The 55,687-nt window shown below is 58.1% G+C and carries 53 protein-coding genes, 2 pseudogenes and 1 riboswitch (2 of these 56 cut by a window edge); of the genes and pseudogenes, 19 read left to right on the plus strand and 36 right to left on the minus strand.

What is annotated here, in order from left to right; translation table 11 throughout:
• The 4 genes in view from ACR0I0_RS00260 to cbiE are tightly spaced (each overlapping or abutting the next) and all read right to left on the minus strand, a layout consistent with a single transcriptional unit that may run on beyond the window.
• Positions 1-23 carry the start of a cobyrinic acid a,c-diamide synthase CobB gene (locus ACR0I0_RS00260; RefSeq protein WP_480489748.1) on the minus strand. The gene continues 1,300 nt to the left of window position 1, outside the view, so only the first 23 of its 1,323 coding nucleotides appear in the window; the start codon lies at positions 21-23; its stop codon lies beyond the left edge, outside the window.
• The gene (gene cobM / locus ACR0I0_RS00265) at positions 10-804 is read right to left on the minus strand and encodes a precorrin-4 C(11)-methyltransferase (RefSeq protein WP_171723587.1); all 795 of its coding nucleotides are present in this window, start codon (positions 802-804) and stop codon (positions 10-12) included. Before cobM ends, ACR0I0_RS00260 begins: the two co-directional genes overlap by 14 nt.
• Positions 801-1,181 carry a cobalamin biosynthesis protein gene (locus tag ACR0I0_RS00270; RefSeq protein ID WP_480489750.1) on the minus strand — a complete coding sequence of 127 codons (381 nt, stop codon included), beginning with the start codon at positions 1,179-1,181 and terminating at the stop codon, positions 801-803. Before ACR0I0_RS00270 ends, cobM begins: the two co-directional genes overlap by 4 nt.
• Positions 1,178-2,377, minus strand: a complete 1,200-nt coding sequence (gene cbiE, locus ACR0I0_RS00275) for a precorrin-6y C5,15-methyltransferase (decarboxylating) subunit CbiE (RefSeq protein WP_480489752.1) — start codon at positions 2,375-2,377, stop codon at positions 1,178-1,180. The genes ACR0I0_RS00270 and cbiE overlap by 4 nt, the downstream gene beginning before the upstream one ends.
• Here cbiE and ACR0I0_RS00280 point away from each other — a divergent pair.
• A complete protein-coding gene (locus tag ACR0I0_RS00280; RefSeq protein WP_209547195.1) occupies positions 2,376-3,107 on the plus strand; it encodes a cobalt-precorrin-6A reductase in 732 nt (243 codons plus the stop codon). The two genes, cbiE and ACR0I0_RS00280, sit on opposite strands and share 2 nt — an antisense overlap.
• Here the strand turns inward: ACR0I0_RS00280 and cobJ are convergent.
• From cobJ to ACR0I0_RS00320, 8 genes are all read right to left on the minus strand, one after another.
• Complete coding sequence (cobJ, locus tag ACR0I0_RS00285) at positions 3,104-3,862, minus strand: precorrin-3B C(17)-methyltransferase (protein ID WP_480489754.1); 759 nt, start codon at positions 3,860-3,862, stop codon at positions 3,104-3,106. The two genes, ACR0I0_RS00280 and cobJ, sit on opposite strands and share 4 nt — an antisense overlap.
• Positions 3,859-4,587, minus strand: a complete 729-nt coding sequence (locus tag ACR0I0_RS00290; protein ID WP_171633615.1) for a precorrin-2 C(20)-methyltransferase — start codon at positions 4,585-4,587, stop codon at positions 3,859-3,861. Before ACR0I0_RS00290 ends, cobJ begins: the two co-directional genes overlap by 4 nt.
• Complete coding sequence (locus tag ACR0I0_RS00295; RefSeq protein WP_152457460.1) at positions 4,584-5,213, minus strand: precorrin-8X methylmutase; 630 nt, start codon at positions 5,211-5,213, stop codon at positions 4,584-4,586. Before ACR0I0_RS00295 ends, ACR0I0_RS00290 begins: the two co-directional genes overlap by 4 nt.
• Positions 5,213-6,334 (minus strand): cobalamin biosynthesis protein CobG, encoded by a 1,122-nt coding sequence (locus ACR0I0_RS00300; protein WP_171633613.1) that lies wholly within the window; start codon positions 6,332-6,334, stop codon positions 5,213-5,215. Before ACR0I0_RS00300 ends, ACR0I0_RS00295 begins: the two co-directional genes overlap by 1 nt.
• The gene (cobN, locus tag ACR0I0_RS00305; protein WP_480489756.1) at positions 6,331-9,624 is read right to left on the minus strand and encodes a cobaltochelatase subunit CobN; all 3,294 of its coding nucleotides are present in this window, start codon (positions 9,622-9,624) and stop codon (positions 6,331-6,333) included. The genes ACR0I0_RS00300 and cobN overlap by 4 nt, the downstream gene beginning before the upstream one ends.
• Before the next feature lie 3 nt (positions 9,625-9,627).
• Positions 9,628-10,683 carry a cobalamin biosynthesis protein CobW gene (gene cobW / locus ACR0I0_RS00310; protein WP_480489757.1) on the minus strand — a complete coding sequence of 352 codons (1,056 nt, stop codon included), beginning with the start codon at positions 10,681-10,683 and terminating at the stop codon, positions 9,628-9,630.
• A 1-nt stretch (position 10,684) separates the two neighbouring features.
• On the minus strand, positions 10,685-11,056 hold the full coding sequence (locus ACR0I0_RS00315) for a DUF1636 family protein (protein WP_171633608.1): 372 nt from the start codon (positions 11,054-11,056) through the stop codon (positions 10,685-10,687).
• A 92-nt stretch (positions 11,057-11,148) separates the two neighbouring features.
• Positions 11,149-11,355: riboswitch (cobalamin riboswitch) on the minus strand.
• 227 nt (positions 11,356-11,582) lie between these two features.
• Positions 11,583-13,439 carry an SLC13 family permease gene (locus tag ACR0I0_RS00320; RefSeq protein WP_171633868.1) on the minus strand — a complete coding sequence of 619 codons (1,857 nt, stop codon included), beginning with the start codon at positions 13,437-13,439 and terminating at the stop codon, positions 11,583-11,585.
• A 189-nt stretch (positions 13,440-13,628) separates the two neighbouring features.
• Between ACR0I0_RS00320 and ACR0I0_RS00325 the strand changes: the two genes are divergently transcribed.
• The 6 genes from ACR0I0_RS00325 to ACR0I0_RS00350 all read left to right on the plus strand — a co-directional run bounded on the left by ACR0I0_RS00325 (position 13,629) and on the right by ACR0I0_RS00350 (position 18,119).
• Positions 13,629-14,012 (plus strand): hypothetical protein, encoded by a 384-nt coding sequence (locus ACR0I0_RS00325; protein WP_209833597.1) that lies wholly within the window; start codon positions 13,629-13,631, stop codon positions 14,010-14,012.
• 353 nt (positions 14,013-14,365) lie between these two features.
• A complete protein-coding gene (locus tag ACR0I0_RS00330; RefSeq protein WP_170574324.1) occupies positions 14,366-15,229 on the plus strand; it encodes a hypothetical protein in 864 nt (287 codons plus the stop codon).
• 97 nt (positions 15,230-15,326) lie between these two features.
• Positions 15,327-15,572 (plus strand): helix-turn-helix domain-containing protein, encoded by a 246-nt coding sequence (locus ACR0I0_RS00335; protein ID WP_036560649.1) that lies wholly within the window; start codon positions 15,327-15,329, stop codon positions 15,570-15,572.
• The gene (locus tag ACR0I0_RS00340) at positions 15,572-16,864 is read left to right on the plus strand and encodes a type II toxin-antitoxin system HipA family toxin (protein WP_170574325.1); all 1,293 of its coding nucleotides are present in this window, start codon (positions 15,572-15,574) and stop codon (positions 16,862-16,864) included. The genes ACR0I0_RS00335 and ACR0I0_RS00340 overlap by 1 nt, the downstream gene beginning before the upstream one ends.
• 320 nt (positions 16,865-17,184) lie before the next feature.
• The gene (locus ACR0I0_RS00345; RefSeq protein WP_055190605.1) at positions 17,185-17,382 is read left to right on the plus strand and encodes a hypothetical protein; all 198 of its coding nucleotides are present in this window, start codon (positions 17,185-17,187) and stop codon (positions 17,380-17,382) included.
• 206 nt (positions 17,383-17,588) lie between these two features.
• On the plus strand, positions 17,589-18,119 hold the full coding sequence (locus ACR0I0_RS00350) for a uracil-DNA glycosylase family protein (protein WP_170574328.1): 531 nt from the start codon (positions 17,589-17,591) through the stop codon (positions 18,117-18,119).
• A 150-nt stretch (positions 18,120-18,269) separates the two neighbouring features.
• Here ACR0I0_RS00350 and ACR0I0_RS00355 read toward each other — a convergent pair whose 3' ends face one another.
• The 6 genes from ACR0I0_RS00355 to ACR0I0_RS00380 all read right to left on the minus strand — a co-directional run bounded on the left by ACR0I0_RS00355 (position 18,270) and on the right by ACR0I0_RS00380 (position 27,865).
• The gene (locus ACR0I0_RS00355; RefSeq protein WP_170574331.1) at positions 18,270-21,503 is read right to left on the minus strand and encodes a DEAD/DEAH box helicase family protein; all 3,234 of its coding nucleotides are present in this window, start codon (positions 21,501-21,503) and stop codon (positions 18,270-18,272) included.
• Positions 21,500-22,756 (minus strand): restriction endonuclease subunit S domain-containing protein, encoded by a 1,257-nt coding sequence (locus ACR0I0_RS00360; RefSeq protein WP_170574335.1) that lies wholly within the window; start codon positions 22,754-22,756, stop codon positions 21,500-21,502. Before ACR0I0_RS00360 ends, ACR0I0_RS00355 begins: the two co-directional genes overlap by 4 nt.
• Complete coding sequence (locus ACR0I0_RS00365) at positions 22,753-24,795, minus strand: HsdM family class I SAM-dependent methyltransferase (protein WP_170574338.1); 2,043 nt, start codon at positions 24,793-24,795, stop codon at positions 22,753-22,755. The genes ACR0I0_RS00360 and ACR0I0_RS00365 overlap by 4 nt, the downstream gene beginning before the upstream one ends.
• A 79-nt stretch (positions 24,796-24,874) precedes the next feature.
• The gene (locus ACR0I0_RS00370) at positions 24,875-26,578 is read right to left on the minus strand and encodes an N-6 DNA methylase (RefSeq protein ID WP_170574342.1); all 1,704 of its coding nucleotides are present in this window, start codon (positions 26,576-26,578) and stop codon (positions 24,875-24,877) included.
• A gap of 10 nt (positions 26,579-26,588) precedes the next feature.
• A complete protein-coding gene (locus ACR0I0_RS00375) occupies positions 26,589-26,861 on the minus strand; it encodes a DUF4258 domain-containing protein (protein WP_170574345.1) in 273 nt (90 codons plus the stop codon).
• An 83-nt stretch (positions 26,862-26,944) separates the two neighbouring features.
• On the minus strand, positions 26,945-27,865 hold the full coding sequence (locus ACR0I0_RS00380) for a GIY-YIG nuclease family protein (RefSeq protein WP_170574348.1): 921 nt from the start codon (positions 27,863-27,865) through the stop codon (positions 26,945-26,947).
• 479 nt (positions 27,866-28,344) lie between these two features.
• Here ACR0I0_RS00380 and ACR0I0_RS00385 point away from each other — a divergent pair, with 479 nt between their 5' ends.
• The 7 genes from ACR0I0_RS00385 to ACR0I0_RS00415 all read left to right on the plus strand — a co-directional run bounded on the left by ACR0I0_RS00385 (position 28,345) and on the right by ACR0I0_RS00415 (position 35,396).
• Entirely contained in the window at positions 28,345-29,223 is an 879-nt protein-coding gene (locus ACR0I0_RS00385) for a zincin-like metallopeptidase domain-containing protein (protein ID WP_170574352.1), read from the plus strand.
• A gap of 625 nt (positions 29,224-29,848) precedes the next feature.
• Entirely contained in the window at positions 29,849-30,157 is a 309-nt protein-coding gene (locus ACR0I0_RS00390) for a hypothetical protein (protein WP_170574356.1), read from the plus strand.
• Complete coding sequence (locus ACR0I0_RS00395) at positions 30,154-30,357, plus strand: hypothetical protein (protein WP_025060004.1); 204 nt, start codon at positions 30,154-30,156, stop codon at positions 30,355-30,357. Before ACR0I0_RS00390 ends, ACR0I0_RS00395 begins: the two co-directional genes overlap by 4 nt.
• A complete protein-coding gene (locus tag ACR0I0_RS00400; protein ID WP_170574359.1) occupies positions 30,354-30,575 on the plus strand; it encodes a hypothetical protein in 222 nt (73 codons plus the stop codon). The genes ACR0I0_RS00395 and ACR0I0_RS00400 overlap by 4 nt, the downstream gene beginning before the upstream one ends.
• A gap of 550 nt (positions 30,576-31,125) precedes the next feature.
• Positions 31,126-31,716, plus strand: coding sequence for a hypothetical protein (locus ACR0I0_RS00405; protein ID WP_170574362.1), 591 nt, complete (start codon positions 31,126-31,128; stop codon positions 31,714-31,716).
• Positions 31,703-33,511 carry a relaxase/mobilization nuclease domain-containing protein gene (locus tag ACR0I0_RS00410; RefSeq protein ID WP_170574365.1) on the plus strand — a complete coding sequence of 603 codons (1,809 nt, stop codon included), beginning with the start codon at positions 31,703-31,705 and terminating at the stop codon, positions 33,509-33,511. The genes ACR0I0_RS00405 and ACR0I0_RS00410 overlap by 14 nt, the downstream gene beginning before the upstream one ends.
• Positions 33,504-35,396, plus strand: coding sequence for a type IV secretory system conjugative DNA transfer family protein (locus ACR0I0_RS00415; RefSeq protein ID WP_170574370.1), 1,893 nt, complete (start codon positions 33,504-33,506; stop codon positions 35,394-35,396). The genes ACR0I0_RS00410 and ACR0I0_RS00415 overlap by 8 nt, the downstream gene beginning before the upstream one ends.
• Positions 35,397-35,506: 110 nt before the next feature.
• On the opposite strand, the gene ACR0I0_RS00420 is transcribed toward ACR0I0_RS00415, so the two are convergent.
• Positions 35,507-36,145 (minus strand): Cap15 family cyclic dinucleotide receptor domain-containing protein, encoded by a 639-nt coding sequence (locus ACR0I0_RS00420; protein WP_170574373.1) that lies wholly within the window; start codon positions 36,143-36,145, stop codon positions 35,507-35,509.
• Here ACR0I0_RS00420 and ACR0I0_RS00425 point away from each other — a divergent pair.
• Positions 36,144-36,605: a hypothetical protein gene (locus ACR0I0_RS00425; RefSeq protein WP_170574376.1), complete on the plus strand. Its 462-nt coding sequence runs from the start codon at positions 36,144-36,146 to the stop codon at positions 36,603-36,605. The genes ACR0I0_RS00420 and ACR0I0_RS00425 overlap by 2 nt on opposite strands.
• Here ACR0I0_RS00425 and ACR0I0_RS00430 read toward each other — a convergent pair.
• Together ACR0I0_RS00430 and ACR0I0_RS00435 are read right to left on the minus strand one after the other, a co-directional pair.
• On the minus strand, positions 36,602-37,498 hold the full coding sequence (locus ACR0I0_RS00430; protein WP_480489760.1) for a nucleotidyltransferase domain-containing protein: 897 nt from the start codon (positions 37,496-37,498) through the stop codon (positions 36,602-36,604). The genes ACR0I0_RS00425 and ACR0I0_RS00430 overlap by 4 nt on opposite strands.
• Before the next feature lie 2 nt (positions 37,499-37,500).
• On the minus strand, positions 37,501-38,430 hold the full coding sequence (locus ACR0I0_RS00435; protein ID WP_170574379.1) for a patatin-like phospholipase family protein: 930 nt from the start codon (positions 38,428-38,430) through the stop codon (positions 37,501-37,503).
• A gap of 309 nt (positions 38,431-38,739) precedes the next feature.
• Here ACR0I0_RS00435 and ACR0I0_RS00440 point away from each other — a divergent pair, with 309 nt between their 5' ends.
• Entirely contained in the window at positions 38,740-41,100 is a 2,361-nt protein-coding gene (locus tag ACR0I0_RS00440) for a phospholipase D-like domain-containing protein (RefSeq protein ID WP_170574382.1), read from the plus strand.
• Positions 41,101-41,102: 2 nt separating this feature from the next.
• Positions 41,103-42,617 carry a septum formation inhibitor-activating ATPase gene (locus ACR0I0_RS00445; protein ID WP_170574385.1) on the plus strand — a complete coding sequence of 505 codons (1,515 nt, stop codon included), beginning with the start codon at positions 41,103-41,105 and terminating at the stop codon, positions 42,615-42,617.
• A 176-nt stretch (positions 42,618-42,793) separates the two neighbouring features.
• On the opposite strand, the gene ACR0I0_RS00450 is transcribed toward ACR0I0_RS00445, so the two are convergent.
• The 13 genes from ACR0I0_RS00450 to ACR0I0_RS00510 form a co-directional block, all read right to left on the minus strand.
• Positions 42,794-43,792, minus strand: coding sequence for a TrbL/VirB6 family protein (locus tag ACR0I0_RS00450; RefSeq protein ID WP_170574388.1), 999 nt, complete (start codon positions 43,790-43,792; stop codon positions 42,794-42,796).
• 20 nt (positions 43,793-43,812) lie between these two features.
• Complete coding sequence (locus ACR0I0_RS00455; protein ID WP_170574391.1) at positions 43,813-43,989, minus strand: DUF4177 domain-containing protein; 177 nt, start codon at positions 43,987-43,989, stop codon at positions 43,813-43,815.
• Positions 43,982-44,977 (minus strand): ATPase, T2SS/T4P/T4SS family, encoded by a 996-nt coding sequence (locus ACR0I0_RS00460; protein ID WP_170574394.1) that lies wholly within the window; start codon positions 44,975-44,977, stop codon positions 43,982-43,984. The genes ACR0I0_RS00455 and ACR0I0_RS00460 overlap by 8 nt, the downstream gene beginning before the upstream one ends.
• A 2-nt stretch (positions 44,978-44,979) precedes the next feature.
• Complete coding sequence (locus tag ACR0I0_RS00465) at positions 44,980-46,293, minus strand: TraB/TrbI/VirB10 family type IV secretion system protein (RefSeq protein WP_170574397.1); 1,314 nt, start codon at positions 46,291-46,293, stop codon at positions 44,980-44,982.
• Positions 46,286-46,981, minus strand: coding sequence for a TrbG/VirB9 family P-type conjugative transfer protein (locus tag ACR0I0_RS00470; RefSeq protein ID WP_170574400.1), 696 nt, complete (start codon positions 46,979-46,981; stop codon positions 46,286-46,288). The genes ACR0I0_RS00465 and ACR0I0_RS00470 overlap by 8 nt, the downstream gene beginning before the upstream one ends.
• A 3-nt stretch (positions 46,982-46,984) precedes the next feature.
• Positions 46,985-47,635 (minus strand): VirB8 family type IV secretion system protein, encoded by a 651-nt coding sequence (locus tag ACR0I0_RS00475; protein ID WP_170574403.1) that lies wholly within the window; start codon positions 47,633-47,635, stop codon positions 46,985-46,987.
• 4 nt (positions 47,636-47,639) lie between these two features.
• A complete protein-coding gene (locus ACR0I0_RS00480) occupies positions 47,640-48,419 on the minus strand; it encodes a type IV secretion system protein (RefSeq protein WP_170574406.1) in 780 nt (259 codons plus the stop codon).
• Positions 48,416-49,564, minus strand: coding sequence for a lytic transglycosylase domain-containing protein (locus tag ACR0I0_RS00485; protein WP_170574409.1), 1,149 nt, complete (start codon positions 49,562-49,564; stop codon positions 48,416-48,418). The genes ACR0I0_RS00480 and ACR0I0_RS00485 overlap by 4 nt, the downstream gene beginning before the upstream one ends.
• 143 nt (positions 49,565-49,707) lie before the next feature.
• Positions 49,708-52,074 carry a VirB4 family type IV secretion/conjugal transfer ATPase gene (locus tag ACR0I0_RS00490; RefSeq protein WP_170574412.1) on the minus strand — a complete coding sequence of 789 codons (2,367 nt, stop codon included), beginning with the start codon at positions 52,072-52,074 and terminating at the stop codon, positions 49,708-49,710.
• Positions 52,064-52,342, minus strand: coding sequence for a VirB3 family type IV secretion system protein (locus tag ACR0I0_RS00495; protein ID WP_024096577.1), 279 nt, complete (start codon positions 52,340-52,342; stop codon positions 52,064-52,066). Before ACR0I0_RS00495 ends, ACR0I0_RS00490 begins: the two co-directional genes overlap by 11 nt.
• Before the next feature lie 7 nt (positions 52,343-52,349).
• Positions 52,350-52,640, minus strand: a complete 291-nt coding sequence (locus tag ACR0I0_RS00500; RefSeq protein WP_170449505.1) for a TrbC/VirB2 family type IV secretion system protein — start codon at positions 52,638-52,640, stop codon at positions 52,350-52,352.
• The gene (locus ACR0I0_RS00505) at positions 52,640-53,218 is read right to left on the minus strand and encodes a lytic transglycosylase domain-containing protein (protein WP_170449507.1); all 579 of its coding nucleotides are present in this window, start codon (positions 53,216-53,218) and stop codon (positions 52,640-52,642) included. Before ACR0I0_RS00505 ends, ACR0I0_RS00500 begins: the two co-directional genes overlap by 1 nt.
• Positions 53,219-53,282: 64 nt before the next feature.
• The gene (locus ACR0I0_RS00510) at positions 53,283-53,609 is read right to left on the minus strand and encodes a hypothetical protein (protein WP_058243064.1); all 327 of its coding nucleotides are present in this window, start codon (positions 53,607-53,609) and stop codon (positions 53,283-53,285) included.
• Positions 53,610-53,802: 193 nt separating this feature from the next.
• Here ACR0I0_RS00510 and ACR0I0_RS00515 point away from each other — a divergent pair, with 193 nt between their 5' ends.
• Entirely contained in the window at positions 53,803-54,060 is a 258-nt protein-coding gene (locus ACR0I0_RS00515) for a hypothetical protein (RefSeq protein ID WP_170449509.1), read from the plus strand.
• Between the two features lie 759 nt (positions 54,061-54,819).
• Here ACR0I0_RS00515 and ACR0I0_RS00520 read toward each other — a convergent pair.
• Positions 54,820-54,915 (minus strand): annotated as a pseudogene (locus tag ACR0I0_RS00520) (IS630-like element ISSpo6 family transposase); the annotation flags it as partial.
• Between the two features lie 10 nt (positions 54,916-54,925).
• Here ACR0I0_RS00520 and ACR0I0_RS00525 point away from each other — a divergent pair.
• A pseudogene (locus tag ACR0I0_RS00525) lies at positions 54,926-55,184 on the plus strand (integrase core domain-containing protein); the annotation flags it as partial.
• Here the strand turns inward: ACR0I0_RS00525 and ACR0I0_RS00530 are convergent.
• Positions 55,181-55,687, minus strand: the 3' portion of a protein-coding gene (locus ACR0I0_RS00530) for an AbrB family transcriptional regulator (protein ID WP_170449511.1). 561 nt of this gene lie beyond the right edge of the window; the window shows 507 of its 1,068 coding nt (coding positions 562-1,068); its start codon lies off the right edge, out of view — the gene reads right to left on this strand; the stop codon is at positions 55,181-55,183. The pseudogene ACR0I0_RS00525 and the gene ACR0I0_RS00530 overlap by 4 nt on opposite strands.

Genomic DNA, 55,687 nt, shown 5'->3' on the forward strand with positions numbered 1-55,687 from the left:
CCAGGAGGGTTAATCATCACCATGGCTCCAGCTTGACCAGGGGCTCTCGGCGCTTTGCGGGCGATAGCGGCGGTCGTAATCTTTCGAATACAGGCAGCTTTCGTCGAAACCTTCGCCCGCCAGTGCCGGACCGACCATGATCAACGCAGTGCGCGAGATGCTGTCATCCAGCGCCTCTTTGAGCGTTCCCAGCGTCGCGCGGATGATCCGTTCATCCGGCCAGCTTGCGCGATAGACCACGGCGACCGGACAGTCGGCCCCATAGGCCGGGGTCAGATCGGCAATGACATTGTCCAGATTGCCGATCGACAGATGAATGGCAAGTGTCGCCCCCGTGCGTGCGAAATTCTCCAACGTCTCGCCTTCGGGCATGGAAGATGCACGGCCCGGCGTCCGGGTCAGAACCACGGATTGCGCCAGCCCGGGCAAAGTAAGCTCGGTTCCCAAAGCCGCCGCAGCCGCCGCAAAGGACGGAACGCCTGGGGTTACGCTGACCGGGATGCCCATTTCCTTGAGGCGGCGGATCTGTTCCCCCATCGCCGACCAGACCGACAGGTCGCCGGAATGCAGACGGGCCACATCCTGGCCGGCCTGATGTGCGGCCTCGATCTCGGCCATGATCTGATCCAGATCCATTGGCGCGGTGTTCACGATTCTTGCGCCTTCCGGGCAGTGGCCAAGAATTTCTTCCGGAACCAGGGAACCTGCATAAAGGCAAACGGGGCAGGATGCGATGATGTCGCGCCCGCGCAGCGTCAGCAGGTCGGCGGCGCCCGGTCCGGCGCCGATGAAATGAACGGTCATGTTTGTCCTCCGATGGCTATGGCGCATGTGGCCAGCCGGTCGTCTGAAATCTGTCTGGGTGAAAGCAGCCGCGCGCCCGAGCCAACAAGCTTTCCGGCGGCCGCCAAGGCGGATGCTTCGGCCACGCTTCCGGTGCCATAGGTTGCGCGGCTGCGGTTCGAGCAGGTGAGTGTACGTTGACCGGCCAGATCGCCTGCGGCAACGAAATGTAAGGGCAGAGACACCTCTTCTGCAAAGGATGTCAGGGCCGAATGACCTTCCTTGTCGGCCACGGTTGCCAAGGCGGCGACGTCGTGGTTTGCGGCTGCCGCGTCAAACGCTTCACGCAAGCTGTCGGCTGTCGCGGAAGAGGAGAAACCGAGGCCAGCAACGATCATAGCGTCACGCTCCACTGCACCACCGGATAGGCGGACTTCCAGCCGCGCCTTGGTCCCAGCGGGGCTGATTGTGCAAGTTCTATCCGAAGCAGGTCACCGCCCAAGTCTTCGTGCCAACGTGCCAGCAGGGCCTCGCTTTCCAATGTGACCGCATTGGCGACAAGGCGTGTGCCTTTAGGAAGCGCATCGCGCAGCCACGCCAGCAGATTGGCGCTCAATCCTCCGCCGATGAAAACGGCATCCGGCAGGCCGACACCTGACAGTGCTTCTGGTGCGGTTCCGTGTACTACATTCAATCGATCTTGCCCCAACGTATCTGCATTTCGGCGGATTCGCTCAGCCCGGTCGGCACGGGGCTCGAAACACGTCGCGGAAAGGGTCGGATCACACATCAGCCATTCGATGCTGATCGAACCTGTGCCTCCACCGATATCCCACAGATGTTCGCCGCGTTGCGGGGCAAGCGCCGAGAGTGTCAGGGCGCGGATCGGGCGTTTGGTGATCTGACCGTCCGTCTCGAAGATGTGGTCCGGTTTGCCAGACGCCTTGGAAAGGGCAGGTCCTGCACCGGAAACCTCCAGACCGACGCAGACCGGATGGTCGAACGTACCCAACAGCGCCTCGGTCAGCGTGACTGTTCTGATGTTTTCGCGCGGGCCACCTAGGGCCTGCATCACATGCAGGGCCGAGTCGGCAAAGCCTGTCTCGGTCAGATACCGTGCCAGTTCCGCCACGGACTTTCCGTCACGCAGCAACAGGATCGCGTGCGCTCCCGGTGCCAGATGAGGACGCAAACGGGTTAGCGGCGCGGCGTGCAGGCCGAAGGTCAGTGTGCTTTCCAAAGGCCAGCCGAGCCGGGCAGCCGCCAGCGAAAAGGTGGATTGGCCGGGCAGGGCGGTCCATTCACCGGCATCGAAATTGCGCGCAATGACAGAGCCTGCGCCAAACCAGAACGGATCGCCCGAGGCCAGAACAACGGTCTGCCGGCCACGCAATCCTTTCAGGATCGGCAGACCTTCCGAGAACGGCACAGGCCATTCGACACGCTCCGCCCCTGTTTCGCGCAGCAATGACAGGTGGCGCGGCGGCCCCATGATCACTTCGGCCCGGTCCAGCACTTGACGGCCGGATGGCGACAGGCCATCAAACCCATCTTCGCCCAGTCCCAGAACGGTCAGCCACGGAGATTCAGACATGACAACCCTCCTGATCCTTGGTGGCACGACCGAGGCCAACGCGCTGGCCAAAGCTGTTTCGCAACAAGGCATTGCGGCTGTGTATTCCTACGCCGGACGGGTGGAAAACCCGCGTCCTCAACCCTTGCCGGTAAGGGTCGGCGGTTTCGGCGGTCCGGAGGGTCTGGCTGCCTATATCCTTGAGAATGCCATCACCCATGTCGTGGACGCGACCCATCCCTTTGCGGCCCGGATGAGTCGGAACGCGATCGAGGCATGCGCCGCGACGCGGGCGCCATTGGCCGCGTTGACCCGCGCGGCCTGGGTGTCGCAGCCCGGCGATGTCTGGCGTCATGTGCCCGACATCGCTGCCGCCGTCGACGCATTGTCCGGCGATGCTCAGCGTGTTTTCCTTGCCGTTGGCCGCATGCACCTTGAGGACTTCACGGTCCAGCCCCAGCATCGCTATTTGCTGCGTCTGGTGGATGCGCCCAATGAGCTGCCCTTGCCGAACGCAGAGGTGGTCGTCGCCCGAGGGCCGTTTACCGAAGCCGACGACCGGGCGTTGATGCAGCGCCATGGGACGCAGCTGGTCGTGTCCAAGAACGCAGGCGGCACGGGCGCGCGCGCCAAGCTGGACGCGGCGCGGGCGCTGGGCGTGCCCGTGCTGATGATCGACCGCCCGGTTCTGCCGAAGCGGACCGAGTTTTCGCAGGTCGCACAGGTTCTGGACTGGCTGTCTCATCCCTAATCCTCACCAGGAGTGAAGCGAGGGGTGTAAACGATGGGTGCGCCATCGCGCTCGATGACGCGCGTTCGGGATGACCCCACGATCACCACAGTCTGCATATCCGCCATGTCGGGCGTGGCTTCGGCCAGTGTCGAAATGCGCATCTCTTCATCGGCCCGCGATAGGGCGCGGGCGAACAGGATTAAACGTTCGGGCTCACACTCTTCACGCAGGATTTCCAGCGTTTTTACAAAGCCTTCCGGGCGAGACTTCGAGCGGGGATTGTAAAAGGCCATCGAGAAATCCGCCTGTGCGGCAAGGCGCAGGCGTTTTTCGATCAATGACCATGGTTTGAGGTTGTCGCTGAGGTTGATGGCACAGAAATCATGTCCCATCGGGGCACCCGCGCGCGCGGATGCAGCCAACATCGCCGTGATCCCCGGCAGCACATCGATCTGAAGGTCACGCCATTCCGCAGGGCCGTTTTCCAGTGCTTCGAAGACGGCCGCCGCCATGGCAAACACGCCGGGATCGCCCGAGGATACAACGACCACCCGTTTGCCATCGGCAGCCATTTGCAGCGCGTGTTGCGAGCGGTCGATTTCGACCCGGTTGTCACTGGCATGCAGTGTAAGGCCGGGGCGCTCGGCAATACGCGCCACATATGGGATATAGCCCACAACATCGGTGGCTTCGGCCAGCGCGGCTGTTACTTCTGGTGTAACAAGCGCCTCGTCACCCGGCCCCAGACCGGCAATCTTGACCCAACCGCTCATGGTCGCCGCCCCTGACCGTGCACGACGATGATCGAGAAATACGGGGTGATCTTCTCGCAGGCTTCAGACAGCTTTGTCACCGTCTGGTTCGGCATCTGCGCATATTCCACGATCCACGCCCGGTCATACAGGCCAGCGGTCTTCAGAGCGCGTTTCACCTTGTCGATGTTGCGTCCGATTTTCATCACGACCAATGCATCGGTCAGAGCCATGCGTTCCGCCAGCGTTTCTTCGGGCAGGGTGCCAACCAGCACGGTCAGCACGTCATCACCCCAGGTGATCGGATCGCCCGTGGCCGTCCACGCACCGGACATGCCGGTGATGGCTGGCACAACCTCGACCGGAGCTTCGTCACGCAACCGATTGTATAGATGCATGAACGAGCCGTAGAAAAACGGATCTCCCTCACACAAGACCACCACATCCTCGCCCTGTTCGGACAGGGCCTTGAGATGGGCGGTGCAGTTTTCGTAGAAAGCTGCCAGCAATTCGTTGTAGCGCGGGTCTGTCACCGGGATCTCGGTGGTTACGGGATATTCCATCGGAAACTCGACCGCGCCTTCAGGGATCATCCCGTTGACGATCTTGCGGGCCTGACCACTGCGACCTGGTTTGCGGAAATACGCCACATGCTTTGCATTGCGCAGCAGGCGATCAGCCCGGACGCTCATCAAATCCGGGTCGCCGGGGCCAAGGCCCACACCGTATATGGTGCCCATCTTCATTCCGCCCGGCTTGCGATGGCGTTGATGGCCGCCACCGTGATGGCGCTGCCGCCCAGACGACCTTTGACGATGCAGGATGGCACCGGTTGCGCCTGCCACAGCGCATCCTTGGATTCCACCGCGCCGACGAAGCCAACCGGGCAGCCGATGATCGCGGCAGGGCGCGGGCAATCCGGGTCTTCCAGCATGTTCAGCAAATGGAACAGTGCGGTGGGCGCATTGCCTATGGCGACCAGCGCGCCCTCCAGATGCGGCCGCCACAGCTCCAGCGCAGCGGCGGAACGGGTGTTGCTCATCTCGGCAGCCAGGGGGCGTACGCGTTCGTCATGCAGGGTACAGATCACCTGGTTGTCGGCGGGCAGGCGGAAACGGGTGACACCTTCGCTGACCATGCGCGCATCACACAGGATCGGTGCGCCATTTTCCAAAGCAGTGCGGGCCGTCTGCACGAAGCCGGGCGAGAAATGCACGAACTCTTCCAGTCCGACCATACCCGCGGCGTGGATCATGCGAACGGCAACCTGCTCTTCATCGGCATCAAACCGGGCCAGATCAGCCTCTGACCGGATGGTGGCGAAGCTTTCCTTGTAGATCGCCGCGCCATCGGTTTCGTATGTATAGGGCATCAGGTGAAGTCCATAGTCATGAGTGTTTCCGGGTCGAGCCCGCGTTGGCTGGGCTCATCCCCCGCGCGGCCCTGTTTGACAAGATCAAATCGTCCGTTTGCGCCCACCAATGTGATGTCGGCAGGACCCATGCGAGCGCATCCCTTGCTACAGCCTGAAACATGCAGGCGTCCGGCCACCCGCGACGCCAACGCCCGGGCGATGTCGCGCGTCTCGGTCTGCGCCTGCGGGCAGAACGGCGCGCCGGGGCAGGCGTCGGTGGTCATCAACGGATCGGTTCCATTTTCGACAAAGGCCGGGGCAGGTATCGCCGCCCCGCCTTCCAGCAGGATCAGCCGCCACGGGGTGACGCGCAGGGCGCAAGCGCCGCTGTCCTCGATCAGGTCATACAGCTTGCGCGCAGGCAGCGACCCAAAAGCCGCGCCGTAAAGGGCACCCAGTTCACAGGGGCCCGGTTGAAGCTTTGCGCCAACAGAACCGGGCGCACATCCTTGCCATTCCTGCGGCAGGGCGTCGATGACACGCGCCATGCGGCGTGTCTCGGGCGTGTAGGTTTCGGCAAACCACATCGCCAGCGCGATCACGTGGTCAATGGCGTCGGTCTCGGTCACGCTCCGCCCGGTTTCGCAGCCATCGGCGCGCAGGATCAGGCCGCCTGCACTGGTTTCCAGACGAATATCAGCCGAATCCGACGCCAGCAGACGTTCGGGGCCCGTGTCGATTGCAAAACCGAACTTTGCCGGCAGGGCCGGCAGCTCCGCAAGCCGGTCAATCAGTTCATGGGTCAGCCGAGCAGTCAAATCGCCCGCCTGATAGAGCGGTGTAACCAGAATATTGCGGCGTATTTCGATACCGGGTTCCGCATCCAGCAGGTTCAGCGCGGCAAGCTCTTTGAGTAGAGGCTGATGGTCTTCCTCTTCCACGCCCCGCAATTGCAGATTGGCGCGATTGGTCAAATCGATCGAGCCGTTGCCAAAGCGGTCAGCCAGATCGCACAGTCCCAGTGCCTGATCGGCGTCCAGACGCGCCAGCCGGGGCCTGACCCTGACGACCAGACCGTCACCGGACATCATCGGACGATGGGCGCCCGGGCACCAGCCCTGAACGATCGGTGCACTCATCTCAATCCCTCCAGATCAGCCCTGATAGAGTTCCGGCGCGTGTTCCAAAGCCCGGCCTCAAGCAGCGCGCGAAACCGGTCCTGCATGGCCTGACGCGCCTTGGGATTGGCCTCTTGCAGGAACGCGTCGACCTCTTCGTTGCCCAGAGTGGCATCGTGGTAGAGGTCAAAAAGATGTGGTGCGACCGTGCCAGACAGATGCGCGAAAGAAGCCATATGATCCAGCGTTGCCGCGATTTCGGCCGCCCCCCGGAAACCATGGCGTTGCATTCCGGCGATCCAGCAGGGGTTGGCGGCACGGGCGTGGACGACTCGGCTGATTTCTTCACGCAAAGTTCGGGCACGCGGGTTTTCGGGGTTGGTGTTGTCCAGATGGTACAGCTGCGCGGTTCCGCCGGCGATCTTCTTGGCGGCGGCAAAGCCTGCCTCGTGCGTGGCATAATCGTTGGCCAAAAGAAGATCGGTTTCGGTCAGGTCCTGCAAGTGGACAAAGCTGTCCGCATTTGCAACGCGTTGGGTGATGCCGTCCTTGTCCTGCGAGATGTGTTCGCCTTCCAATGCAAAAGAGCTGGCCTCTAGCCACGCTTCACCGGCCTGCGCACGGGCCTCGTCGGTATACACTTCGGAAAGTTCGGTCATATTGACGCCGTAACTTCCGGGCGCAGGTCCATAGACCCGCGCTGCCGGCGCCTGCCCGGCATAGGGGTTCCAATCCGTCGCTTCATCGCGCGCGGCCAATGCGCGAACCGCTTGGCCAAACAAAGCGGACAGCGTCGGGAAAACATCCCGGAACAGGCCCGAGACCCGCAGGGTCACGTCCAGGCGCGGGCGGCTCAGGTCGGTGATCGGCAGAACCTCGATGCCGGAAACCCTCTCGGACCCTTTGTCCCACACGGGTTTGACGCCCAGCAGGTGCAAGGCCATGGCGAATTCCTCGCCCGCCGTGCGCATGGTGGCTGACCCCCACAGATCGATGATCAGCCCCTTCGGGTAATCGCCTTCTTCCTGAAGATGGCGCCGCACCAGTTCCTCGGCCAGTTTCACACCCTGAGCATAGGCCGCACGGGTCGGAACCGACCGCGGATCGGTGGTGTAAAGGTTCCGCCCGGTGGGCAGAACATCTGACCGGCCACGATAGGGGGACCCCGAAGGCCCGGCATCAATCCGCTTGCCTTCGAGCGTTTTAATCAACGCGTCGCGTTCGGCGTGGGCCGAAGGGGCCGGATCGAAACTGCCCGTCACCTCGGGCACGCGCCCAAAGATGTGCAGCCCGTTGCCAAACTGGCTTTCCTTGATGTCACAGACAAAGCGGTCGATGCGGGTGATGGCCTCGGCGGTGCAGGTAGCCTGATCGAGGCCGAGATCGCTTTCCAGCCCTATCGCCTGCGCCTCATCACGGATATCTTCCTGCAAGCGGTCGCGGCGTTTGGGGTCAAGCCCGTCGGCGTTCGAAAACTCATCCAGCAGCGATTCAAGCCGCACCATCCGATCCGGCGTGCCACTTTCCTTCATCGGGGGCGGGATGTGGCCCAGTGTGACGGCTCCGATCCGGCGCTTGGCTTGCGCGGCCTCGCCCGGGTCGTTCACGATGAACGGGTAGATTACAGGCAGATCGCCGATCAGCGCCTCGGGCCAACAATCGGCAGACAAGGCGACCGATTTTCCGGGCAACCATTCCAGCGTTCCATGCGCGCCGATATGGATCAGCGCATCGGCACCCAACCCTTTGCGCAGCCACAGATAGAAGGCGACATAACCGTGGCGCGGGGTGCGCAAGAGGTCATGATAGTCGTCATCCCGCAGCTCGGGCGTGCCGCGTTCGGGTTGCAGCGCGACCAGCGCCTTGCCGCGCCGAAGCGCGGTGAAATGGAAGGCCCCATCGGCACAGGCCGGATCATCTTCGGGCGCGCCCCAAACGGTGTGCAGATCAGCGCGCAGGGTCTCGGGCAATTCCGCAAGCGCATCCTGATAATCCCCAAGCGACCACGAAATCCGTGCGTCCAGAAGAGTGTCGGCAATCGGCACGCCAGTCGCGATGTCATAGCCTTCTTCGTCAAGATCGGACAGCATCGCCTGGGCCGAGGCCAGCGCGTCGAGGCCAACCGCATGGGCCATCTGCCAGTCTTTGCCGGGATAGGTGGACAGGACCAACGCAGGAATCTGATCTGCCTTGGGTTTGTCGTTCAGTGCAAGCCAGCCCGATACACGGTCGATGATCGCTTCGATCCGGTCCGGTTCGGGACGGTGTGCAAAGCGCGCGTATTCCAGATGCGGATCGCGTTTTCCGGGTTCCTTGAAAGACGCAACTCCTGCTGAGATCCGTCCATCCACCTCGGGCAGTACCACATGCATGGCAAGATCGGCCGGGGACAAACCGCGTTCCGCCTCGGCCCAGGCTTTGCGGCGCGAGGTGGCGAGAGCGACCTGAAACACCGGCACGCCTGCAGCGTCCAGAGGCGACGTTCCCGACGCGCCTTTTCCCGAAAACGAAGTGGCGTTGATAATGGCAGATGGGTTCAGCGCAACAACCTGTTCCCGCAACCATTCGGCGGCTACAGGCGCCTTGAGAGACGGGGCAAACAGGCCCACCGCCGCGTATCCACGGGCGCGCAGGCTGCGGATCAGGGCTGCGATCGGGGCGGTGTCTGCCGAGGTCAGGTAAGCGCGGTAAAAGGTGACGAGGATTCGTTTGGTCTTGCCTTCGAATGCGGTTTCCACCGGGATTACGCCGCGATCCGGACACCACACGCCACATTCGGGCAAGGTCTTGGCGCCCATCACCGGACCGGCATAAAGCCCCGCCGCCAAAGCCATCTGCGCCAGCGCCGCCTGTGCCGCGACCTCGCCGCCGGTATCGCACAGATGCGCCAGACGCCGCAGGGTCGAGACCGGCAGGGTGGAATAGTCATCCAGCCGCGTGTCCTCGCGCCCGTCGGCGGGCAGCACCGCCAGTGCGATGCCCTTGGCCTGCGCCAGCGCCAGAACCTGCTGCAACCCATAAGCCCAGTAGGGCACCCCGCCGATCAGACGGATCAGAATGCCCTTGGCGCCTTGAAGCGTCTGTTCGACATAGGTATCGACCGACAGCGGGTGTTTCAGAGCCGTCAAATTCGCCAGCCGCAGGGTCGGCATTCGCCCTTCCGGTCCGCCACCACGATGCCAGCCCGCCGCGAAAGCGCCTAGGTCGCTGTCCGAAAAGGACAGCACCACCAGGTCCGCCGGGCTCTGGCCCAGATCGGTTGGGGTCTCGGTTTCCTCGAGCCCGTGGCTTTCGCGAAAGACGACGTGCATGGCTTACTCGGCGGCCTCACGCACACCCACGAGGATTTCGCGGATTTCCGCCTCTTTGATATCGTCATGCTCGGCGATGACGACCAGACGCGAACGGCGTTCTTCACCGGGTTCCCACGGGCGGTCATACTGGTGACGCACGCGGGCACCCACTGCCTGGACCAGCAGGCGCATGGGTTTGCCCTGAACGGCGGCATACCCTTTGACGCGCAGGATGTTCAGTTCATTGGCCAGGCGTTCGATATTGGCGACCAGTTGGGCCGGATCGGTCTGCTCGGGCAGCTCGACGATGATGCTTTCGAAATCGTCATGCTCGTGATCGTGATGGCCGTCGTGATGCGAGGGTCGGGCGTCCATGTCATCCTCGGCGGCGGCTTCCAGACCCAGCACAACGCGCACGTCCACGGCACCTTCTGCCACTTCGACGACGGGTAGGGGGCGCGGCGCCTCGGCGGCGATGATCTCGCGCGCTTTGGCCACGCCTTCGGGGCCGGCGAGGTCGGGCTTGGTCAGCAGGATGATGTCAGCGCACGAGATCTGATCCTTGAACACCTCGGAAAGGGGCGTTTCGTGGTCGATCGAGTCATCGGCCATGCGCTGCGCATCCACTGCTTCGACATTGGGCGCGAAGCGGCCTGCGGCCACGGCCTCGGCATCGGCCAGGGCGATCACGCCGTCGACGGTGATCTTCGAGCGGATGTCAGGCCAGTCGAATGCCTTGAGCAGCGGTTTCGGCAGGGCCAGACCGCTGGTTTCGATCAGGATGTGATCCGGGCGTGGCTCCAACGCCATCAGGGCCTCGATGGTGGGAATGAAATCATCTGCCACGGTGCAGCAGATGCAGCCATTGGCCAGTTCCATGATGTTTTCCGCCGGGCAATCAGGAATGGCGCAGGATTTCAGGATGTCGCCATCGACGCCTACATCGCCGAACTCGTTGACCACGACAGCAAGGCGCTTGCCCTGTGGGTTCTGCATCAGGTGACGCACCAAAGTGGTCTTGCCCGATCCCAGAAAGCCGGTGATCACTGTGACGGGGAGTTTTTCGAGGTTCGACATGTCAGGCTCCAATGGGGGGAATGCGCGAGGCACAGTTCTTGCGAAAATGTTCGGGGCGTTCGCGCCATTTCACCAAACCATCTTCGGTGGCCAGATACTTGGTCGCGCCGTCGACGATGACGTCGACATGATCTGTTTCGTTCAGGTTTTCATACACGAAGGTCCAGCGGCCCGGCCCGCGCAACACGATCGAACAGCCTTGATCACAGTTTGACAGGCATTCAACGGCTTTCAGGGTGACACCGTCGGGCAGGTCCGCCTGTTCCAGAGCCTTGTGTAACAAAGCGCCCGGGCGTTGCGTGTCATCTTCCACAGGCAGGCCGCGACGGCAGGTGGTACAGACCAGCAACTCGACTGGTGCGGTATCGGTCATGTCTCTCATCCCCCCAAATCCTCTTCGCGGGGGACGGGGTTTCATGCGGGCCACGAATGGTCATGGACCCGACACCGGAACACCCCGCCCGGTTTCAACTTCGGTTGTTGGCAGGTCTCCCGGCTTGCGGATGCCAGAGGCGGGCCTCTGTCGGATGTCCCGCCTTCCCGGCTTTCGGGCCAGTGGCATTGGGCATCCTCTCCGTTCACGGTCGCGGGGGCGGCTGCGTTTGGCGGCAAGACCGTTGACGCATTCCCTTTTCATCGGCTGTCACCGACACCAACGAAAGGGACATGCGGCACCGCTGGCCTGCTTGTCAAGCGAGTCGCGCGCAACAATGATGCAGAGGCATGGAAAGCGACCTGTGGGCGTCGATGGGCGGCATGGCGTGCCGGGACCCAGCCTGAGATGGGCCGGGCGACGAACAGTATGTTAGCAAGGGGCGTAGACTATGGTGAACGGGTGCCTTGACTGAACCTGTCCCGATGATGGGAAAAGACCACCGAACACCGCAGATCCTCTTGCGCTAATAGATGACGTTGATCATGAGCAGGGAGACGACCAGAAACAGCGCCGTCATTATTCCGCCGGAGCGAACGAAATCCATCACCTTGTATCCGGCCGGACCCATGATCAACGCGTTTACCTGATGGGTTGGGATGATGAAGCTGTTCGAGGTCGATATGGCGACCGTCAGGGCAAAGACGGCCGGGTTTCCACCCGCCGCCACCGCAATCGATACTGCCAGAGGCACCAGCAGGACCGTGGCCCCCACGTTGGACATGACCAAAGAAAAGGCCGTCGCCAGAATGGCGATGCCGGTTTGCAACGACCAGAGCGGCCAGCCGTCCAGAATTATCATGATCTGCTGGGCGATCCACGCGGCCGTGCCTGTGTTCTGCACGGCTTGTCCCAAAGGTATGAGGCAGGCGAGCAGGAATACGGTGTTCCATCCGACCGCGCGGTACGCCTCGTCCACGCTGAGCACACGGGTCAGCATCATGCCCACCGCGCCGGTAAGAAGACAGAGTGAAAGCCGGACGTCCGTGAACAGGATCAACGACAGCGAAATGGCGAAGAATGCCAGGGCCCAGCCGACTTTTTGCGGCCTCAGCTCGTCCTGAGGAAAGTCTGTCGTCACAACGACGAAATCCGGATCTCGTTTGATCCGCATCAGGTTGTCCCATCTGGTATGGGCCACAAGCATGTCGCCCGCCTGAAACTTTTCGAGCCCGATCTGCGTGGATTCGTGATCCTCGGTCTCGACATGGCTCAGCGTCTCTTCGCCGCGGTGAATGGCCAGCAGCGACATCCCGTAGGTCTTGCGAAACAAAAGCTCGCGGGGGCATTTGCCGATCAGCTTGCTGTCAGGCGTGATGACCACCTCGGCCACGCCTGCATTGGTTGGGGCGAACTCTTCGACGAAAATGTCCAAGTCCGGAAGAACGGTCAGCCCGTATTTCTCGGCGAACTTCTCGACCTCCCAACGGCGGCCGACGATGGCCAGCCGACACGGCGCTGCAATTTCCGCTGTCAAAACCTGAACCATCGAGGTTTTGCCGCGATAGAAGGTTGAAATGATGTACAGGTGGTTTTCGTGGTTGATGTCGGCCAGAATCTCGCCGACCAGGGGGCTGTCCTCGGGCACCACGACTTCGAACACATCAGCTTTGAGGCCATAGACCCTTTGCAGGTATTCCTGTGTCCCTTGTCCGGTACCCGTATTGTCAGGTCCTTCAGCCTCGGGCAAAACCCAGCGTCCCAACAGCAGAAAGTAACCAATTCCCGTCAGGATCAGAACCGCACCGATCGGCGTGACCGAGAACAGGCCGAAGGGCTCCATTTTCTGAGAGGCCGGCAGACTGTCATTTGCCGTCAGGATCAGATCGTTCAGCAGGATAAGAGGAGACGACCCGACCATCGTCATTGTGCCGCCCAAAATGGCGCAGAATCCCATTGGCATGAGCAGGCGCGACAGCGGTATGCCTGACCGTGTGGAAATTCGGCTGACAACCGGCAGAAACAGAGCAGCGGCGCCTACATTCTGCATGAACGAGGATATGACGCCAACGGTGCCGGAAATGATTGGTACAACCCTGCCTTCGGATTTGCCGCCGTATTTGAGTATGACGGCAGCCACCTTGTTCATGATCCCCGTCTTGTCCAGACCGGCCCCGACGATCATGACCGCAATGATCGAGATGACGGCATTGGATGCGAAGCCGTCGAACAGAAGGGTGACATCCGCCAGATTTTCCAGCCCGGGCGCGTAGCTGAGCAAGCCTATGAGAACCAGAACCAATATGGCGGAAAGGTCGATCCTTATGATCTCGGAAACGAACAGAAAAACGGTGAAAGCCAGAAGGGTGCAAACGACCCCCATCTCGAAGGTAAAGGCAATATGTTCCACAATACGTCCAGAACTTTTTCTTTGTTAGAGTCCTAGTTCATCCCTCCCGACTTGTCATGAAGTTTCGTTTTTCGGCGGTGCTGAGAAGTAATGTTGCTCAATGGTTGCTGTGGGAGCAATGCTTTCGGGAACCCCGTTTGACGAACACGTCAGAAAGAAGGATTGACCAAATTGCATGAAGAAACCAGCACGTTTCGTACCGGCGCGATGCCGTTCCAACAAGGTCGAAGCAGCACAGGTAATGGCAAGTCAATTCCAGCCACGAACAACAGACAATCCGACAGCTTTGTTTGCAGTACCATTCTGCCGCCGCCTGAACCGGGCAAAGGGCCGGCTTGGCCGTCCCTGATCGCAAACTGCCCACAAGAATGGTTTACACCTAAACGGGCCGGACAAATAATTCAGGTCACCAATTCTGATCATTTCGAGGTGAAGATGCCAAGGAAGTACGGCGGGGTGTTGCCTAAACGCAAGCTGGCGGCATATGCCCAGAATGCTCGCAGTCGGATGGAACAGAACAAGATCGCAACACGAAAAATCCAATAGTTGGTTGGATATTGAACCTCGAGGAGGGAAAAAGTATCGCAAGTCGTTGGAGGTATTGGAGGCGAGTACCGGAATCGAACCGGTGTACACGGATTTGCAATCCAGAAAGAGCGCAAGCGAAAACAACGGCTTAAGGGTGCAAAACACCCCCTGACAAAAAGTGAACAAAAAGCGAAAGTTTCAAAGCCAAATTCGCCGGTTCAAAACGAAAAAGGCCCCGTCACAGCGGCAACTGTGAACCGGGGCCAAATAGAAAAAGCCTGTCAGCTTTCGCAGTACGTTAGCATGAGCAAGCGCCACACCGCAAACGCTCAGTCGGCTTTTTCGCGGCCGTTGACCGGTGAGGTGGTCCAATGAGCTGGCGCATCGCAAATGAATGCGCCGAGCGCCGCTTTGGCAGTGCCGCACGCAAGCAGATCATCATGTTTCTGGCCGACAAGGCGAGCGATGATGGCTCTGGTATCTGGTGCTCCAAGGGGACTATCCAGCGCCATACAGAGCTCAGCGAGAGCACGGTGAAGCGCACGATCATCGACTTCCTGCGCGAAGGCATTCTGATCGAGACAGGGCGGCGGCATTGCAAGAACGGCTACACCGTCATTTACCGCATCGTTCTGGAGCGCGTGGCCGCGCTCGAACCCACGGCTGAGCCCGACATCGAGACGGGGGTCACTGTGAACCCCGTCCAGCATGAACCCGGTACGGGGTCCACGGTGAACGGGGTACGGGGTTCACGGTGGACCCCAAACCATCCTAAAACCATCCATAAACCACCTACGCGCAAGCGCGAGGCAGCGGAGGAGGTCGAAGATCTTGAAGCTGAGAAGATCTTGGCGCCCTATCCCGAAGACAGGATCCGAGACCGGCGGACTACTCTGCGCCTGATCGCAGCGGCTGTGAAAGCCGGTGTGGAGCCCGATGACCTGCTTCAGGCGGTCAAAGCCTATGCCAAGGAAAGCGAGGGCTACACGCGCAGCAAGGTCTGTTTCTCGGATAACTGGTTCAAGATGCGGCGCTGGGAGAAGGGGCTTGCCCAGGTGCAGGCGGATCGCGAGAAGGCGCGAGAGGCCGAAGCCAAGGGGCGTGCTAGCCTCGCCGAGTGGATCCATGAGCGCCATCCCCTGTGCCGCCATATCACGAACCGCCAGATCGAGGATTTGATCGCATCACAGCTGGTGACGCCCGAGCAGGTGTGCGCTGCGGGGCTGCAGGTATGAGTGCAGCTCGCATGTTACGCTGTGGCGCAAAATTTATATTTTTACGTTGCGGCGTAATTTTCTTTGATTTACGCTGTGCCGTAAAAGGAGCCGCATCATGGACCTCACTGCACGAACGGCCGAGCAGATCGGCGAGGCACTACGCCGGACGCGCAAAGCGCGCGGCTGGACCCAAAGCGATATCAGCGCGCGCACGAATTTGCGCGTCGCGACGATTTCGTCGCTCGAGAATGGCGACGCGGGAACCAAGCTCGCCACTGTGCTCGCTGTCATGGCGGCTCTTGGGCTTGAGTTCCGATTGGTGGAGCGCGGTGGCTCGCTTGAGATTGAGGATATCTTCTGATGGCCAAACGCGGGCGTAGCGGCACGATGCAGGTGCTTCTGAATGGAAGGCTGGTGGGGGCTTTGCGTCTCGCAGGCTCGGGCGCAATCAGCTTCACCTATGATCCGGACTGGCTGTCGTGGGAACACGCCATGCCCATCTCTCTGTCCCTGCCTTTGCGTGAAGAGGCGCACCAGGGCGGACCTGTGATTGCCTACCTGGAAAACCTGTTGCCCGACAATCAGGCGATACGTGAACGTGTCGCCGCTCGGGTGCGCGCTGGAGGTACAGACGCATGGCACATGCTGGAGAAGATCGGGCGCGATTGCGTAGGTGCCTTGCAGTTTGTTTCGGGTGAGATCCCCGAAATTGGCGCGCTCGAGGGCGAGCCCGTGTCTGAGGCGCAGATAGCGGATATGCTGCGCAACCTTGCAAGTGCTCCGCTTGGCTTGGACGAGGAAGACGACTTCCGCATTTCCATTGCAGGGGCACAGGAGAAAACGGCGCTGCTGCGCCATGAGGGCGCATGGATCCGTCCATCGGGGCTTACCCCAACGACCCATATCCTCAAGACCCAGCTGGGTGTTTTGCCCGCAGGGATTGATCTATCCGACAGCGTTGAAAACGAGTATTTCTGCATGAACTTCTGCCGTGCCATGGGCATGGATGTCGCAGAAATCGAGATTGCCGACTTCGAAGACGTACGAAGCCTTATCGTAACGCGGTTCGATCGGCGCTGGACCAAGGATGGCCGATTGATCCGCCTCCCGCAGGAAGACTTTTGTCAGGCGCTCTCGGTCCCACCCAGTCAAAAATACCAAATGGATGGCGGGCCGGGGATCACCGAAGGGATCGGGTTGCTGAAGGGCAGTGATGCCCCCGAGGCGGATCAGCGCGCCTTCTTCCGCGCACAGGTGCTGTTTTGGCTCCTGGGAGCGACGGACGGGCACGCCAAGAATTTCAGCATCGCATTGCGCCCTGGTGGTTTCCTTATGACCCCACTTTATGACGTGCTGAGCGCGCAAAAAGCGGTGGATGATGGTGAAATCCGCCAGAACCGGATGCGCCTCGCGATGGCGGTCGACGGGCACTATCGGATCAATGAGGTGGTGCCTCGCCATTTCCTGCAGGCTGCAAAGACGGCTGGTTTTGGTGTGGCGCTGGCGGAAGAGGTCTTGTCGAACATCGCGATGGGGCTTGAACCCGCCTTGGACAAGACACTTGCAGACTTGCCGGATGGGTTCCCGCAGCCATTGGCCGAAGCCATTGTTGCTGGCGCACGACGTCGCTCAGCTGCCTTTGATGCCGTATGATCCGCAGGTCATATTTCCGCTTTATGATCGGTAGATCATATTTACTGAGAGAAATCTGCAGGCCCAGTACAGGAGTTGCAGCGTTCCAGGCCAGCTTTGACGGCCCAGCACAGGGGTTGATGGCCAACCCAGATCCTCAGCGCCGTGTTTCTGATTGCTGAACATAAGCGGGCAGCCGTGCCGGACGCGGTCCAGGCCCCGCTTCAACAAGAAAATTCCCCTGCGCCAGCGCATTCCTCGCGAGACAAGTTTCTCGCTGACAGCCCCTTGGTGCCAGCTTTGGTCATGTTCATCGAAACACTCAAAGTGAGGATCAAAAAATGGCTACTCAAACTCTGAAACTGAACGTCAAAACCGGCGAAAAAGACGGCAAGAACTTCTGGGACCGCTGCGGCGTCCTCTTCGTGAACACCGACGACACCGGCAACATCACGTCGATCAACGTCAAGCACAGCATGTTCCCTGACGTCGAAATGGTCGCCTTCCCGCGCCGCGATGAAGAGCCGGTCACCGAATGACCTCAGCGCCAGGGCGGGGTTCCTGCCCTGGCTTTCTTCGGGGGCGATAGAGCTAAGCTGTAGTTCGGCTTTCAGGTGAAATTTCGTAGGCATGGCCGATTGATTTCTACCTTCTTCACTTCGCTATCGGCCGGACTGTACGGATGTATTCGCACCCCGTCGCCAGTGCCCTTGGGGTTCCGATCATGGTCGGCTAGGTTTTCGAGATGTGTAGGAACGCTGCTGATTTCAGATTTGTCGATGTACATCCAAGAGTACTGCTGGTCGGGGCCTGTCCTGGACGTGAAGAAGAACGGGACGGACGGCCTTTCGCAGGGCAGTCCGGACAAAATCTTGAAATCATGCTGCGACGCTTGCAGGTCCTACATCCGCAGGTTTTTCCATCGCCGCGACTAGATGCCTACAGCTTAGTCAATGCACACTCACTGCCACGATATCCCGAGCGCGAGGGATACGATGGGAGCACGCAGCCACGCAAACAGGATGTTCTGGCACCCGAGAACCGAGCTAGGCTCATTGTCCGTTTGCAACGCGTTCAGCCCGAAATCATCGTTTATCTGGGAAAGGCGGCACAGTTCGCCCACGAAGTGTTTGAAGCGCATATGCCTGACATAAGAGCCTTCCGAACAGGGCACCCATCAGCCCAAGCCTGGAATATTCCGCGCCAATATCGAGGCATGCCGCGAGAAGAAAAAATCCGTCGCTGGGCTGAAGACCAATTCGCTGCAGTTGAGTGAAGTCGGCGGACGGCCCAAAGCGTGCGAAATTGGGCTGCCTCTGTTCTGAGGTCGAACTCCCGATTGGATCCCCGACGTCGAAATGGTCCCCCAGTGCCCGCTTTCCTTGGCGCATGTTTTTTGGGCCAATCGGCGCTGGAAGAGCTCGATTTATACATCTTCGAGCTCTCCAAGGTCGATATCTTTCCCCGCTTTGATCAGATCGTAAATAAGGTTCGTAAGGATGCCGAGGCCTTGTTTGTCTTCTTTGAGAAGATGCGTGGCCAAAGCGTTGTTCGAACTCATTGCACGCACCACCGCGCCTTGAACCGCGCCGGGAAGGCTTCCTTTCAACGCTTGGTCTTTAGAGTTTTCCTCAACTTGCGCTCTTACGATACTGTTTTCACGGGTTATCGAAACGATTTGGTTTACGAAGCTTGCTTGGTCCTTGATCGGAGCGGCTTCACCAAAGATACCGTTCAATCGTTCGATCAGTTCCTGGAGGTAGACAGGAAGCTTACCGGGCGCATTTGAACCGCCCGGTCCAGTGGGCTTTAAGTTTGGATCTGGGTCATCACGGTTGTTGCCCTGGTCATCGTTCTTTTTAATGTCGTATCCCGTCAGGGAAATGCCTCTGAGATCTACGTGCTCGGGAGGAACGCCATTGAGGCGGTTTGCCAGAAGTTTTGTGAAAGCGGCAAAATTTTCCATGCTGGGATCCCCCAGATCCAGCAATTGCGCGATGTATGTGTAGGTCCTGGAAAACCTAGCCAATCCCGACTTGAACTCCAGCATTCGACCGATGCTCTCTTCTATTTGCATCCTTTCATGCTCGGCCTTTTTCGCCGAGGCATCGTCTCCTGCCTCGGTTGCCTTCAGGAATTCAACTTCGCACCGAGCGGCCTCTTCGCGAAGCGCTTTGAGGCGAGCGTTGAACAGGTCGGTCGGTCGTTGGGTGGCCGCAAACATCGCCTTGTGGTGATCTTCTTCGCCGGTGTCGAAGGTCTTGGCGGTTTCAAAGCGCGCCACCTTGAACGCCTCGATGTCTTCGTCCGAGTAGATGCCCTGTTCGTCAAGGGTATCCTTCATGTCGTAGATGACATTTGGGTCTTGAACCTCGGTGATTTGCGCGCCGGAATCGTATTTTTTGAAGGCCGCTCGGATCGCTTCCGGGTCGTTTACGAAATCGATGACGAAGGTTTCTTCCTTGCCCGGGAAAGTGCGATTGAGTCGCGACAGCGTTTGAACGATTTCGACTTCATTCGCGATTTTCTTGTCGACATACATAGCGACGAGCTTCGGCTGGTCGAAGCCCGTCTGGAACTTATTAGCGACCAACATCACTCTAAATTCCGGCCTATCAAATGCGATCCGCAGGTCCTTGACCTCAACGCCCGTGTTCATGTTGCTTTCAGTGAATTCAGCATCATCGTCACAAACGAAGAGATCGCCTGAAATCTGCGCGTCATCGGAATGCATAACGTCCTTGCCGCTGAGCTTCCCCGAGAATGCGACCAACGCGCGAACGTCTTTGTACTGCGGGTTCGCAATGACAAAAGCATCGAAGGCCTTCTTGTAGCGAACAGCCGCCGCACGCGAGCTCGTCACAACCATTGCCTTCGCCTTTCCGTCAAGGAGAGGCGAAACGTTGTGCCGGAAGTGCTCCATGATGAACTGCACCTTCTGGGTGACGTTCGTGGGATGCAAGCTCATCCATTTGGCAAGCGCACGCTTGGCTGCCTTGCCGTCCACGCGCTTCTTGTCTTCCAGTTCTTTTCCCAGATTGAAGGCGGTCTTGTACGAAACGTAGCCCTTGAGCACGTCGAGAATGAAACCCTCGTCGATGGCCTGACGCATCTCGTATTTATGGAACGCACGCGGAAGGTTGTCCGGGCCTGCCGGGCGGGACGGGTCCTGAGGCCGTCCGAACAACATCAAGGTCGAATGTTTCGGGGTCGCGGTGAAGGCGAAGTGGGACAGGTTCTTCGGCCGGGCGCGGCTTTTCTGGATCTCGGTCAGAAGCTCTTCGACCGTCATGTTCGCGGTATCTTGAGCTGACGAAAGTGCGAGGGTCGCCTGCAGCTTCGAAGCGGTGCTGCCTGTCTGCGATGTATGCGCCTCATCGATGATCACGGCAAAGCTACGGTCCTTCAACGATGTCTCCGTCAGGATCGCTTCCATGGCGTGCGGGAAGGTCTGAAGCGTCACCACGATAATCGGGACGCCTTTCAGCATCGCTTCTGTCAACTGAGCCGTCTTCGTCTTGGAGCTCGTCTCGCGGTCAATCGCGGCGATCATGCCCTTGCGGTGGTCGATCTGCTGAACAGCGTCTTGCAGCTGGCCATCCAGCACGGTCCGGTCCGTCACGATGATCACGGTGTCAAAGACTGCCTTGCCATCGTCATGGCGCAGCTTGGTCAGGTCGTGGGCTGTCCATGCGATTGTCGATGTCTTGCCCGATCCCGCACTGTGTTCGCACAGATACGCATGTCCAGGACCTTTCTCCTTGGCGTCCGCGATCATCTTGTTGACCGCGTCGTGCTGGTGAAAGCGAGGGAAGATCAGAGTTTCCTTGACCGACCAGTTGCCCTTCAGGTCCACCACATCCTTCTTCTCGACATAGACGAAGCTGTGGAAGATCCGCAGGAAGGCATCGGGCTGGCAAATCTCTTCCCAGAAATAGGCGACGGGGTATTCGCCGTCATCACGGGGCGGGTTGCCGCCTTTGCCGTCATGGCCACGGTTGAACGGTAGGAAGAACGTGTTCTCGCCCGCCAGTTTCGTTGCCATCCAGATTTCACTATCGGACATCGCGAAATGCACGATGGCACCGCGTTTAAACGTCAGCAGCGGGTGTTTGCGACCGGTGGCAGGGTCCTCGGGCAGACGGTCGCGCTTGTATTGCTCGCGCGCGCTTTCGGCGGATTGGGTGAAGTCGGTTTTGAGTTCGACAGTCGCAACAGGCAGCCCGTTGATGAAGAGGCCAAGATCGATCGCCAGCTCACGGCCGGGGTGATACTTCAGCTGGGGCACGACGCGCAGCCGGTTGGCTGCATAGCGTGCGATGATCGTTTCGTTGCGCTGATCTTCGGGGGCGGGCTCGGACATGTCGATCTGACCGCAGCCCGCGATGGAAAAGCCACGGCGCAGAACCTGGATGGTGCCCTGTTTCGTCAAAGCCGCATCGAGGCGGGAGAGGAGCGTTTCGCGAGCGCGCTCGCCGTTCAGCGCGACGAGCTTGTCCCATTTCGGCCCTTGGGTCTCTTGGATCCAGGCCTCCAGATCCTCGGTGTAGACGGCGGTGTCCTGGTCAAAGCCTTTGGTCTCGCCGAGCAGCCAGCCCTGTTCCGTCAGTTTCTTGACGATATAGGCCTCAAGGTGTTTTTCGTGGTGCAAATCGCTCAAGCTGCGGCCCTCACATCAATCTTACCGGTCACCGCCGCCGTAATGAGCGCCGCGCGTTTTTCTTTCAAAAGCGCGATGGAGCGCTCGGTCTTTTCAATCAAACCCCGAATGCGATCCAATTCGCGGTCAATCCGGTTCGCAATCGCTTCTTGTTCATCCATCGGTGGCAGGAAAATCGGCAATTCTAAAAATTTCTCTGGTTCCATACGCCATTGATCGGTCCGAATACCGTTGGAAATCAAGCGATAAACCCATGGCATCGGCCGCGCGCGGAGATAATGGTGCATATATCTGGGGTTGTGCGCGCCAATAGGCTTCATCACCACATAGTCGGGAGAGGTAATGCCCAAGAAGGGAGAAATCCCCATCGAGCCCTGCCAAGCTTTCATCTTGTTGATCGCCAAGTCGTATGGCTCAACCAGCTGGTATTTGGACAGGTCCTCTGGCGTCTTGTTGATGTTGTCGGTGCGCGAAGCTTTCTCGATGACGCCAAACTCACGATAGACGGACAGCACGGTCAGGTCGTCAAACCCTTGGCGTTTGATTTGCTTGAAATGGTTCTTCATTCGCGCACGTTGCCAATGGGCAGGTACGTCACCCCGCCATTCGATGCCGCTGTTCTTCGTTGGTACGTTGGCATCGATGCCTCGACGAACGAAGTGGGCTATCATCGCTTTTTCTTTGTCGTCCAGAACAGCAATGAAGCGGGTCTTTTGTGCGACCAAACCATCAATTCGCGCGGTCTCGCGGTCGAGATAGTCGGCGATTGCGTTCTGGTCGTCTTGAGACAAATCTGGCACCGGAAAGTTCAGGAGTTCCGTTTGGCTCAGGTTCTGACGGATACCGCCGCCGAGACCATTGAAAATGTTCCCGATGTAAGCGGCGTAGAAATACCAATAGTAGAACTTGGAAACCACAACATCAGACGTCGGAACCAGACGAATGTATGCAGGGCTCATGATACCGCGGCGGGGAACCAAGCCGACGCGGCTCGTTTTGATGTTCTGAAGGTCGATCAGTTTGAAGGCCAAGTCGCCCGGTTCAAAGATTTGGTATGAACCGTAATCAGACGATTGGAGTCCCTCGTTATCGTCCAACGATCGATCGATGACGCCCTTCATGGTTAAGGCCAGCCGGTGGCTTTCCTTCATCCCAGTGTTAGGTTCTTTCGTGTACTTGAAACGATGCTTTGCGGGCAGAGTTGACCACAGAGAAGTGCCGACAAAATCGTCTAGGAAGTCCTTCGGGGTCATTCCGTCACCTCAGCCAAAACTTCAGCGATGGAGGCCTCGATGGCTTTCAGCTCTGCATCGATTTCGTCCAGATCGCGTGGCGGCACATATTCATAGAAATAGCGGTTGAAGTTGATCTCATAGCCGACAATCCCGATGTCACCGTCGGTTTCGTCCACGTAGGTCTCGTCGATATAGGCGTCATGGGCGTGGGGCGTTACCTCGGTTTGGAGGTAGTCATGGATATCGGTGCCCATGGGCACGTTCTCATAATCCGTCAGATCATCGTCGGGGATCAGGTTGCCCTTCTTGTCCTTGACTGGTTCCAGATCTTCGTCCCGCACGCCAAAGGCCTTTTGAAACGCCTTGATCAGCGCCGCGTCGGCTTTGCCGAGGCTCGCGTCCTTCTTCGCGGCAGCCTTGGCAAAGCTGTCGATCCAGTGCCAGTCATGGTCGGTACCTGCATGCTCTGCCAACACCTCGCGCCAGCCTTGCCGTTGACCGTCGGTGCGCTTTTCCCAGGCCTTGTGCTCGGCCAACGCTTCAAACCCCGCGTCTGACACAACGATCTTGTGACGCAGCGGGCGCAGCACCTTGATGCGACGATAGCCGAAGTCCTGCGCGTCGAGGATGAGGCTTTTCTTGGTCGGCTCGAAGTCGGCGTAAAGCTGAACGATATCGCGGATTTGGTCCTCCCCGATCTTGCGCCGCTTGTTGCCCTCGCTCTTGCGGAGCGGCTCATACATCTCGGTCGCGTCGATCAGTTGAACCTTGCCGCGCCGGTTAGCGGGCTTGCGGTTGGACAGAACCCAGATGTAGGTGCCAATGCCCGTGCGGAAGAAGATCTCGGTCGGCAGGGCGATGATGGCCTCGACCACGTCCTGTTCAAGCAGGTGACGGCGGATTTCAGATTCACCCTGACCGGCGTTGCCGTTGAAGAGGGGAGAGCCCGACAGCACGATCGCCGCGCGCCCGCCGCCCTTTTCAGGGTCTTCAAGCTTGCTGAGCAGGTGCAGCAGGAACAGCATCGAGCCATCGCTGACACGCGGCAGCTTGGGACCAAAGCGCCCCTCGAATTTCTGGTCGCGGTGTTCGCGCACGACCTCGGCCTGGTCCAACTCCCACTTCTTGCCGAATGGCGGGTTGGAGACGCAGTAGTGGAATTTGTCGTGGCGGAATTTGTCAGCCGAGAGCGTGCTCCCAAGCTTGATGTTCTGGGACAGATCGCGGCCGGGATCGGACTTGAGCGTCTTCAGAAGCATGCTTGCCAGACAAACGGCGTGGGTTTCGGATTCCAGTTCCTGGCCGTAGGGAACAAGTGTGGGTGCCGTTCCATAGCGATCCTGCAGCGACTGAACGTGTTCCATCCCGTCGGACACAAAGCCGCCGGTGCCGATCGTCGGGTCGTAGAGCGTGCGGATGATGCCGGGGTTGTCGATGAACATCTGGTCATCGGGTTCAAGCAAGAGCTCGATGCCCAAGTGGACCACATCGCGCGGCGTCATGAAGTCCTCGGCCGCCTCATTCACCTCGGCCCCGAAGCGGCGGATCAGGTGTTCATAGACGTTGGACATGGTCCGCTCGGGAACCGCGTCGGGGTGCAGGTCGATGGCGGCAAAGTTCTGGCAGATCTTGTAGAGAACACCCTTCTTGTCCATCTGGCTGATCGTGTTGATGAAATCGAACTGCTCGAAGATCACGCGGGCATTGCCGGAGAACTTCGCGATGTAGTCCTCAAAGTTCTGGCGGGTGCGTCCAGACCCTAGTGTTTCAAGGCTATAGCTCGATGTGTTGTAGAACGGGTAGCCGGTAGCCTGACGCAGGATGACATCGACATCGAGCCCATTTTCGACAGCCATCTTGTGCATCTTGGCGGCTTCTTTCCGAGTAGGCTCGAGGACGCATTCAAGGCGGCGGAGAAGCGTGAACGGCAGGATGATCTTGCCGAAATCGACGTGCTTGAAGTTTCCCCAGAGGTCCTCCGCGTTTTTCCAAATAAAGTCCGCGAGCGACGTGTGGGTGTTGTTGGCTTTTGCTGTGGTTGATGTCTGTGTGTTCAAGGTTCAGGTCTCGTTCTGATTGGGTGCTGCACGCTTGGCGCGAAAATGAATTGAATTGGTCAGGGTTGAAAGCGGGAGGTCAGGGCTTCTCTAGGTTCAGTTCTCTGCCTGGCCAGGAGCTTGTTCGCTCGGCTTCAATCTCGGCTAAGATTGCTTCGATCTGAGCATGCCGCTCTTGCCTCCGTTTGAATGTGAGTTCTGCGCGTTCGGCTTCTTCTTCGGAGGGGATTGGAACTCGGAAGGCCTTCAGGTCTTTGATAGCGATGGATTGTATCGCTGAACCGCCAGCAAGTGTGCGCAGCGCTTCAACAACCGTTGGATTTGCCAGGTACTCGTAAAGAACCACACCGGAAAATCCCCCGCGTTTTGGGCGCAGGATCATGAAGGATTGACCTGCCGTCCAAAACCCATCTTCGTCACTTGTCGGCGCATCGGCGGGGACGAGGCCTGCCGTGCCGATCGTACCTTTCACGGACAAGATGACATCGCCAGGAAGCAACCGTTGGTTTCGAGCCTTGCGCATTTGCGCACGTTCTAGCGTCGATATCTTGTGCGGTTGTGTCAGGAGGCCGTACTGGCTCACATCGGCGGGCGATGCTTCGAAGATAGTGAATTCTCCATCTTCTGCTTTGCCCAAACTTAAAGGGCGGATCAGTTCGACAGCATCTTGCAACTCAATCGTGCTGGAGCGCTCCAGAAAGGTTTCCAGCGCGACTGCAGCTGGCGGAAGCAGATACCTGTTGATGCTCAGGATGAAGTCTTTCTCTTTGATCTCCTCGAGCGAGACGTCCTTGGCGAAGGTCTCATCCGTCGCGGTGCTTTCCTCCAAGTAGCGGGCCCAGTTCGTACCGGGCAGTACTTCAGGGCGACCCCGAACTGTCCTTCCTGAAAAGCTTGGATGAGACAGATCGATCATTCTGACCTTGGAACTATCCCTGTTGGAAGGGGTGAGAACCAAAACATCGGTGTCCACCATTGTGTTTGGAAAAATCATGCCGCCAGGAACCGCGAGGACGCCTTTCAGGCGACCGGATGCAACGAGCGCTTCGCGCGCTAGGGGCTCAACGCCAACGCCTCGATACATTAGCCCATCTGGCACACAAAGGATCGTTTGGCCGGTCGACTGTGCTAGCGCATCGGCTAAAGCGAGCACATCTTCGGTTAGGCGCTTTTTTCCCTCTTCCGCGTCCAATATCGCTAGTGTGCGTCGCGGAATCTGGTTGGTATTCATGGGCTTGGATCCGAAAGGAGGAAAGGCCACTTCTGCTTCAAAATTCGTGGTATCTGCGCGAGCGAGAGGATCGGCGAATTGGACCTGCAATTTGCACTCCAAGAGAACGGCGAGGCTTTGTGCAAAGTCACAAATGTCCTTATTTTGCGATACGAAGAGCACTGCCTTGCCGCGCATTGCCAGTAAGAGTGCTGTGTGGAGGGAAGCCTCGAACGAGCAGCGTACGGAACTTGCGCTATCGACAAATTCTGCAAAGCGCTTTGCTGGGGTTTTGGGCAGCCATGGCTCGTTGTGCCCATGATTAGATGCCATTAATTCGTCAATCGCGGTCAGACGTTCCGTCGGCGAAAGGGCAAGAAGTGCCTTGGTGGCTTCATCAAGAACTCTCCCGCCCGCATGCTCACTCGCGGCTTCCAAATCATTTGGGGAGGTAATCGATTTGTTAGGATCCAAACGAGATGCGCCGAAGAAGGCCAAAATACGGGCTGCATGCTGGACGCCAGGAATCTGGCGCACAGCTGTAAGGGCTTGTCTTTGATTGGGTTTGTTCACTTTCAGCCCCTTATTTTTTTGACGCTGGGCGTGCGAAACTGCCCGTGTTGTATGTCGTGATCTGACAGTCGCCCGCAACGACGACTGTTATCCCGCCCTTGCACTTGGCGCGCTCAAGGAGCTTCAGCGTTTGGCGAAGTTCGGCCGCGACTTCGTCGCAGTCCTTGCGGCGCAACACGATTTTGTCGCCGTCAAAAACGCCATGCTCCAACGCTAGGTCTACCATCTGCTTGTTGATGCCGCGCTGGTTCATTCTGCAATCCATGTGGTTTGTAACTTGCATCGACTTGCTCCTCTTGATGATCAAGAGATACGAGTGCCTGATTTGAAAATCAACCCCTTATTTTAATTTTTTGTCACGATGCCCTACTGGGCCGGGGCGCTGGCTTCAGCTTGTTGCCAGTCGTGGTAGGTCTGCTTCGATCCTTTGACTTTCCACTCCAGTCGTCCGTTGCTGTTTCGATCCAAGACCACGGCAGCGGCGGCTGAAGGACTATTGAACGACCAGGGTCTCGAGAAGCGGAGTTTTTGATTGCCGTCGGCGACCAAAATGCCGTCCGAAATGAGCTTTTCCTTCAAGCTGCCATAGCTTTGTTGGACATAGCCAGTTTCGGTCAGCGCCTCAGACCCTTCCAGTACAACAAATTCACCATCTTCCTCGACAGCGGTAGCTTTGACGCCGCTCTTGTGGCGGATCTCAAACTGCACTTCACCTGCGGTTCGTTCGTCGACTGGCTTCGCTGTCTGTGTCACCGCGCGCGGCTGTGGCTTGAGCATATCCAGTCCGATTACCGGCAGGATGATCCGCAGGTTTGATAGAAACTGCTCCATGTTTGCCACGTCAGCCTCGGGCAATCGTCGCCTGCTGGTGTCCGGCTGCGTGCCGTTGTCCAACGTGACGCGGCCAGCTTGGGCGGCTTGCTCTATGAGTCGCGCCTCCAGATATTCCGCGTGCCCTTTGGAAAGGTCATCGTCACTTGTCGTGATGGTGATGGCCGTTTCCCAGAAATCTCTTTTGATCGCGCTTTGCTTGATCCTCTCGGCCACCGAATTTCCGGAGCCAATATAGGTGCGGGTGGCACCGGCTTTTTCGGGATCAGGGCCCGATAGGATATAGATGCCGGTCCGATCAACTTCATCACGAGTGGTCAGGTCGCCGAAAGCTGAAGCGCCGCTTACAAAAAGCAAACCTGTCCAGCCATGGATTGTCGCTTTTCGCAGCCCGGTTGGCTTCCCGTCTACGAGGAAAAGCTGGATTGTTCGACCGAATGAGCCCTCTGTTTGCACGATTTTTTCCCTGAAAACATGATTCTAATAATATCTTGCACAGCACACTTTAACCCCGAAATTACATGATTGTCGTCCCGTGAGGACGGCTTGTTGAAAACGGACTGCACCAGGGCTCAACAGGCCGTTGGCCCGCTCGCCCCGATCCAGACATTATTCTTTTGGTTTGGTCCGCCCAACATCCCTGACCGTGGCGGTCAACCTTAGTCCATCCCCAAAATCAGCCACCAATTTCCCCTGTCTCGCAGGCGAGCCATTCCTCGCGCGGCAAATTGGCGTCTGATTTTGGCGCAGACATTTTCTTCGCAAATGTGGCCGATTGACAGCCCCGTTCAGGGCCGTGGGGCGGGCTTTGCCCTCTCCCACTCTGTTCCGCCGAATACATGCGTATTCGGTCAGATCAGGTGGCCGAGGCGCAGCCCATCGGCGGAAGGGGGCGCGAAGCCTCACCCGTGTCACTTTGATCGAGGAGGCCACAAATGGCACCGAAGTTTGATGTTTATGCCCACGTCACCGACACCATTATTGCAGAGATCGAGGCGGGCACGCCGCCATGGCGCAAGCCTTGGACAGGGAGCGCGTCCGGCATTGCCCTGCCAACCCGACACAACGGGAAGGAGTATCGCGGGATTAATATCCTGCTGCTCTGGGTCATGGCGGCCAAGCATGGCTATGTTTCAAGCCGCTGGATGACCTACAAGCAGGCGCAGGAGCTGGGTGGCCAAGTCCGCAAAGGCAAAACGTCGTCGACCGTGGTCAAATACGGGACGTTCACCCGAGAGAACGAGTTGGGCATCGAGGAGGAATTGCCCTATGCGCGCGCCTATCGCGTCTTCAATGCCGATCAGATCGAGGGTTTGCCGGAGGATTACTACATCCGGCCGGAGGCCCCGCGCGATCTTGGGACGGCGGCAGATCCGGAGCTTGAGGCGTTTTTCAGCCGGACGGGGGCGGAGATCCTCACCAGTGATGATCCGCGCGCTTATTACAGCCCCGCCAAAGATCACATCCACATGCCGCCGATTGCCACGTTTCACAATGCGGCAGGCTACTATGGGACGTTGGCCCATGAGGTGATCCATTGGACCGGCAGCGAAACGCGGCTTGAGCGGATTAAGAGGTTTGCGAACCGCGAAGCCTATGCCTTTGAAGAGCTGGTGGCGGAAATAGGCGCTTGTTTCCTTGGTGCTCAGATTGGCGTCGCGCCGGAATTCGACCAAAGCGCCGCCTATGTTGAAGGGTGGTTGGAAGCTCTCAAAGAGGACAAGCGGGCAATTTTTCGCGCGGCGTCCGAGGCACAGAAGGCCGCCGATTTTGTCCTAGCAGCCGCAGCTCAATCGAAAGCGGCCGCAGCATGAACGGCCACGCAATTCTACCCCCGATGACGTGCCGCAAATGCGACGCGTCAAATCCGGTGATCTTTCTTGCGCCAGTCATCGTGAAAGGCAGTTGCACCTGCATTTGCTTGGATTGCGCAGAGGCGCGCAAATGGCTGGATTCTGACGGCAACTTGAAAGCCGGTGTTGAGCTTTGAGCACCTACGCCCCGCCTCATGTGGCGGGGCGTAGGCCTCGGGGGATGAAATGAGAAATTGAGGCCCGTGCTGCTGCGCACGGGCCGCTCTGAGAAACGGACTGTGTGGAGGATCGACTGGCTTTCAGCCCGCTCACCTCCTTCAGGCTTCTTTCAATTTGATTGGTCCGCCCAACATCCCTGTCAGGTCCCGTCAATGGGCAAGCGCCGCGCGGGCGCGTCGTCAAAGCCCGCAACCCGTGTCCTCGCGCGAAGGCGCGCTGCGGGCCGCACCAGTTGCTGGCTTTGACCCATTGACCGGCCGCTCCAGGGCCGTGGGTCGGGCTGTGCCCCCACCCACTCTGTTCCGCCGAATACATGCGTATTCGGTCAGATCAGATTGGCCGGTGTGCAGCCCATCGGCGGAAGGGGAGCCAAGCCCCAACCGCAGCACCCAAGAGGAGGCCACAAATGGCTCACAAATATCAGCCCCCGAAATTCTGGACCTGCGACTGTGATCGCACGACCGGCGGTCACATCATCGACGGGCTTTATAGCACCTGCGTGTATTGCGGGAAGGATCGGCACGAGCTGAAGGAAATCGTTGTTCCGTCGGGTTTGGGTGGCGTGTTCTGCGTCGAGATCCTCAGCGTCGAGGATGATTGTGCCAAGGTGAAGGTGGTCAAAAGCTCGAACGGTTTTGACGCGCTGCCGCCCTTCACGGTGCCGTTCAAAGACATCGCTCCGCGTTGGAAGCACAAGGCGGGAGAAATCCAATGATCCCTGACTATCACAGCGATGATTTTGCGACTGCGCGTCTGGAAGATACCGTTAGCTTGCGCAGCGCCGCCCGCGAGGCCCGCGCCACGCTTTACGCGGTGTTGAACCGGCTGGAACTGAACGATCTGGACGGCGAGGAGCAGCCCTATATCGACGATTGTCTTGGGGCTCTCGCAATCCTTGAGGAGGCGTTGCGATGACCGTGGAAGACATCAAAGCAGCAGTGGACGCGGTTAACCGCGTTCACTTCACGGTTTGGGGCGAGTTGTCGGCATCGGCTTGGTGGTGGGGAGGGTTCTTGTGCTCCTTAATCCTCTGCTCCAGTCGAGACGAAAAACTCGAAACCTCAGCTGCAAACCTAATCGATTTTGGGATTTTGGGTCGCACCTCGCCTTTTTTGTCAGAGGCGGCACATTGAGCCGCATAGGAGGAAAGAATCCGATTAGCTTTCTTTCTTTGCCTTCCCACTTTTTGGCGGAACGGTTTGTGGTACCCGTTGATTTTCGCATCCATAAGTGGGTTCCGACGCTCGTCGTTACTGACGCTAGGCCATTCAATGCCCAAAATTCTGCAGCAGGCACACGATAGGGAAAAGTGCTCTAGAAAGTCGTCGTTCGTCGGTGCGTTTTTGGGCTTCTTGGCTTTGGCTTTCTTCTTGCCTTTCTGCCCCTTGGTTCCAGGCATCGGAGAAAGTGGGTCATAAGACCAACCCCGCCCGCCAGGGTAAATGATTGTGCTGCCACCTGAATAGCCGCCGCGCCCCATCTCGAACCTCACAAAACAAAAATCAATACCGCCAGTGTAGCGCTGGTCTTTGTCAGCGCAAGTATTGGCGGCCGCAGCCTATGGCTGCTCCAAACGGAATACAGGCAGTTGATTCAATATTATAATATTGAATCAATTATGGCGAAATGCCATAACGGAGCTGCCTGTATGATGCTGGCAAGAAATAGGGGTGATTACTTCACATGGGCCGACCGCGCGCACCACGGCACAAGCGACTGACGCAGAACCAGCGTTTTGCCATCGTGCGCAAGCGTGCCGAAGGGGTGGCGATCGAGGCTCTGGCCCGTGATTTCGGCGTTACGACCCGCAGCATCTTCTACACCTTGAAGGCCGATCAAAGCCGCAAGTTGGATGCGCGCGTGCGCTCCGAACTGGTGAATGTCCGGCTGACGCCAAAGGAGCTGGCGGGCTTCGATGCGGTGCTGACGCGGCATGATGTTGCCAGCCGGGCGGAGGGGCTGCGGCGGTTGATTCATGCGTCGAACGATCTGTTTGTTCCCGATGATGAACTGGCGAACCAGATGCAGGGGCTCTCGGCCTCGCTCAATCGCACAGGCAACAACATCAACCAGATTGCACAGCGCCTGAACGAGGCAAAACGCCAGGGCAAGACGCCGCCCTATGGCAATTCTGCCCATGCTCAAGTTCGCGCCTTGGCCGGGCTGATCTTCGATATCGCCGACCAGGTTCAGGACATGGCGCAGCGACGCCGAAGCGCGCTGTCCGGCGAGGTTGCCCGCGTTCTGGGAGGTTTTGCCGATGGCCCGGAATAGCGCCGTCGCCGCCGCGCAGGAGGCCTTCTTCGATCGCGACTGGAGCCGCATTCGCGGCAGCGTCCTGCGCGCCCGTGCCAAGCAAATGGCGCGCGCCGCCATGGGGCATTCCCCCGCGATCTTCAAAGCCATTCGCGACGGCGGCACGCACAACAAAACGCAGCTGCGCAACCAGCTGGAGTACCTGACCACCAAGTCGAGTTTCATCATCGACAGCCGTGGCACCTATGACGGCCAAAGTGTGCTGTCAGCCAAAGAGATCGAGCAGGTCACGCGCCGGTTTTCAGCGCAGTGGAATGAGGGGTTTCATCCCAAGCTGGGGCATACCTCGCATCTCTTGATGGCTTTCCCGATTGGCACGCGCGGCGAGGATGTCGCCGACATTACGCGCGAGATTTGCGAGAGGTTCTTTCAGGGCGAAGGCAGCCACTTCGACTACGTCGCGGCCGTGCATGAGGATCGGGATCACCCGCATGCCCATATAGTCCTGAACCGGCGCAGCAAAGACGGTGAATTCTTCTTCCTAAAGGAAGGGCACCACTTCAACTACGACAGTTTTCGGGAGGCAATGGTGGAGGTGTCCGACCGCTATGGGCTGCGACTCGAGGCGACCCGAAAGCTTGAGCGTGGGGTCACGACAAAGAGGCCAAGCGATGTAGACCAGCGTCGCGCGGAAGCCTCGGGCCAGAAGCTGTCCGAGCGTGGGCGCGTGGGGCCGGAGCTTGACCGTGCCTTGGCTGACGTGGCGCAGAACGCGCGGCTTTATCGCGGCCTGGCTGCCGAAGCCACGCGTGAGAACCAGCATGACATTGCAGCAGCCTTGTACAAGGCCGCGACGCTTTTGGCGCAAGGCAACCCGATTGAAGCAGATGGAAAGGTATATGGCATGGCCGAAGAACAGCATTCGTTTGATGAGGTCGTGGATGCCTTTCACGACAAGATCAACCAAGCTGAACGCATTGTGGCGGACGCCCCGGTAGAGCGGCGCGCGGCGCTCGAGCATGAGCTGAACGATATCTATCGTTCCTTGTCACATCTGAGCCCAATGGGAACGCAGTCCCACACCTTGCTCGAAGACGCGTCCAAGGGTGGGATCTATTCCGCTGCGAATATACGGACCGAGGCCCAAGAAACGTTGCAGGATCCAGCTCTGGCAGAACGTCTTCAGCAGGCTTTGAAAGGCACTGGAATTGACGCGCAAGAGGTGACACGCCGCGTTGAAATCGGCGCGGGCAATGCCGCGCTCGAGCGGCAATGGCTTGGGCAGGATTTGAAGGCAATTGCCGAGAAGGAAGGCTTTGAGCTGTCTCGCGCCGATAAATTGGAGAAGGCGATCGACCGCCTTGACCAGGTGCACAGTGATCTGGGCCGCTTGTTGGCCGATGCTGAGGTTCTCAAAGACAGCGGGACGGTGGAGGCCGACCGGCAGGAAGTCATAGTCAACGGGTTGCCGCCGACCACTGCTGAAATCCTAAGCCGTATGAGGGACGACCCAACCGCAGATCCATTCCGAAACGATCAGGAACGCGAGACCTTGCGTGCTGAGATGGAGGAACTGGTCGGTAAAGAGGGTGCCCCGGACTTGGCGATTGGTGATGAGACCACGCTGGAGGAGCATATAGAAGACCGCCTGGACCGGCTCTATGCGGCTAAGGCCTATCTGCAGAGCGATGCCGCTCTGGCGAGCAGCGTGGCGATGGAGCACGTCCTCGACGAGATCGCCAATGAAGAAATAGACGCCCGACGCGAGCGGCATGTCGATAGCGATGGCGAAAAGGGCGTGACGCATGGGTAAGGCGCGGATCGCACTCGGCGTCACGAGCTTTGCTCTTCTGGGCGCGGTGTTGGGGTATGTTCTGGCGTCGGCCTTTCTGACGTTCCGCTGGTTCGGGGTTGGGGCGGACATCGATTTCTTGATGCTGGCACGCAGCTATGGGGGTCTTCGAACAACCCACCCCGACGATATGCAGATCGTTCACTTGACCGTCGGGATCAGCACCGGTGCTGGCGTTTTGCTGAGCGCTGTGTTGATGAACGACGCGCTGACCAAGTTTGGTGAAACTCACTGGCAGCACATGTCTGAGATGAAGCGCAACGGCTTCTTCGGCAAGCCTGGCCACGGCTTTGTGCTCGGAAAAATGGGCAAGCCCAAGAGCCGCAAACCTTTCGTGAGGTCCAAGGTATTTCCCCATGCCTTGATCGTAGCTCCGACCGGGCGCGGCAAGACGACGGGTTTCGTCATTCCGAACCTTCTGACCTATCAGGGCAGTGCGGTGGTGCTTGACGTGAAGGGCGAGAATTTTGAGGCAACAGCGCGCCACAGGGCAGCGCAAGGCGACAAGGTTTTCCGGTTCGCGCCAACGGATTGGAAGGATGGCCGCTCGCACCGCTACAATCCCTTGCTGCGCATATCGGCGCTCGAAAATGTCGACCGCCAGCAGATGGAGCTGCAACTCTTGGCTTCTCTGTTCCTTCAAGCAGACAACGACCGCGTCCAAGGGCTCCTCGATGGCGGCATTGACCTATTCGTGGCAGCAGGACTTTTGGCGTTTGAACGAAAGCGGCCGACCCTGGGCGAGATCTACCGCATTACGGCCTCTGGCGGCGACAAGCAGAAAGAGTATCGCCGCCGCGCCGACGAAGTGGTCAATCCAGCCGCCAAGTTGATCTTCATGCGCATGGCCTCAACCAACAACGACACGCTGACCTCTTACCTATCGCTCTTGATGACATCTGGCCTCAAGCAGTGGTCGAACCCCGCTATCGACCGGGCAACCGCAGCTTCAGACTTCGATTTTCGCGACGTCCGAAAGACGCCGTTTTCGGTCTATCTCGTGGTCGAACCTCTGATGGTGAAACCCCTCGCTCCGTTGATCCGATTGTTCTTCTCGGACTTGTTGGCGTCCCTGCAAAACCATGAACCCGGCAAGGACGAGCCTTGGCCGGTAATGATCATGCTCGATGAATTCAATCGCTTGGGCAAAATGCCGATCGTCCTGGACAGCATCGAAACTCTTCGATCCTACCGCGCCAATCTTGCGATCGTTACGCAAACCATTCCCGCCCTAGACGAAATCTACGGCGAGAACGCCCGGCGTGCCCTGCAGGGCAACGCGGGCATCAAGCTCTATCTCACGCCCTCAGATGAGAAGACCATCGAAGAGCTTAGCAAAGCCGTCGGCAAAACCACCAAGCGCGTTGTGACCCGCTCGCGCTCGGTCGGCCGCAACCCATTTGCCGGGCGCAGCATGTCTGAACGGACCGAAGAAACCGCGTTGCTGCCCGAGGATGAGGCGCGGCGCATGGATCTTGATGACATCGTTCTGGTGGTCGACGCGCAGATGCCCGTCCGCGCCAAGCGGATCAAATATTATGAGGATCGGTTCTTTAAGCAGATCTTCGACAAGCAGACCGGCGATCTGCCATATCCATCTGCGGGGCACCAGTTGCGCGGCCTGCAAAGGCAGATCAAGGCGCTGGAGGCAAAAATCGGGCTGCTTGAGATGCCGCGAGCGGTTTCAGGTGAAGGCCCTGAAAGCGGCGGGAAGCGGCGCGATGAGATCGATGCTTTGGCCAATGAAGACCCGGGTGCGGCGTCGGGCGAAAAGCCAAGTTTGGGCGAGTATCAAGCAGGAGCTGAACGGGTGGAGAGATTTATGGAGGAGGCAGCTCGGGGATGAAAGGCGGAAGGGAGGGATTAGCTGCAATACAGAGTGTGAACGGCGCTTTCTGTCCAAGCGGACATTTGTAGTCGCGAAATGAGCTGGTATATTCGCGGCAAAAAATAGAGTTAGCTAGCATCCCAAGCATCTTGTGCTTCGATGTAACTGTCGAAAAACACGTTTTTGCGATCGGAAAGCGAAATTGAACCATTCGTGTTGCGGTCTGTCCAGTAGTGGCCACTGAGCTGGCCTGGTGGCCTGCCAATTACCTTGTACCTGAAGCTCCCGTAGTGAATTTCACTGATACCAGATCTTAGGTGGATACTTGGGTCACTTTGATACGCGCCGTAAACGAAGGTTGTCCCGTCGGCTTGAATGTCAAAGCTCGACGCGACCAGGAAAGACTCGGCTTGCTCCGTCATTAACCTGATCGACATAGAGCTGAATGTCTGTCGAATGACCGCAAAGCCGTCGACTGCGGCAACAGCTTCCTCCGAACCTGGGACCTTGTAGGACGATTGGAGAGAAACCCGCCAAGTTCCGTTCAAATCCGGACGCCGAACTAACGTGTGTACAGGCCAAATTCTCCAGATATACCGATCAAACAGCCATAAACACGAAGTGATTGCCGCCAGAGTGAAGGAGTAAGGTTTCACATGATCCCATGTCAGCTCGATACCAAGTACCCACAGGAATCCTCCCCAAACTACGATGGCGATGATAAGAAGTATTGAAACTGTCGACCTAGTGAGCAATGCGTTACCCATGTTTGAGAATCTAAAACAAACCTTGCTCCGGATACATCAAAGCGGCGAACCGTTCCACCCAACGATCCTGGTCTTCGCTTCTGACCGAATTTCAGATGCAGATTGTATTCCGATGCCGAGAGACCCGATGCCAATAGTTGGACAGCGGTTTGGTGCTGACTTTGCCCAAGACTTAGAGGATGCCCTCAAGGTGAACCCAAGTATCCATGATGGCGCGATACTGTTTCAAAGAACCCAGCAACACGATGACTACTATCTGTCTGCATGGTCAATGCGCATCGTGAGTCGGCATACGCCCCTGTTTTCTGAGCCGAACCTGGGTTCGGCACATAACAGTACTCTATCACTTTCAATGGAGACGGCTGTCGATGCGTGCTGCATTCTATCACCAGCGAAAGTTGTTTTCTTCGTCGATGGTCGGGCCACAACTTTGACGGCAAATTCGCAGAGCCAAACTTAGCGACCAGAGGTATTCCAATATTGACGCATGGATGTCAGCGTGTTTCTGAAGTCATTTGCGTTCCAACAGACGCTGGACCCGTCACGAACGAGGTAATAGCGTTCATTCGCGCACAGCAAATCGGGGACGTTGCTTCGCTCGAGCCAAGAAAGCGCGTTTTCAATTGTTTGTTTGTGCGTTGATACGAAGTGGTCATTTGGTACGTTATAAAGCATCCCTTCAAGGAAGTACGACGGAGCTACTCCGTCAGCTATATAGCCATCACTTATCATCGATCTCCGCATGTTCTTCAGAACGCGAATACTTGGTTTGAACCTGCTGTTCGTGGCTTGATGCATTGATGTGCAGTTGCTCATGTGCTGGTGCGGATAGTTGACGATCTTGTCGCCGTCCGAAGTCCAAAAGCAAATTCCTTCATGATACCCTGGCCGACCGCTGGCCGGATAGGAATAGTAGTAGCGATTCTGGACACAGGCCAGAACGTCAACCTCCCGCCGACTGCCATCGCTTGGTACTTTGATGGCCTTCTTGCCCGGTGTCACGGAGCTCCCGAAGTTCTCTCGAAGCCATGCCAACACTTCGGCCTTGAAGTCCTTGAACGAGTAATTGGCCGAGGACCAATTTGCATCGTAGCGTGCCTTCTCGTCTTCGTTGAGGCTGTCAGTATCAGAGTAGTACACCGAGCTTAGGCAAATCGCGACATCTACATCACTCTCGGCCCAAACGTTTGTGTCGTTTCCATACGACCCCTGGAGAAATGGTTTGGTTCTACGATTTGCATAAGGCGCTTGAGGGCTCTCCAAAACACTTTTTATTGTTTGATAGGTCGCCGCAGATTGTTGCACCGAACCCTGATGTGACCATGTCTCAAGTTGGTCTTCTGAAATTGCCATAACTATTCCTCATCCAAAAGTAGTTGGCGCACGCCTTTTTCACGTCGCGCAAATGACTCCACGCCTTGCTGGCGTAGGAGATTCAATTTCTTGGGGTCATGCTCAAACATATCCGTCGCCATTTCAGGCTTATCGAAGGTGTCGCTGATCCGAACCGTAGGCACATTCGCGTAAAGCAAGCGCCTAAGCTGATCCATCGAAGAGGTGTTCACTTCAAGCGTCTTTTGGAGCAACTGAACCGGCAGGAAGCTGTTGATCTGCCTGGCAAAGAAGCCGCGCTTCGGCTCAGGATACTGGCCGCACCCTAGGGACAAAAGGTGGCAATTCTCCGGGGCATGACCGAGGGCCACGGTGGCATCAGCAAGCGCGTACAGAGCAGGATTGTTTGCGCAATAGCCGCCGTCGAACAACTCAACGACGTCGCCAGAAGCTGTCTCCAGGGTTTTGATTTCGAAGAAGGGATAGGCGGAGCAAGATGCCTCGATCGCATCAGCCAGTTTGCATCCGAAACCTGGAACGAACGTAGCTCTTCGGCCATGTGCTTGGGTCTCTCGGCTCTTGAAGATCATCGGCGTCTCCAGTTGCCACTTCGTGGACACGATACCGAGTCCGGTCAGAGCCGTATCGAAGCCAGCGTCACCAAACACTTGCCTACCGGTCTCCCGGAGACGTGCAGTTTTGGCCGCGCGGCCGGATGCACGCATGATTGGAGGGACGTGTTCCTTGTAGAGCTCGTGGATTTCACCGACGGAACGGCCAGTCGCCAACAGCGTTGCAATTATGGAGCCTGTGCTAGTCCCGTAGATCAGATCAAACGTTTCGTGGATTGGTTGCGGCAGGAGCGCTTCCACTTCTCGCAGGATACCGAGCGGGTAGAAGCCTTTCGCTCCCCCGCCATCTAAAGTTAGAATTCGACAGACATCACTGCTCATCACCGAAAATCCAATACTACTAAATATAGTGGGGCGGGGTGGCGGTTTGTTCAAGGGGTGGTGTATAATTCGCGGGTAATCTTCACCCGCTCTTATTGATTGTGAGCAACTACAATTTTTCTTCCGTCAAGAGGTACGGCGGCGAAGAGTGCCGCGAACAGAGAATATTTGGCCATACGAGGAGCGACCGGTTTGGGAGGTTGCTGCGTGACCATTCAGTCAAGAGAAGGTCTCCATCGCAAATCAAACATGACCGAAGTAAGGTTTCTACGATAGAGAACAAATTTAGAATATGGCTGAAAGATACCTTTGAAACCCGTTGATCTCATTGCAGCTTCGTCTTGGACACGCGCAGCATTTACAACTTACGCATTAAGTCTGTCCTTCTTTGAAGCGGTAATCTTGGATGCTTTGGTCCGAGGGCGGGCGGGCGGAGCTTTAATCTTATCCGACCCTGAAGGCATACGCGCTGCGCTGAGCGAAGAAGGTGCGCGCCGTGTCGGTCGAGATTATGAAATCGCGCCGGTCGTTCGAAAAGGACCGGGCATTTTTCATCCCAAGGTGAGTGTGCTAGCGCAAAAGGATGACGCTCATTTGCTTGTGGGGTCAGGAAATCTTACCTTTTCTGGTTGGGGCGGAAACCTTGAGGTCATTGAGCACCTTCACCCGAGTTTCGCAGCCGATGCCTTTGATGACACCGCAGCCTTCTTTGAAGCAATCGCGTCTTCTGTGGGCGTTACTACCTCAGCCGGTGGAGCAAGCAGCGAGATCGCCGAAGATCTGCGCAAAGCAGCCAACAAAGGTACTCGTGACGGCCGGTTTCGGTTGCTGCACAGTCTAGACGCACCCATTGCCGAACAAATCGCATTATATTCCGACGACCTTGGCGGTGCGACGCGGATCGTAGTCGCTTCACCCTACTTTGATCTGGACGGGAAGGGGCTGATAAGGTTGGCCGCCGAAACTGGCTGCGAAAACATCCAACTCCACGCACACCCAGCGGGAAGCGTTTGGGGGGGCGCAACACCTGACTGGCCATACGACGCTTTGCAGGAATGGAATGCGGTCGGTGTGCGGCATCTGGCTGGTGATGAGCGACGGCTGCACGGGAAAGCAATCGAGGTCGTTTGCAAGCGAGGGCGGCTTCTTCTTTCAGGCAGCTCAAACGCCACCGAAGCTGGTTTGTTTGGTCTCAACGTCGAGGCGAATGTGCTGCGCGTACAGAGGGATGCAAAGTCATACTGGCAAACCTCTTCTAGCGCGCCGCCCGCGTATTCGCCGGTGGAAGACGAAGAGGCGGATATCGTCGAACCAGATGGAGTCGGTATCCTGTCAGCTAAGCTTGATGGCGATATCATTATTGGCAGTTTGCTGACGCAGGTTAGTGCTGGCATAACTGAGGCTCATCTGAGAAGCCCGCGGTGGGCCGACAAACTAGGCGAGGTTTACGTTGATGAAAATGGTCAGTTCCGCATCAAGGTGAGCGGTGTCGAATTAGAGTCGGTTCAAACCGGACGCCTTATTCTCCGATTAAATCAAGGACCAAAAGTTTGGGAGGGCTTCTTATCAGTCACAATCGCGCTTGAACTTATCCGGCGCACTGGTGCCATGGCAACGCAGCTTGTCGCGATGCTTGCTGGCAACGATACCCCAGCAGATGTTGCCGCAATTCTTGCGTGGTTCAACGAGGACCCAACGCGACTGCCGAATGTACCAGTGAATGACCTAAGCGGACAATCGGCCGAAGGCGCGACTCGAAGCGAAACTTTTGTCACAATCGACGATCTCAGCTCGGCATCTGAAAATGCGCACACCTCAAGAGCAATGCAGGATGCAGGCCAGACCCATGCATGGCATAGAGCGATGGATCTACTTCGCGCAGCATTCGCTCAAAATCGAGGGCCATGGCCAAGTGGCGACGCCACGGACGACGATAACGAGGAAGAGGATACATCGGCGCGATCCAAGCAGATTTCTCAAGACAATAGGAACAAAGATAAGTCGCTGAAATTTTTTGGCGAACTCCTCGGCAAAATGCTCGATCCGGCCGCTAAAGGACGAAATGCTCCGGTCGCCCTGTCGCTGGCCCATTTTCTCACAGATCGCATCCGACCCGAACCAACTGAAGTTCGATCTTGGATCTGGAGAATTCTCAGCCAGATTGTCGCTGTGGAGGGACTAGAAGCCGACATGATCCTTGCCACGGCACTTCTCCATCACAGCCTTTCTCAACACGGCTCAGGAGAAATTGCTGCGCGACGCTTCTTGATCAAACGCGGGTTGGACCCTGAGAACTTGACGGTCGATCCATCGTGCATTTCCGCGTTTGTCGATGTGTTGAACCCTGAAGTCGACCTCATCGCGGAACTCTCGAAGGCGAGCGTAGCAAGAACGATGGGAGAACAGCTTAGCGCTTATATCGCCGCAGCGACCGCATCTGGTCCCGAAAGCGGGTTCGACAGCCTAAAAACCTCTAAGTATTGGCCGAAGCTAAGGAGTGCAATCGAAGACACAGACGAATTCGCTAAGTTCACCGTAGTCGAAGGGCCAACTGACTACTGTCCGCGAAAGCAAATCCGTCTGCCTGCAGTCGCGCGATCGGAGCTGCGCACAGAAGGTGTCACCCGCTGCGATTGCTGCGCGCGCATCATACTCAACAAGGATTGCTAAAAATGCCATCGCTTGAGGACCTACTCGAAGAGACGCGCCAGCAGGAAGAACCACGAATTGTGGCTCCATCCAAGACCGACCTTGGCGGCGTCGACCCTCTTGGCCTGCGGCAGATCAATTTTGGCCTTATGGATCGAGTGCTTCCGGATCTTAATAACGTGGCGAGGCATATCCGCCCCTACGTTGTCATGGCCTGGGCTTGGCGGCGCGTCAGGACGATCGTCGAAACTGGAAAGACGATGGGTGCGAGCGACGCCGAGATGCGGGATTTCGTTGATCGTATTGAAGCGATCTATGCATGGTCGCAATTCCTTAACGACCCCAATACAGATATTCCGGGACGGCAGGCTATGCAGGCCCTCATCTCTGAAAAAAGTTACAATTTCGGAGGTCCCGCGTGGGAAGCGAGAAGGAATATGCGCCGCTATTCCACAGGTTTTATTTCTCCTCTGAACTACGGCCCTAGCCTTCGTACTCTTGGGTGGCTTCTGCCTGTTGAACAAGGATTGGGAGTGTTCCAACCCGACCCATCGTTGGATCCACTTCTTGATAAGTTCGAGCACGCCATTCGCGATGAGCTGGGACACGAAGCATTCAGCGAGTTTGGTGAGGTGAAAGTCAAACGGAAAGATGCCCGTCGCTGGGGTGCGCTTTGGAGATTGCACGATCTTGCAAAGATAGAGAAGAAAACGATGTTCAGTCGGCTTGGCGGTAGCGAGGCAAGCAATGTTCGACGTGAAGGGATTGCACTGGTCATTGCGGCATATACAGACCTCCAAAAGCCCGAGCCTTCAACAGAGGCTATCCGTACGCGAATGGCAGACCTTCCCGAGGCATGGAACAATGAGTCTAGCAGGCCAGCGGTTTCAGATGAATGGCGCACTCTTCAAGTCCGTCAGTTGTTCCGCCTTGCGTTGGAAAGCCTGTTTTTTTGGACCATAGGAGAACTTTTTCAAGGGCCGATGAGAAGTGCTCAGATTGCACAAACATTTCTGACATCAGTGAAGTCAGCTACGGAGGTTCCGGGAACCGCCGAAGAATGGATGCTGTCAGCAAATGCTGAGGACAACCCGGTCGAGCTCCTTCGTCATATACAGGTCGAGTTGCATAGAAGGCCTCGCGACGATAAGCAACTTGCCGCCGCTATTATCTCCGCTTTGGCGTTCTGTCTCATGGAAGCACCAGACCAATCCCATGCGTTTGAAAGTGCAGATAGGCTCCCGCTACGTCGGGCAAAACAAGACGCCGACGCATGGAGTGGTCTGAGACCGGTTGAATTTCTTACTCGGATTTTTGAATCTTGGATTATGGCTCAGCATGCCTATTGGGCAGTAGGTCGCGGACTCGCGGACGCGAGATCGCGCGGAAAACAAATTCTTAGATTGAAGATCGTAATGGATGAAGGTGGGTGGACGCTAACTCCAGGAACTACAAAACAAGGCAATCCGCCTGAGCCGACACCTGATCGACTTGAGACAGCGATTAGCTTGTTGAAAGAGTGTGGGAAGCTGAAGTGAAAAATGGCTCTCTTTTTTTATCGCCTGGCAGCCGCGGACTTGTGGGAATCTCAGCGTTGGTCCTTCAAAGGAAGCGATCCAGTTGATTGAAGGATGATGTGTATTCCAAATGAACGGAAAGCCGAATTGCCTCGCAGTAGTGTTTGTTGAGCGCGATGTTTAATGGAAACGAAACTCTATTCAAGCCGCTTGGCCCGTTCTGCCACCCGCTGAACCATAGAAACAGTCGCACCGCCCGCCTGGCGTAGTCCAGCCCCGGCGATCTCAGCATTTGACCTGGTCCCAAACCGTGCCCGCGCCCGTGACCCTTTGGTGCCAATCAAGCCCTTTGCGAACCCGCCGGGACCGGGAATGCTCGGTGGTCCGGCCATCATGAAGTTGCCTGAGATAGAGCGGACGATCAGCGGGGTGGAGATGATCATGCCGCCTGCGAGGAACATCATCATGAAGAAGGGCACCAGCGCGCCGATGTTGCTGGCTCCGGAGGGATCTCCGAGTTCGGTCATCAGTGAGCGTGACATTCCGACGACGGTAGAAAACACGCCAGCGATTACGAGGGGGTAGAGCGCGTAGGATACCGTGCTGGACAGCCATCGGTGGAAATAGTCCTTGCTGACATCGAACAACGAAAGCGCGATCATGATTGGAGCGATGCCGATCATGAATGCCAGCATGATCTTCGCGAAAATCAGGACAAGACCGCAGAGCGCGCCGATGACGCCCAGTAGGAATGCACCGATCGCGCCGATCATGGCTCCGGCCATCCAATGCATGTTGTCACCGGCGGCGTTCAGGTAGTCACCAAATTCTTCGATGAGGTCGTCAAAGGCCCCGGCAAAGTAGGATGCACCTGCACCGCCCCCGCCAAGCCCTGCCACCATGCCGCCTGCGAGCTGGTCGAGTCCATTTATCAGCGCGCTGGCCACCCCGTTGAACTGGACCCAGTTCATTGCAAAGAGGGAGATGAGCATGAGCTTGAGGACGAACCAGAAGGCGGTCCGCCCATCCATGGATTTGTACTGAAACACCATGTTGAGGAAGACGCCGATCACGGCGAGCGTCGAGGCTACCGCAATGACGCTGCCAAGCTGACCGGCGACGTTGCCAAAGGTGGTTTGAGCCGCGTCTTCCAGAAAGCTGTCGGTTGTCTCTACCATCCAGGTGACGACGCCCATCGGATCTTCCTCGGTCTGCTTTAGGCGTTCGCGCCGGTGCGACGTTTCAGGAATGCCTTCAGGATATGATCGCCGTCAAAATCCGGCACGACCGAGACCAGCTCCCAGCCGTCTTGGCCAAGAGCCGTCAGCTGCGCTTCGATCTTCGGTGGCTTGGTTTTGGCGGTGTTGATCTGTTCAATCTTGTATTCAAACATGGGCTGTTTCCTTTGAATGTGCCGGGTCAACCGGCAGGTAAAATTCGGTGATGCCGCGCGCGCCTTCATGACGACCGGCCTGGATGATCACATCGATCGAGCGGGTGATGTAATCGTTCATGTCCTGGTAAGTCATGGGCACATCGGTTTTTAGGGCGGCGATGGCGAGGCGCTGCACGGCCAGCTGAGGGGTTTCAGCATGGAGCGTGGTGAGTGAGCCACCATGGCCGGTGTTTATAGCCTCAAGGAAGGTCATGGCCTCCTTGCCGCGTACTTCGCCTAAGACAATCCGGTCCGGCCGCATGCGCAGGGTGGAGGTCAGCAGGACATCAGCGCTGCGCGTCGCTTCATCGCGATCAGACATCAGCGTGACGACATTTGGCTGCGTCGGTCGCAGTTCAGCGGCCTCTTCGATCGTGATGATCCGCTCGTCGGTGGGTACAAAGGAGAGGATCTTGCGCGCCGTGACGGTCTTGCCGGTCGAGGTTCCGCCAGACACGATCATGTTGAGCTTGTGGGTGACGCAGAACTTGATCGCGGCGTCGATGTCGCCGGTGGCCACAACATCGCGTAGCTCGGCATTGCGCTTGCGCCTTGCACCCTCGTTGCTGCGTTCTTTGCCAAAGAGATAGGACAGCTCGATCTGTTCCAATGGTAGGTCCGCAAAGAACCGCAGGGAAATTGCGTAACCGCCATCGACGGCGGGGGGCTGGATGACTTGCGCGCGGATGGGGCGGTCGCGGTAGGCGATACTGACCGAAACAATAGGCTTGGTCCGGCTGAGGGTGGTGTTCGCGGCCGAAGCAATCTGATTGCCAAGGTCTTTGATCTCATTGGGTGAGAGCCGCCGATTGACGGACCGCATGAAGTGATCGCCCTGAAACTCGGCCCACAGCGTGCCGTCAGGGTTGATGCAAAGCTCGATCAGCTTTGGATCACGCGCCTCCGGGATCTTGTCCATCGAGCTTTGCAGGTAGCTGGCCGCCATGATCAGAAGATCTCCAGATCGCGGTCGACCATCACGGTGACGCGAGCACCTTGATCGACGTAGATCACCGGCGAGACGGAGAGATATTCGCCAATCACGCTTTGCGCGCTGTCTTGCAGGTCTTCGCCAATACCTTCCAGAACATCAGAGGTGATCTCATCTTCGGTGTTTTGAGCTGCAATTGCAGGCAAGGCTCCGATCAGAGATATCAGGGCGGCGGACCCAAACCGGGTGCCAACGCGGCTGTCGACAAAACCGGTCGTTCCGGAGCGCCCCAGTTCATCGCCACCAAAGGCGCTGATTTCGACGGTCTGGTTGCTGGGCAGAATGATCCGATCCCAGGCGATGGTCACGCGTCGTTGCGCGATGTCGAGGCCAGATTGATATCGCCCGATCAGACGCGCGCCGCGCGGGATAAGGATCCGCGAGCCGTCATAAGCGTGGACATCTTCCGATACCATCGCACGGACCTGACCGGCGAGCGAGCTGTCGATTGCGGTCTCCAGCACAGCCTGGATCATCGCGCCCTGAACAACTGTGTTTGACGGGTTCACAATCACCTGGGCTTGCGTCACCTCAGCAGGTTCGGCGCCGTTGCGGACAAAGTCTGTGTCGCCATCAAGTCGCCGTTGCTGCGCGGCGGTTTCATTGTTGCCGCCTCCGGTGCCGCCAAAGGCGATGATAGGACTGGCGATGCGGGCTTGCAGCTCCTCAAGTTCGGCTTGTCGCCGCCGCTCGAGCTCTTGAAGGCGCAGCTCTTCTGCCGTGGGGCCGGTTGGTGCGGGCGTGCGAGGTGATTCAAGGCGTGCAAGCTCCAGATCGTTCTGCAGTCGCTGGATTTGTCGGGCACGTTCTTCCAACTCTTCGCGCAAAGCGGCCTGAGTCGCAGCGGCCTCACTGCGCAACGCATCGATCTCTGCACCCAAAGTATCCAGCGCCTCCGTGTCGACGGCAGGGGCCTCAGGTGCTGGCGCGTTGCGCAGGGCTTCAAGTTCTTCCCGCATGGCGTCCATTTGCGCGCGCAGCTCTTCTGTTTCGCTGTCTGCTTGCGGCTCCGGCGGCGGGGTTGTGTCTATCGGTGCAGGCGTGGGCTCAAGCGCACCGAAGCCCGGTCCCGCCGCCTGAAATTCATCCGGGGAGGCGGTCTCGAGGCTGTCGGGTTCAGAGCCGCCAGATAACAACAGCAAGAGAACACCAAGGGCGGCGATTGCCCCAATACCCAGGGCAAAAGTGCCAGCCGACGGTCGCGCCTTTCGGTTTTGTGGTTTGCCTTCAAGCGCTTCGAGGCGCTTCTTAAGCTCAGCAGTTTCACTCATTCTGGCTTGCCTCGCTCATCTCTTGGACGCAAATCTCCTCCTCCCCGAGCCTGAGAACCCATCGATCGCTGACACCTGATACGCGGATCACGCCATCAGGTCGGGCCAAAGCATTCACGCTGCGCTCGTTGCCACCGGACCAGCGAAAGATCGCGGGCAGTGGCGCGTTCGCAGCAAAGCGGAAATAAGTGAAGGTGCCGTCGTCCCAAATCTCGCGCGGAGTGATTTCGGACCGCGCGCTGACGCCATAGGCGTGGTTTGCAGGTTGGCTTGCGGCCACACGCGATTGCGATGGTGCTGCTTCGGGATAGGTAAAGCGAATGACATAGAAGGTCGGCGAACTCGCCTCGGTGACGTTGAAATAATAGCTGCGCCGGTTGGTGTAGACCGTGATGTTGGTATGTGCGTCGCGCGTGACGGGCTTGATCGCGAAGGCCTGGCCGCCGGGCACGCCGTCGAGAAGGAAGCCTTCAGTGTCGCCTGCAATGATCGAGCGGATGGTCTCGCCTTGGCCAAACTCGATGCTGGTCACGTGGGTCAGGCTGGTGCGGATGCGGTAGACCTGCCCGTCCTGATAGGTGGCCAGCCGGACACGGGCATCATAGGGGCCTTGGCGCGGCTGGGTTTCGGCGTTGGCTGTGCCAGCAAGCGGTACGAGGAAAGCGAGGATCAGGAAAAGGCGGCGCATGGGTTACTCCAGACGATCCGAGCGGATCGCGTATTCGGTGACGGTGAAGCCGAAAGGGTTCTGCCAGACATCGTCGATCGACCGGCTATTCTCGGGCCGAAACTCAAACATCAGCGTTGCGGTGAAGAGCCCGTTTTGACTGCCTCGCGGTGAATTGAGCCGCTTGCGAAGACGTACTTGGGCACGATTGGCGCTGATGTGGGTAATCGACAGAACCTCGACATCGAGCCGCGCATCTGTGCCGTAGCTGTCGGGCGGATAGGCTTCGTGGCCGCTGGTCCAAAGCGCGCGCAGCCCTGCGGCGGCCGCGCCGTCCGACTGGTCCAGGACCCGCCGCACGCGCACATCATTGTCGAGCTGATTGTACGTCTCTCGATCAATGACATAGCGGTAGACCTGTGCTTCGATGATAGCGGGGCGTTCCGTGAGTGAGACCGCTTCAACCATGGCATTGGGGAGGGCCATGCCGGTTTCGCTATCAAAGGGCACGATCATGGGCGGCGGGTCCACGTCGAGCAGGGCCACGAGGGAGGCGGCGAGGCAACCTGCCATGCCAAACGCCATTCCTGTCAGCCCTAGTTTCTGCCACATGAGCTCGCGTCGTCGTGCGCCGTAGACGAGCTCTTCTTCGATGATTTCTGCCTCACTGTTCATGCGGTCAGTCCGCGCGCAGGTCTGGCAAGGTGAAGTCCATGTAGCGGCGCTCTTCAGCCAGCGTGGCGGCATCGATAACGCCGGATTGGCCAGCGCCCACGGTCTGAATGGCTTCGAGCTCCCACATGCGCGTCATAGCGATGGCAAGTTCGGCGGTGACGCGGGTGTTGTGATCCACGGCTTCCTTGAGCGTTTCCATGTCTGGGATCAGCGACACAAGCTGGCCGACCCGCTCAAGAGATTGCGCGGCCTCGTCATAGCTGTTCTCGGCCGCAGCCGACATCACCGCCCCGGTGCCCGCCTGGCTGGCAATGCGCTCAGACCCCGGATTGCCGCTGCTGGCCATGTCAGAGATGGTATCTTGGTCGAACCCTGCATCCTCCAGGGCTTGCGTCATGCGACCTTCCATCTGTGGGGCCGCGTTGCCAATCAGGCCGCTGAAATCGCCGCTCTGGATTTGCCGGATGGTGCCAAGGAGATCGCCGAATTCTTGGTCCAGGAGCCCGTCGAGATCACCACCCATGGCCATTTCGATGATATCTGTCGCACCGGTCAGCGCGGCGTAGGTCTCGTTTAGTGTGTCCAGTTGCTGCTGCACCAGATCGAGTTGTTCGAGCAGCGTGTCGAGTTGGTCGGTCTGAATTCCGAAATCCTCCAGCATCTGCTGCAGTTGGCGAATTTCCTGGGCGATGTTGCGCGTGTCGACCGTGGGGACACCTTGGGCAGATACGGGTGAGGCAACCAACATTGCGCAGGTGGCAACGGTAGAAAGAAAGCGGATCATCGGAGTGCCTCCAGATCGAATTGCATGAAGTCTTGTTCGCGTGCCTGCGCGGCTGCCATGGCCAGCTCTGCGGCGCTAAGCGGACGGGTATGGGTGGCCTTGAGGCGCGTGCGGATGGCGATCAGGCGGGCGAGTTCAGCCCGCGCGTAGGTGTTGAGCGACATCGCCGCGTGAATGTCATCTGTCTCGCCAATGCGGGTGATGATGTCCCGCACACGCTGCGCAGCCGCTTGCACGGAGACCAAGGAGTAATCGCCATAGACCCCTGCGCCGAAAGAGGTCAGGCTCATCGTGGAGTTGGCAAGCAAGACGGGATCAATGGTGCCGAGCGCATCGACGCCACCGACACGCGCGAGGTAGAGATTGTAGCGCTCGGGGATGACCTGAACGTAGTGCTGGGTCTCAGTGAAAGGGGGTACGCCGCTGTAGCGCTGCACGTTGCCGGGACCGGCATTGTAGGCAGCTAGCCCGTGAATGATGTTGCCATCAAACATGGCCAGCATCTGCGCCAGATAGCGCGCGCCGCCCGTGACCTGGATATAGGGATTTTCATAATAGGCGGGATAAATCCCGAGATCCTGCGCCGTGCCGGGCATGATCTGGGTCAGGCCGAACGCACCAACAGGTGAGCGCGCGCCGATGGTGAAGCGGCTTTCCTGCCAGATCAGGGCCTGCAATAGGCAGCGCCATTGCTTGGGCGACAGACCGGCAGCGCGCACGCCGGACATATGGTGCGTTTCTTGGGCGGCACGAATGATCAGCTGTTCAATCGAACCGGAGGCATCGCCGAACATCTGGGCTGCGCCGGGGTTCGGATCGACCGAACCATAGAGCGTGCCTGCGGCGCTTTCAGGTGTTGAACCCGCTTCTAAGCTTGCTACCAGTGCGCCTGAGTTCCCGCTGGCCAACGTCGTGGCATCAAGGATGTCTTCCAGCGCCTGGAGTTGTTCCTGCTCGAGCTCTTCAAGCTCTTCCTCTTTGGTCAAACGATCCCGCTGCAGTGCCAGATCTTGTTCGCCCTGCTGCAACACGCGCTCGCGCTGAAAGAACATGCCTGCATCAAAGGTGGGCACACCTTGGGCAAAGGCCATTGGCGCGTTGAGCCACACCAAACCCGCAAGGATATGCGGGCGGAGGCTATTCATGCAGCGAACCAATCGGCCCGAGCAACTCGAAATTGCAGTTACTGCGGCTGACCTCGGCAAAGGAGTTGAAGCATTCAGCTTCTGACGGCCGGTATTCCGCGCAGGCTGTCAGGGTCAAAAGGGTGAGGGTTAGAACGCACAGTCTACGCATCAATCTGTCTCCAAAAATCGGGGTTTTGGCGATAATCCGCGCCAACCAGAGCTTCGCCTTTCTCCATGCCACCAAGGATCGTGAGGTAGGACCCAAGGGCGCTGAGATCAGCGTCGATCACCACCGAACCTTGGTCGTCGCGCACGAGCGCCAAACGGGAGTTGCTGCCTGTGCCGAGCAAAACGCTGAGCTCTTTTACAGCGAGGCCCAGCATGGTGTAATCGCTGGCCGAGGCGCGAATGTTGGGAAGCAAGAGCTGCGTCGGCACGGCCTCGACAATCGTTTTGCCGGTGCGGGTCTTTTCAAGCTGGCTTGCGTATTGGGTCATCATCACGACGACCGCGTTCTGTTTGCGTGCTGTGACCAGCCAATTGCTGAGCCGGTCTGCAAAATAGGGATTATCCAGCGCTTTCCAGGCTTCATCAATGATGATCAGTGTCGGTTTGCGATCCTCGATCACGCGCTCCACCCGCCGAAACAGATAGGACAGGACGGCCATGCGTTCCTTTTCGCTTTCGCTGTCGAGAATGCCGGTCAGATCGAAGCCCACGACAGCACCATCAAGCGAGAAGGTGTCCTCAGCGCTTTGCCCGAAGATCCAGCCATAGCGACCATCTGCGGTCCATTCCTGGATCCGCTCAAACAGATCCCCTTCATCCGCCCCGGCCACAAAGAGGGAGGCCAAATCCTGCCAGTTGCGCAGGGCGGCATCGCTCGCCCCGGCGTTCTGGCGCACCACTTCTTGGATGCGGTTGATCTGAACCGGGCTCAGGGGCTTGTCGGCGCGGTGCAGCAGAGTCGCCAGCCAATCAGACAGCCAGGCTTGCCCGCGCCCATCGATTTCGGTGCGCAGAGGGTTGAGGCCGGTTGACTCACCTGCCTTGATAGCACTGTAGCGCCCGCCATTGGCCCGCACGGCCATTTCCATGCCAGCGCGATAGTCGAAGACAAAGACGCGCGCGTCGCAGCGCCGGGCTTGTGTCATGAGGAAGGCTGACAAGACCGACTTTCCGGAACCAGGGCGGCCGAGGATCAAGGTATGCCCGCCGGTCGGTTCTTTGTCCGGCTGCCCCGTCTCGTGATAGTTGAACAGAAATCCAGAGCGTTCAGGCGTCGGGAAGAGGGTGATTGGTTTGCCCCAAGGCACTCTATCACCCGGCTTGCCCAGTTGACCGCGATGTAGCGCCGCGAGATCGGCAAAGTTCGTGTTGGTGATGGCGGCCTTGCGGCTGCGCATCTGTCCGTTGCCCGGATGCTGCGCGAAATAATGGGTTCGCGCTGCAAAGCTCTCATTCACCAGATTTACGCCTTCACTGGCGGCGATATTGCGTACCTCGGCCGCGATGGCTTCCAGCTTTTCCTCGGTCTCAGCGAAAACCGTCACCGTCATGTGATGATCGCCAAAGCTGAGCCGCTTGGATTCAAGATCGTCCAGCGCGTCTACCAGTTCTTCAGCAAGGGAAAACGCGCCGTCATCGCTGGCCTTCATAAGGCGCTGTTGGCGCTTGATCCGGCTGGCCATGATGTTGCTGTTGATCGGCGTGAAGGAATGTGTGACCACCATGTCGACCGGCAGGTTCAGCTCATCGAACATGGTGCAGCTGGTTTTGGCTGGGTAAGTCTTGATCGCAAAACTGGTGCCAAACCGCTTGCCCGCCGTCCCGTCGTCGAGCGCAAAGCCGCGCCCCTGAAACGTGACGCGGGTGTTGGCTACATCTTCGGCAATGACACCAAAGCGGGATTTTGCGAAGAGTGGTCGCTCTTGGCCGATGTTGAGTGCCCCGAGGAACCCGAGTAGCTCGCCGCATTCAGCGCCGAGCAGGCGCGGGTTCATCTCTGCAAAGGACGATAGCAGAAACCTGACGACCTCTTCGAGCTTGCGCAGTTGCTTGGCTGTCTGGTCTTTCAGCTGTGCGATGGAGTCTGAACGTTTCAGGCGCAGCCGCGCGCCGAGGGGAGGACGTTTCAGTACCGTGAGCGTGAGAGTCTTGTCCCGCAGGCCTCCCCGCGCCATTGCCATTTGCCAACGGCTGTCCAAGGCTTGGGCAAACCCCTCGTTGGGCACTGGTGGCAAGGTGGTCTCGATCGCTTTTGAGACCTTGTGAATGTAGAAACTGTACTCTGGTCCGATCTGCGCGATGATCGCCGCGAAAAGCGCGCGGATCTTCTCCAGATGCGCGTCATCGCTGGTCATGCTGTTGACCCCATCGAGGCGGAGGCATTGGAACAAAGCATTGCCGCGCGTGCGGATCGTCACGTCATTCACCAGGCTGACATAGGGCAGCATGCTGGCCATCGGGCGCTCTTTGCGCGCCCAGTCTGGCAGCGTTGCAAGATCATCCGAAGGATCACGGAGCATAGCTGTCCCCCGAATGGATCTTGCGGTTCGGGGTAGGCGGCGTTTCTTGCAGGGCAGTGACCATCACCTCAAGAAAGGCCGGATCCCAATCCGCCGCTTTCCACAGCGCAGGATAGGCCAGAGCGGCAATGATGATCACCGGCCAGCTCTGAACCCAAAGAAACAGCAACACAAACCCGAAGAGCCAAACCATGGCATACATGATCGGCAAGCCGATGAGCTTTGGCGGCCGGATCAGGCCCAGGAAGAGGCGGGTTTGCGTTGCCATGTCAGATTTACGCGCCCCAGATCGCGGTCACGATGGTCGGTGCAGCCGCGATCCCCGCAATGGCGACCAGCACCCAAAGAGCCTGGCGGAAATCCAGAATGCCGAAGAGCCAGGAGAGGAACACACCGATCAGGGCCAAGGTGCCGATGACTATGCCCAAGGGGCCGGTGATCGTGTCGACAATGCCTTGCAGCAGGTTTTGCACCGGGGAGAGGTCGATGCTTTGCGCAAAGGCGGGGTTGGCAAACATCAAGCTGACCAGAGCCAGCGACAGGATCGTGCGGAATTGAATGTGCATCAGGAGGCTCCAGTCAGTCGGTCACGCACAGCCATGACCCGGCGCACGTGGTTTTGGGTTTCTCGGTAAGGAGGGATGCCGCCATAGCGCGCGACCGCGTCTGGTCCGGCGTTATAGGCAGCGAGCGCGAGTTCGGGCGTGCCGAACTGCGCCAGCATCATCAGAAGGTAACGGGCGGAGCCATCCAGATTGGCCTGCCAGTCATGCGGATCGACGCCGAGCTGCGCGGCCGTCGCTGGCATCAGCTGTCCGAGGCCGATAGCACCTGCGGAGCTGCGCGCATTCGGGCGATAGGCGCTTTCAATCTCAATATTGGCTTGGAAGAGCACCTGCCACTCCGTCACGGACAGGCCAGCGCGGCGTAGTGCGGGGTGTCCGCCATAGCGTTGCGCGGTGCTTTCAAGGGCTGTGAGGATCTCGGGGCGGGGAACCGCGCGGGTGGATGCAGGAGGCGGATCTTCAGGCTGAGGCGCTGCGAACACGATCAGCTCTGATGGGTTTGCTCCAATCCCGTCGACATAGCTTTGCGCAAAACCTGATTGGGGGGATTTGGTCTCCAGCTGGCCATCGGCTCGCATGGAAAGCACGAAGCCTTCGGAATAGGCCGGGGCAGCTAGGAATGCTGCGAAGACGGCAAGTGGCTTAGCCCGCGTCGTCCAACTTGTGAGAGGCGATCTTGCCTTCGAACATGGGGATCGAGACGATCGAAACACCAAGCCCGGCGAGGAAGCTGGATAAGCCGTTGATTGTCTTAAACTCTCGGGCCGCCATGTTGTTACGCGCGGTGACGAGCAGGCGACGCGTCTCGCCATCTGGCGAGACGCAATGCACGGTCCAAACTCCGGACCACTGAGCACCTGTACGTTTGGGCGTAACCCGGCACACAACATCCGCCGAATGACCCTCGGCAAGTAGTGTGCGCAGCCCGTCTTCACTGACAACATTAGGGGCGTCTTGCATCAAATTCATAGGATCGAGCCTTGCAGAATTGTGCATTAGCCCGGCAGTCCCTCATGGACTACCGAACCGATACAATATTATAATCTTGCAATCAATAGGTGCAATTTGAGTTATTGCGCCCTTCATGCGTTGAAACAAATTTACTGCAACGGAGTGGCTTAGCCAAGATAATATGGGGCTTTTGAAACAAACATGGGCGGTTATGGCCGTTCTGAGCTGGGGGTCTGCCGCGATCGCGGGCAGTTGCCTGCCGCCTGCGCCGCCCTGGATGCCGACCAATGCCGATCATGTTAGGGCCTTTGCGGACCTTTTGAGGCGGGATGCGGAGACGTATTTCACCGATGTTGAGCAGTACTTCCGATGCCTAGATCAGCAGCGGCGTGAGGTCTTCGAACAAGCGCGCGAGGTCAGTGGAGACTATGCGCGCGTTCTGGAGTTCCTGGACGACCTGAGGAAATGATACCCGTCCTCACGTAGAGAAAGCTGCCGTTCAATAAGGCTGCCGCGAAGGTCGCCAACGCGGACTTTGCCGACATTCCGTTTTCGGCCTTCGCTGTTGCAGCATTGCTTCGCGCATGCGACGTACACGTCGCTGCGATGCAGCCCGTTTCACCAAAGCAGCCGCTCAATCTCGTCTTGAGACGCCAAATCAAGAAAAACCCCTTCGCAGCACGGAGCCGGAATCAGCGAGGCGTGGACAAACTAGATTTTCGTTGCTGTCTTTGCGATGGCTGTTTTTGCGGAATCCAATCGAGGGCTTCTTTGGTGGTTAGTTCCGATATCTGGTGCATGGGATTAGGATGAAATGTTGCAAACAATCGCCCATTTCATAAGTCCGTAAAGGCGAGAAGATTTGCCACGCAGAGGACACCTGTCAGCAAGATCAAACCCCATGGGCTCTGATTATTAAACCCATAGGCTGGATGACGCCGAAGAAGTTCATTCAGACCGACATGGACGATGGAGAAGATTGCCAACCCGAACCGGATCGCATTTTCCTGGTTGTCGTCTCCGCCCCGAGGCGAACGGCAAAGGCCGTTCGCCGATTGGTTTGATGTCAATCTTCTCCGCGATGCTAAGGGCATCTTCGTGCTCGACGCCCAAGTATAGAACTGTGCTGTCGACCCTCGTATGACCAAGCAAAAGCTGGACTGCGCGGAGGTTCCCCGTTTTGCGGTAGATCTCCGCAGCTTTTTGTACGGCGCATCGAATGTGTGCCGTAGAGGTCGCAAATTTCAGCGACTGCGTCGAACATCACGGTGAAGGTCCGCGCCCCGATCCTACGCAGGTGTGCTTTGAGCTTTGAGAAGGCCATCTAGATCGGGTTCACGGCCAAGGACACCCGCATCTTTGCCCGCCAGCTAGGGTTGAAGCCCTGCTTCACGCCGGTGGCCAGTCCGCAGTCCAACGGCTTGTGAAGACGCTCAAGCGCGACTACGTCCGTGTGAACCCTTGCCTGATGCAGAAACCACTTAGAAATTGATAGGAGACTGGATCGAAGACTATAACGAAAACCATCCACACAGCGGCCTGAAATGGAAATCGCCTCACGAGTTCTTCAGGGCCAAAACCGAAACCGCTTAGGTGTTCGGTGAAACGGGGGCAGGCTCATCCCGCACCCGCGCGGCCATGAACGGGATGAGCACGCTCAGAACCAGCAGTCGGCCCACATGGCAGGCTGCGACAAAGCCCGGGTTGGCGCCAAGCACCGCCCCCATGACTATCATGGTCTCGAGCCCCCCGGGTGCAAAAGCGACCAAAACATGGGGCAAGGGCATATTCAAAAACATCGACACTGGGACCGCGAACCCGACAGAAAGCGCCGTGGTCAACACCGTGATCGCCACCCCGCCGCCCGCATATCGAAACAGCATCACAGGTCTTGTGCCGCCAAAGCGGCAGCCAATTAGTGTGCCCATCAGCACCAAACAAGCCATAGTAATTCTTGGCTCAAGAATACCGGGAGAGAGATCTGACAAATGCCCCACAGAGGAAACTAGCATTGCGCCGATGAGGAGCGGCGCAGGGACGCGGAATCGCTCCAGCACCCAACCTGCGATTAGAGACAGAACGACCAACGCCGCGAT

Source organism: Ruegeria sp. AG6 (assembly GCF_056541565.1).

Bases quoted from the DNA above. Each gene is read 5' to 3' on its own strand.
- ACR0I0_RS00435 (WP_170574379.1), bottom strand. From the start codon at position 38,430: ATGAGCAGTGATGTCTGTCGAATTCTAACTTTAGATGGCGGGGGAGCG.
- ACR0I0_RS00375 (WP_170574345.1), bottom strand. From the start codon at position 26,861: ATGCAAGTTACAAACCACATGGATTGCAGAATGAACCAGCGCGGCATC.
- ACR0I0_RS00410 (WP_170574365.1), top strand. From the start codon at position 31,703: ATGGCCCGGAATAGCGCCGTCGCCGCCGCGCAGGAGGCCTTCTTCGAT.
- ACR0I0_RS00280 (WP_209547195.1), top strand. From the start codon at position 2,376: ATGACAACCCTCCTGATCCTTGGTGGCACGACCGAGGCCAACGCGCTG.
- ACR0I0_RS00385 (WP_170574352.1), top strand. From the start codon at position 28,345: ATGGCACCGAAGTTTGATGTTTATGCCCACGTCACCGACACCATTATT.
- ACR0I0_RS00465 (WP_170574397.1), bottom strand. From the start codon at position 46,293: ATGAGTGAAACTGCTGAGCTTAAGAAGCGCCTCGAAGCGCTTGAAGGC.
- ACR0I0_RS00450 (WP_170574388.1), bottom strand. From the start codon at position 43,792: ATGGGCGTCGTCACCTGGATGGTAGAGACAACCGACAGCTTTCTGGAA.
- cobM (WP_171723587.1), bottom strand. From the start codon at position 804: ATGACCGTTCATTTCATCGGCGCCGGACCGGGCGCCGCCGACCTGCTG.
- cobN (WP_480489756.1), bottom strand. From the start codon at position 9,624: ATGCACGTCGTCTTTCGCGAAAGCCACGGGCTCGAGGAAACCGAGACC.
- ACR0I0_RS00335 (WP_036560649.1), top strand. From the start codon at position 15,327: ATGGACCTCACTGCACGAACGGCCGAGCAGATCGGCGAGGCACTACGC.
- ACR0I0_RS00455 (WP_170574391.1), bottom strand. From the start codon at position 43,989: ATGTTTGAATACAAGATTGAACAGATCAACACCGCCAAAACCAAGCCA.
- ACR0I0_RS00270 (WP_480489750.1), bottom strand. From the start codon at position 1,181: ATGATCGTTGCTGGCCTCGGTTTCTCCTCTTCCGCGACAGCCGACAGC.
- ACR0I0_RS00350 (WP_170574328.1), top strand. From the start codon at position 17,589: ATGTGTAGGAACGCTGCTGATTTCAGATTTGTCGATGTACATCCAAGA.
- ACR0I0_RS00500 (WP_170449505.1), bottom strand. From the start codon at position 52,640: ATGCACATTCAATTCCGCACGATCCTGTCGCTGGCTCTGGTCAGCTTG.
- ACR0I0_RS00315 (WP_171633608.1), bottom strand. From the start codon at position 11,056: ATGACCGATACCGCACCAGTCGAGTTGCTGGTCTGTACCACCTGCCGT.
- ACR0I0_RS00300 (WP_171633613.1), bottom strand. From the start codon at position 6,334: ATGAGTGCACCGATCGTTCAGGGCTGGTGCCCGGGCGCCCATCGTCCG.
- ACR0I0_RS00390 (WP_170574356.1), top strand. From the start codon at position 29,849: ATGGCTCACAAATATCAGCCCCCGAAATTCTGGACCTGCGACTGTGAT.
- ACR0I0_RS00320 (WP_171633868.1), bottom strand. From the start codon at position 13,439: ATGGGGGTCGTTTGCACCCTTCTGGCTTTCACCGTTTTTCTGTTCGTT.
- ACR0I0_RS00510 (WP_058243064.1), bottom strand. From the start codon at position 53,609: ATGAATTTGATGCAAGACGCCCCTAATGTTGTCAGTGAAGACGGGCTG.
- ACR0I0_RS00460 (WP_170574394.1), bottom strand. From the start codon at position 44,977: ATGGCGGCCAGCTACCTGCAAAGCTCGATGGACAAGATCCCGGAGGCG.
- cbiE (WP_480489752.1), bottom strand. From the start codon at position 2,377: ATGTCTGAATCTCCGTGGCTGACCGTTCTGGGACTGGGCGAAGATGGG.
- ACR0I0_RS00290 (WP_171633615.1), bottom strand. From the start codon at position 4,587: ATGAAGATGGGCACCATATACGGTGTGGGCCTTGGCCCCGGCGACCCG.
- ACR0I0_RS00475 (WP_170574403.1), bottom strand. From the start codon at position 47,635: ATGAACAGTGAGGCAGAAATCATCGAAGAAGAGCTCGTCTACGGCGCA.
- ACR0I0_RS00360 (WP_170574335.1), bottom strand. From the start codon at position 22,756: ATGACCCCGAAGGACTTCCTAGACGATTTTGTCGGCACTTCTCTGTGG.
- ACR0I0_RS00515 (WP_170449509.1), top strand. From the start codon at position 53,803: ATGGCCGTTCTGAGCTGGGGGTCTGCCGCGATCGCGGGCAGTTGCCTG.
- ACR0I0_RS00395 (WP_025060004.1), top strand. From the start codon at position 30,154: ATGATCCCTGACTATCACAGCGATGATTTTGCGACTGCGCGTCTGGAA.
- ACR0I0_RS00490 (WP_170574412.1), bottom strand. From the start codon at position 52,074: ATGCTCCGTGATCCTTCGGATGATCTTGCAACGCTGCCAGACTGGGCG.
- ACR0I0_RS00345 (WP_055190605.1), top strand. From the start codon at position 17,185: ATGGCTACTCAAACTCTGAAACTGAACGTCAAAACCGGCGAAAAAGAC.
- ACR0I0_RS00505 (WP_170449507.1), bottom strand. From the start codon at position 53,218: ATGCGAGCCGATGGCCAGCTGGAGACCAAATCCCCCCAATCAGGTTTT.
- cobJ (WP_480489754.1), bottom strand. From the start codon at position 3,862: ATGAGCGGTTGGGTCAAGATTGCCGGTCTGGGGCCGGGTGACGAGGCG.
- ACR0I0_RS00485 (WP_170574409.1), bottom strand. From the start codon at position 49,564: ATGAATAGCCTCCGCCCGCATATCCTTGCGGGTTTGGTGTGGCTCAAC.
- ACR0I0_RS00340 (WP_170574325.1), top strand. From the start codon at position 15,572: ATGGCCAAACGCGGGCGTAGCGGCACGATGCAGGTGCTTCTGAATGGA.
- ACR0I0_RS00470 (WP_170574400.1), bottom strand. From the start codon at position 46,981: ATGCGCCGCCTTTTCCTGATCCTCGCTTTCCTCGTACCGCTTGCTGGC.
- ACR0I0_RS00445 (WP_170574385.1), top strand. From the start codon at position 41,103: ATGCCATCGCTTGAGGACCTACTCGAAGAGACGCGCCAGCAGGAAGAA.
- ACR0I0_RS00480 (WP_170574406.1), bottom strand. From the start codon at position 48,419: ATGATCCGCTTTCTTTCTACCGTTGCCACCTGCGCAATGTTGGTTGCC.
- ACR0I0_RS00400 (WP_170574359.1), top strand. From the start codon at position 30,354: ATGACCGTGGAAGACATCAAAGCAGCAGTGGACGCGGTTAACCGCGTT.
- ACR0I0_RS00295 (WP_152457460.1), bottom strand. From the start codon at position 5,213: ATGCCCTATACATACGAAACCGATGGCGCGGCGATCTACAAGGAAAGC.
- cobW (WP_480489757.1), bottom strand. From the start codon at position 10,683: ATGTCGAACCTCGAAAAACTCCCCGTCACAGTGATCACCGGCTTTCTG.
- ACR0I0_RS00420 (WP_170574373.1), bottom strand. From the start codon at position 36,145: ATGGGTAACGCATTGCTCACTAGGTCGACAGTTTCAATACTTCTTATC.
- ACR0I0_RS00415 (WP_170574370.1), top strand. From the start codon at position 33,504: ATGGGTAAGGCGCGGATCGCACTCGGCGTCACGAGCTTTGCTCTTCTG.
- ACR0I0_RS00425 (WP_170574376.1), top strand. From the start codon at position 36,144: ATGTTTGAGAATCTAAAACAAACCTTGCTCCGGATACATCAAAGCGGC.
- ACR0I0_RS00430 (WP_480489760.1), bottom strand. From the start codon at position 37,498: ATGGCAATTTCAGAAGACCAACTTGAGACATGGTCACATCAGGGTTCG.
- ACR0I0_RS00495 (WP_024096577.1), bottom strand. From the start codon at position 52,342: ATGGCAACGCAAACCCGCCTCTTCCTGGGCCTGATCCGGCCGCCAAAG.
- ACR0I0_RS00330 (WP_170574324.1), top strand. From the start codon at position 14,366: ATGAGCTGGCGCATCGCAAATGAATGCGCCGAGCGCCGCTTTGGCAGT.
- ACR0I0_RS00405 (WP_170574362.1), top strand. From the start codon at position 31,126: ATGGGCCGACCGCGCGCACCACGGCACAAGCGACTGACGCAGAACCAG.